Source organism: Microbacterium sp. 18062, from assembly GCF_902706225.1.
Lineage (GTDB): Bacteria > Actinomycetota > Actinomycetes > Actinomycetales > Microbacteriaceae > Microbacterium.
In genome coordinates this window covers 1-55919 of the sequence record NZ_CACSKB010000024.1, presented here as the reverse complement: position 1 = coordinate 55919, position 55919 = coordinate 1, and the positions used below count along the sequence as shown (strand labels likewise).

The following is a 55919-nucleotide window of genomic DNA, read 5'->3' as shown; positions in this document are numbered from 1 at the left end:
AGCGGCCTTGCGTGCGGCCTTCTCCTCCGAGCGCTTGGCCTCGGCGGCGACCTGAGCGATGGCCTCTTCTGCGCGAAGGACCTTCGTGCGCAGAATCAGCTCGCTGAGCTTCAGCTGACGGTCGAGCTCCTGTGTGGCCTCGCTCGTGGCGGTGAAGTTGACGACGGCGTAGATGCCCTCGGTCTTCTTCTGGATCTCGTAAGCGAACCGGCGACGGCCCCAGACGTCGACACCGTCGATCGAGCCACCATCATTCGTGATGACCTTCAGGAACTTGTCGAGGTTCGGGGAGACCTGGCGTTCGTCGATCTCGGGGTCGAGGATGACCATGAGCTCGTACTGGTGCGAGTGCGTCACTAACCCACCTCCTTCGGACTAGAACGGCTACCGGGCACTTCCCGGCAGCAGGAGGGTGTAATGCACGTTCTCCGGGCTGATGCGGGCAGAGCCGCGGCCAGACAACCTGCACAGTCTAGCCGATGCGCTGCGTGCCTGCATCCGCACAGCCGCAGCTCACTCCGCGAGGCGCCAGTCGTCGAAGCTGAACCCGGGCGACACGACGCAGCTGACCAGCACCTCGTCGTCGCCCGCGAGGCGCGCGGCCTGCCAGACGCCCGCCGGCACGACCCACTGCGGACGCTGACCTGCGGCGAGATCGGGGCCGAGCAACACCGTCCGCACCTCGCCGGGGCGATCGCCGCTGCCCCCGAACGACAACTCCAGCACCCCGGGCCCGTGCCAGAGCCAGATCTCGTCGCTCGTCACGACGTGCCAGGCACTGCTCTCGCCGGGGACGAGCAGATAGTGGATGCACGTCGCCGCCGGACGAGTCCCCGCGGCGGTGTCGACCGGATGCCCGCCCGCCCAGGTGCGGCGGAACCATCCGCCTTCCGGATGCGGCCCGAGATCCAGGCGTTCGGCGGTGCTCGGCCGGTTCTCGGGGCGCTGCATGTGCACAGCCTAGGGGCGCGCCGTCCGACCCCGGGTAGCGTGGCGGCATGGAGTGGACCGACGACGTGCAGACCGGTGCGTGGCTGCGTGAGCGCCTCGACGAGCCGTGGCGGGGCACGATGCACGACGCGGTGCCGCGCGGCTTCCCCGCTTACGCGCGCCTCTTCCACCCGGCGACCCGCGACCGCCCGGTCGGGCGCCCCTGGCCGCCGCTCCCCTACGGGGCCCACCGCCGCGAATGGGACGCCTTCCAGCGGGACGCCCCCGAGATCGACGTCGAGCAGGTCGGCTGGGCGGCGACGGCGGACGCGCTCGGCACGACCTTCCACCCCGGCGCGCAGTGGCACCGGCTGGTCGCGCCGGGCGTCGTCGTCGAGAACGAGGACGGCCCTCGGGATGCCGCCGGCTGGCGGTACGGCGCCCCGGTGACGGGAGAGCTCGACTCCGATGCGCTGTCGGCGCTCACGAGGGCCCTGGCCGCGCACACCACGACCCCGGACGACGGCCTCGTCGCCCTCTGGGAGGGCTGGGGCGATCTCGTGGGACACCTGGGCGTCACGCCGTCCCGCACATTCCTCACCCTCACCGCCGCCGACGACGCTCCCGACCCCGACCGCCACGGGGAACTGCTCGCCCGCAGCATCCGCGATCCGCTGAACGACGCCTTCCGCAAGCCCCGCTGGCAGCCTGGGATCCTCTCCGACGAGATCTCGGCGGGCGGGCGGATGGTGCTCCCCGGCCGAGAGTACGTCGTGTTCCGCGGCGGGATCGCCGAGTTCGCGACGCCCGGGTGGGTCGAACGGGTGCCCTGGCGCGACCGCGAGGCCGAGGAGCACGGCTTCCCGCCCTCCGCGCATTCGCCGAGCCTCATCTGGCCCGCCGACCGCGCCTGGGTGCTGGTGTCGGAGGTGGACTGGGACTCCACGATCGTCGCCGGCTCCGCCGACCTGGTCGCGGCGCTCTGCGCCGAGCCCGGCGTGGAGGCGCTGCCGATCGAGGCCGATGCCTCGCTCCAGTGGGACGCCGACGTGGTCAACCGATGAGCACCGCATCCTTCGACCCGAGACCCCTGACCATGCCGGTCGATCGCGCGGCCGTGCGTGCGTTCTCGCGCTCCCAGCCGGGGCCGGGCGCCGGCCCGGTCGTCGCAGGGGTGATCGCCATCGTCGTCGTCGCAGGGATGCTGGTCCCCGTCATCTTCGGGGTGCTCTTCTCGCTCCTCGCGAGCGTGGGCACCCGGGGTGTGTCGCTGTTCGCCCTGATCCCTCTGCTCGTCTTCGTCGCCGTCGTCGCCATCGGCGTGTTCTTCGGGATCCGCGCCTTCACGGGCTTCGGGGAGCGCGCCTACCGCCTGGCGATGTTCGCCCAGGCGAACGGCATGACCTATGTCGGCAAGATCGCCGACCCCGGCCTTCCCGGGATGATCTTCCACCGCGGCTCGAGCCGAGTGTCGAAAGACGCCGTCCGTGGCGACCTCCCGCGCTTCGTCGAGTTCGCGAACTACAGGTACACGACCGGCTCGGGCAAGAACCAGACGACCCACCGGTGGGGTTACGTGGCGATCAAGCTCGACGTTCCGCTGCCGCATATCGTGCTCGACGCCCTCGGGAACAACGGGCTGTTCGGGGCGTCCAACCTGCCGGCGAGCTTCGACGCCGACCAGCGGCTGAGCCTCGAGGGCGACTTCGACCGGTACTTCACGCTGTCGTGCCCGCGAGGCTACGAACGCGACGCGCTGTACCTGTTCACGCCCGACATCATGGCCCGGTTCATCGACAATGCGGCCGCGCTCGACGTCGAGATCGTCGACGACTGGCTCTTCCTGTACGCCAAGCGCGACTTCTCCACCCTCGACCCGGCGACGTGGGCCTGGCTCTTCTCGGTCGTGGGCGCGCTGCTCGACAAGCTCGCGCAGTGGGCGCGGTGGCGCGACGACCGGCTGACGGAGACGGTCGCCCTGGGCGGGCCCGGCGAGGCCGTTCCAGGTGCGCTGGATGCCGCGAGCGTCGCCATCCCCTTCGCTCCGCCCGCCGGCGCGCTGCGTCCTCCGCCGGGGGTTGCGCCGGGCGGCCGGCGGCTGAAGCGGAAGGTCCCCTGGGTGACGATCGTGGTCGTCGGCGTGTTCATGCTGATCTGGTTGGCGATGCAGTCCGGAGTGTTCGGTCTGCTCCTGTTCCGCTGATCTCCGCGTATGGGCCCGTCACGCGGGCGAGCGCGATGAGAACACTCTCATGTCGAGGGCGCCGGAGAGCCGGCCCGCCTAGCGTGGAGCGGGGCGTGCTCCGCGCCCCGCTCACAGCACCCGAAGGATCCACCATGCGCAAGCTCGCCCCCCTCGCCCTGTCCGCCATCGCCCTCCTCGCCCTCGCAGGCTGCTCCGGCGGCGCATCCGGCGGCGGGGACTCGCAGACGGTCGCCGAGGCGTGCGACATCGCGAACGAGAAGATGGCCTCCGTCCAGACCGAGCTGAACGAGTCGCTCAGCGGCCTCGGCAGCGGGGACTACTCCGCCGCATCCGACACCATGGCCACTCTCTCGGCGAGCCTCGACGAGGCGATCAGCGAGATCTCGAACGCGGACGTGAGCGCCGTCCTCACGACCGTCTCCGAGGAGATCACGGTCATCGGCGACTCCATCGATGAGCTCGCCGCCGCGGGCACCGACACCGACAAGCTGGAGGAGATCTCCACGACCCTCGGCGAGAGCGGCACCAAGCTGCAGGAGGCCGGACAGGAGCTCAACGACCTCTGCTCCTGACGCAGAGCTCCCCGCCCTTCGGCCTCTGAGCGAGAAGCACAGCTCCGAGACGAGGGGCGCGGAACCTGACGGTCCGGCATCCGTGCCCCTCCGAGTCGAATGGATGCTTCGACCCTATCCGCCGCCCAGCCCGAAGTACTCCAACTCGGCGTCGTTCAGCATCCGGGACCGGATGATGAACCGGTTGCCGGTCGGACCCTCCACGCTGAAGCCGGCGCCGCGGCCCGGGACGACGTCGATCGTGAGGTGCGTGTACTTCCAGTACTCGAACTGCGCCGACGAGATGAAGACCTCGATCGGATCGAGCCCGCGCACCTCGAGGTCGCCGAGCTTCACGTCGCTCGGGCCGGTGAGGAACATGCCGACCGGGTAGCACATGGGTGCGGAGCCGTCGCAGCATCCGCCCGACTGATGGAACATGAGCGGGCCGTACTGCGCCGTCAGGGCGCGGAGCAGCTCGCCCGCGGCCTCGGTGACCGCGACGCGCTGGTGGGTGCCGATGCTCACCATCCGTGACCTCCTCGTCACTCGATGACCCGAGCTCCGCGTCTCGCTTGTTCAGGATCTGAGCCCAGAACACCTGAACAAGTGAGACACGGAGGGCGGATATGCGGATGCCGCGGAACTTCGGATCAGAAGAAGCCCTGGGCGTTCTCGGCGTAGGAGACCAGCAGGTTCTTCGTCTGCTGGTAGTGGTCGAGCATCTTCAGGTGGTTCTCGCGGCCGATGCCGGACTGCTTGTACCCGCCGAACGCCGCGTGCGCCGGGTACTGGTGGTAGGTGTTCGTCCACACCCGGCCCGCCTCGATCCGGCGTCCCGCGCGATAGGCGGTGTCGCCCGAGCGGCTCCACACGCCCGCGCCGAGCCCGTAGAGGGTGTCGTTGGCGATGTGGATGGCGTCGTCGAAGTCCGAGAACGCCGTGACCGACACGACCGGACCGAAGATCTCCTCCTGGAAGATCCGGTAGTGGTTCTGGCCCTCGAACACCGTCGGCGCGACGTAGTACCCGCCGCTGAGATCACCGCCGAGATCCACCCGCTCGCCGCCGGCAAGCAGCTTCGCGCCCTCCGCCTTGCCGATCTCGATGTACGACAGGATCTTCTCGAGCTGGTCGTTCGAGGCCTGCGCTCCGATCTGCGTCTCGGGGTCGAGCGGATTGCCCTGCCGGATGCGGCCGACGCGCTCGAGCCCGTCGCCGAGGAACTCGTCATAGATCGAGCGCTGCAGCAGCGCGCGCGAGGGGCAGGTGCACACCTCGCCCTGGTTGAGGGCGAAGAACGAGAAGCCCTCGAGCGCCTTGTCGTAGTAGGCGTCCCGGTCGCGCGCGACATCCTCGAAGAAGATGTTCGCGCTCTTGCCGCCGAGCTCGAGCGTCACCGGGATGAGGTTCTGCGAGGCGTACTGCATGATGAGGCGCCCGGTCGTGGTCTCGCCGGTGAAGGCGATCTTGCGGATGCGCTTGTGCTGCGCGAGCGGAGCCCCCGCCTCGATGCCGAACCCGTTGACGATGTTCACGACGCCCGCCGGCAGCAGGTCGCCGATGATCTCGAACAGGAACAGGATGGATGCGGGCGTCTGCTCCGCGGGCTTGAGCACGACGGTGTTCCCCGCCGCGAGCGCCGGGGCCAGCTTCCAGGTCGCCATGAGGATCGGGAAGTTCCACGGGATGATCTGTCCCACCACGCCGAGCGGCTCGTGGAAGTGGTACGCGACCGTGTCCTCGTCGATCTGGCTGAGCGATCCCTCCTGCGCGCGCAGCACTCCCGCGAAGTAGCGGAAGTGGTCGACGGCGAGGGGGATGTCGGCGCCGAGCGTCTCCCGGACGGGCTTGCCGTTGTCCCAGGTCTCGGCGACCGCGATCGCCTCGAGGTTCTCCTCGATGCGATCCGCGATCTTGTTCAGGATGTTGGCACGCTCGGCGGGAGTGGTCCTCTTCCACGACTCGAACGCCTTCCAGGCGACGTCGACGGCACGGTCGACGTCCTCGACGGTGCCGCGGCCGACCTCGGTGAAGGGTTTGCCGGTGACCGGGGTGATGTTCTCGAAGTACTGCCCCTTGATGGGTTCGACGAACTCGCCGCCGATGTAGTGGCCGTAGCGCGGCCGGAAATCGGCGACGGCTCCACGCTGGCCCGGAGCGGCATAGACGCTCGAGACGCCCTCTTCCACAATGGTCATGTTGTCTCCTTCGACTGTGCATGAGTGGGCGACAACCGCGCCACCCGGATGCGGTCACGCTATGTCGCGCAACGTTGCATCCGGTTGCGCTCCCCGCATCCCACGTCCGCACCGCGCCCTGCCGGGGTGGAGGCGGGGGCGGCCCGACGGGGGCGAGCGGGGAGCGCGTCAGGATCCGAGGCGCTCGAGCCGCGCCACGAGCCCGGCGCGCTTCGGCGATCGGGGCGGCAGCATCCCGAGACACAGCCGCAGCAGCTCGACGTCGTCGGCGCCCGCATCCGTCTCCGCGTACGCGAGCAGCACGTCGACGCTCGCCTCGGCCAGGAGCGCCTCGCGGAGCACCCGCTGCACCGAGTCCCGCACCTCTTCGACGCCGGGCGCCGGGGAGTCCGGCAGCACCTGGCCGCGGTACGCCGCGAGCGCTACCCGGTGCGCCCCGCGATCGAGCAGCGACAGCACCTGGTGGGCGTCGGTCTCGAGCTCGCCCGTCAGCCGATAGGGCCGCGACTCGAACCCGACGAACGGTGCCGCCCGCTCGAGCACCCGCCGCAGCCGCACGATCTCGGCGCGCACCGTCGCCGCCGCGTCGGGATCGCCGTAGAGCAGCTCGCCGAGACGCTCTGCGGAGAGCCCCTGACGATGCGTGCTCAGGATGAGCATGAGCTCGGCATGCCGCGCGGTGAGCTCCGTCGCCGTCTCCCGTCCGTCTCCCGCGACCTCAAGCAGCGCGCGGTCTCGGCCGAGCACCCGGAGGAGGGCACGCGCGTTCGGTGCGGGCCGCCTGCGGGGCGTGCGGCCCGTCCGCGCCGGCGCGTTCTCCTGCGCTCGCAGCCGCGCGAGCAGCAGCTCGCCCTCGACGGCACGGGCGGTCGCGTCGACCAGCAGCTGCGCCTGGGGGGTGACGACCTGCTCGCCCCCGGTGACGTCGATCACCCCGAGCACGCGTCTGGTCTGCGGATCGTGCACGGGAGCCGCGGTGCACGACCACGGCTGGACGAGCCGGTTGAAGTGCTCCGCCCCGCGGATCTGCACCGACCGGTCGAGGGCCAGCGCCGTTCCCGGCGCCGCGGTGCCGACGGCGTCCTCCGACCAGTTCGCGCCCGGCACGAACCCCATGGCACCGGTGAGCGTGCGCACACGGTGATCGCCCTCGACCCAGAGCAGTCGGCCCGCGGCATCGCCGATCGCCACTGCGACGCCCGAGCTCTCGGGGTCTCCCGGGATCAGAAGCTGCCGGATCATCTCGATCACCCCGGCGAGCGGATGGTCCCGTCGCTGCGCCTGCAGCTGCTCGTCCGACAGGTCGAGCGGCGGAAGGCCCTCGACACCGACGAGGTGGTCGAGCGATCGCCCCCAGCTCTCCCGCACGAACGAGCGCACGTTGTCGAGGCGGGCGTCGGCGGCGTTGCCGCGGAGGAACTCCTCATGGGCACGCTCGATGATCAGACGGGAGGCGTCGGTGGACCCTCCCGGTGGCGACCACAACGAGGACATGGCCCTCCGATCGGCGGTGACGGCGGTGCGACAAGTGTAGGTCGGCCGCCCGCAGGAGAACAGAGTCCCTCCGACACGCGCGGTCACGCGGTAATCCGTTCCTCGTACTACCGTGCACTGCGTGGTACTGTGCGAGACATAGGAACGGCGCGAGAACGGGAGGCGCGATGGACTCGACCCAGTTGTTGAAAGGCGTGCTGGATGCGGCGGTGCTCGCCGTCGTGCAGCACGAGGACGCGTACGGCTACGACATCGTCCGGCGGCTGCGGGACGCAGGCCTCGGCGAGGTCGGCGACGCATCCGTCTACGGCACGCTCCGGCGCCTCTACACCGCCGGGGCGCTGTCGAGCTATGTCGTTCCGTCCGAGGGCGGGCCGCACCGCAAGTACTACGCCATCAACGCCCAGGGGCGCGAGACCCTCGCGACCCAGCGTCGCGACTGGTCGGACTTCTCGACCGCGATGACGCGCCTCCTCGACGACGACAGAAAGCCCGCCCTGCGCACGATCGGAGAAGGCCGATGAACGCCATCCTCACCACGCCCGCCGCGATCGCCGCATTCGCCACGGCCGTGCGCACGCATCTCGACGACCTGCCCGCCGACGACGTCGACGATCTGCTCGACGGACTCGAGGCGGACCTCTCGGACCAGGCCGCCGACAGCGGCGACGCCTTCGCCCTTCCGGATGCGGCGGCCTACGCCGCGGAGCTGCGCCAGGCCGCCGGCCTCCCGGAACGGGTCGACGGGCCAGGGCCGCGGGTGCCGTTGCGGGAACGAGCGGAGGGGTATCGCGCCGCGCTGGCCGGTCGCATCCGAACGCATTCCGCGGGCGCATGGGCGCTCGACCTGCTCGTGTCGTTGCGTCCCGTGTGGTGGATCGTCCGGGGCGCCGCGCTGTACGTGACGGTGCTGACCCCGGCGGTGATCGTCCTCGGCGCCACGCCCTTCGCGGCGACCGGCGGCCTGGGCAGCACGGCGCTCAGCTGGATCGGTCTCGGCGCGGCGGTCCTGCTCAGCGTGCAGTGGGGACGGGGGCGCTGGCTGCCCGCGCGATGGACCCGCGCACTGCGCACGATCGTGAACGCGGTCACGGCCGTGGTGGCCGTGGTCATGCTGATCAGCGCGCCGACCGTCTTCCCGCGGCTGGTCTCGCAGAGCAGCACGGTCTACGTCGACGACAGCCAGCCCGGTCTCGTGCTCGACGGCACGCGGGTGCGCAACCTCTTCCCCTACGATGCCGAGGGCAACCCGCTCACGGGGGTGCAGCTCTTCGACGATCAGGGCCGTCCGGTCACGACCGTCGGCTCGGAGGGCATCGATCAGGCCTGGCAGTGGGACCTGTACTTCGCGGGCGGGGGTGGGCCGGTGACCGCTCCGTCGGCAGGCACGGGCACCCGTCCGACGTGGAACGTGTTCCCCCTGCTCGAGAGCTCGTGGGACGACGGATGGGGCGAGCCGTTGCCCGGTTCCGCCGAGCAGCCGGTGCCGCCCTTCGTCCAGGCGCCCACGGTCGCACTCCTGACCGGGCCGACCCCGACCCCGACGCCCGTGCCGACGCCCGGTGCCGCCGCGGTCACCGAGCCCGAGGCGGCACCGTGAACGACGAGACACGCCCGGCGGGCATCGACCCGCCCCTCGCGAACAGCCGGGCCCGTATCGTGAGCGTCGACCTCACCCATCTCGTGCAGCAGGCGCTGGCCGCCCAGCCGGAGACCGTCGACCCCGACCGGTAAGCTCGGCAGGGCGCTGCGCGGGTTGGCGACACCCCGGTCGCTGGCCTTCGTCTCGTCGCTCCTCGCTCAGGAACCGCGAGCGGAGACTCTCGCATCAGCCGGATGCGGCGAGGTTGCCGTCGGCCCACGCGCCGAGCTGATCGAGAATCGGCACGAGCCGCTCCCCGGCGTCGGTCAGCCGGTATCGCACCGAGACGGGAGGCCCGGCGTCGACATCGCGGACGATGAGGCCCATGTCGACGAGTCCGGCGAGGCGCTCGGAGAGCACGGCATCGCTGATGCCGCTGACCGCGCGTCGCAGGGCGACGAACGAGGTCGGCCCGTCCCCGAGCACCGCGACGATCATGCCGTTCCACCGCTTGCCGAGGACCGAGAAGGCGCGGGTGACGGCCGCATCGCACTGATGCCCGTCATGCCCGGGAGACGCCATGAAACCATCGTAGCTGTGCTACCTTTCGGAGAGTCGCTCTGTTTTACATAGTCACTCTTGTTTGATTGGAACCTCATGACCCTGTTCCGCCTGGACGCCAGCATCCTCCCTCCGACCTCCGCCAGCCGTGCGCTCGGCGACCTCGTCGAGTCCGAGTGGCTCGCCGAGCATCCCGACTCGTCCGTCGTGCGCCGCGATCTCGCCGCCGAGCCGATCCCCGCCACCGCGTGGGCCGCGGCCGTCACAGCCGGATTCACCCCGGATGCGGACCGCACCGATGAACAGCGCGAGGCCGTCGCTCTCGCGACGCGTCTGGCCGACGAGCTGATCGACGCCGACGCCCTGCTGCTGACCGTGCCGCTGTACAACTACGGCGTCTCGCAGCACGTGAAGACCTGGTTCGACCTGGTCTACACCGATCCGCGCACCGGTCCTCAGGGCGCCGCGCTGCAGGGCAAGCCGGCCGTGCTCGTCACGGTCCTCGGCGGCAACTACGCGGAGGGCACCCCCAAGGCGGGCTGGGACCACTCCACCGACTGGCTGCGCCGCGTGTTCTCCGACGTCTGGGGTCTCGGCCTGCGCGTCGTGCAGCGTCCGTTCACGCTCGTCGGGATCAACCCGGAGATGGACGCCTTCACCGACGCGGCAGCGGACCTGAAGGCCGAGGCCGAGGAGCTCGCGCGGCACTCGGGACGATCGATCGCGGAGTCGGCCGTCCGGGCCTGACCCCCGGTTCACCTGTCGCATCCCGTCGGTCTCGGCCACCGGATGCGACAGGTGAACCGCACTCTCCGCTCCGACGGCGTGCGCGGCGTGCGCCGGAATGCCCGGGGTGCGCCGCGGCCCGGCGGGCGCGGCAGCGGCCGATCAGGCGCGCGCGGACCACCACTCGCGCAGGCGCCGTTCGGCCTCCTCGGACCCGAGCACCCCGTCGTCCAGTCGCAGATCCAGCAGGAACCGGTAGGCCTCGCCCACCTCGCGACCGGGTCCGATGCCGAGGATCCGCTGGATCTCGTTCCCGTCGAGCTCGGGCCGGATCGAGTCGATCTCCTCCTGCTCGCGCAGGCTCACGATCCGCGCCTCGATGTCGTCGTAGGCGTTCGCGAGCCGCGCCGCCTTGCGCTTGTTGCGCGTGGTCACGTCGGCACGGGTCAGGATGTGCAGCCGGTCGAGCTCCGCCCCGGCGTCGCGCACGTAGCGGCGCACCGCCGCATCCGTCCACGCCCCTTCCGCGTAGCCGAAGAACCGCAGATGCAGCTCGATCAGCTGCGCCACGCTGTCTGTCGTGGCCGCGTCGAACCGCAGCTCCTTGAGGCGCCTGCGCGCCATCCGGGCGCCCTTGACGTCGTGGTGGTGAAAGGTCACGCCGCCGCCCGGCTCGAGCTTGCGGGTCGCGGGCTTGCCGATGTCGTGCAGGAGCGCCGCGAGGCGCAGCGCGATGTCGGGCGCGGCATCCGGCTGCCGGACCGCCTCGAGCTCGATGGCCTGCCGCAGCACGGTCAGCGAGTGCTCGTAGACGTCCTTGTGGTGGTGGTGCTCGTCGACCTCGAGTCGGAGCGCCGGGATCTCCGGGAGGAACTCGTGCATCAGCCCGGTCTCGACGAGCAGGCGGATGCCCCGCACCGGGTCGTCGGTCTGCAGCAGTCGCACGAGCTCGCTCTGGATGCGCTCGGGGCTCACGATGCGGATCGTCTCGCGGAGCTGCTCGATGGCCGAGGCCGTGCCGGGATCGACCTCGAACGACAGCTGAGAGCTGAAACGTGCGGCGCGCAGCATCCGGAGCGGGTCGTCGCCGAAGCTGACGTGCGGATCGGCGGGGGTGCGGAGCACCCCCGCCAGCAGATCCTCCACCCCGCCGTTCGGGTCGACGAGGGTGGGGGCGGGCACGCGGAGCGCCATCGCGTTGACCGTGAAGTCGCGCCGGACGAGGTCGTCCTCGAGGGTATCGCCGAACGCGACCGTGGGCTTGCGGGTCACGCCGTCGTAGCTGTCGGCGCGGTAGGTCGTGATCTCGACCTGCTCGCCGGCGATGCGGGCGCCGATCGTGCCGAAGGCGCGGCCGATCTCCCACCGGACGGTCGAGATCGGAGTGATGATCCGCAGGATGTCGTCGGGCCGCGCATCGGTCGTGAAGTCGAGGTCGTGCGTGTCGCGCCCGAGGATCGCGTCGCGCACCGGGCCGCCGACGATGGCGAGCTCGTGGCCGGCGTCGGCGAAGGCACGACCGAGCGTCGCGACCGCCCTGGACTCGGCGAGCGCGCCCAGACGCGCCATCCCCTCGGCCATGTTGAGCATGCCTTCGAGCCTATCCGGCCCCTCGGCCACCCTTTCGCCGGGAACCCGCCGGACCGGCGGGAGTCGTGAGCCGGCTCACCTGTCGTGTCTCGTCGGTGCGATCTGCACATCGCGACAGGTGAGCGTTCGTCCGCATCGCTCGCCTGTCGCGAACGCGCCATCCCATCGGCGACGCGCGACAGGCGAATGCCGACCGGCACCGCATCAGGCGAACGAGAGGAACCCCGTGAACAGAAGCTCGCGGGCGGCGGGCAGCAGCTCCGCGCGCAGCCGCGCCGCATCCGCCTCGAGCAGCTCGGCGATCGCGTCGATCAGCACCCCCGCCGTCAGCTCGCCGTCGCAGGCGCCGACGAGGGCGGCGAGCGCCGGGTCGACGTCGATCGTGCGACCGAGACCGCCGCCCTGGCGCAGCTCGATCACGCTCGGCGAATCCGAGCCCGGCACGTGATGCCGCGCCTCGGTGACGTCCCCGGCGACCTGCAGGACGGATGCGGCAAGCCCCCCGTCGTCGAGACGGCCGAGGTGCGCGACGGTCTCGAGCGCCGTTGCGAGGTGCGCGCCCAGATGCGCCGGGTCGACCTGCTGCGCCACCCGCTCGAACCGGTCGAGGCCGGTCTGCGCCGCGAGCACGACCCAGCCGAGACCGATCCCGGTCACGCCGCGACGGGCGAAGTCGTCGAGCCAGGCCTCGACGAGCGTGTCGTGCTCCCGGGTGCCCGGCCGCGTGCCGCCGTCGCGCACCCAGAGCTCGGCGTATCGCACCGGATCGAGGTGCTCGCGTTCGATCACCCACGCACCGAGTCCGCGGGTCCATCCCCGCACGCGCTCCAGCCCCGTCCCGCCCGGTCCGTCCTCCCAGTTGCCGAGCAGACGTGCGGAGCCGCCCGGCTCGAGGTGATCCACGATCCCGCTGACCACCTGCGCCATCAGCGCATCTCCGGTCGCACCGCCGTCGCGGTACTCGTACTGCGGGACGCCATCGCTTCGCGGCGTGACGACGAACGGCGGGTTGGAGGCGATCAGGGCGAACCGCTCGCCGGCCACGGGATCGAACAGGCTGCCCCGCCGCACCTCGATCCCGTCGAGGTCGTTGAGCACGACGTTCAGCCGCGTGAACCACAGCGCCCGCTCCGAGACGTCCGTCGCGACGACCTCGTAGCCGTGCCGACGCAAGTGCAGGGCGATGACGCCGCAGCCGCAGCCCAGGTCGAGCGCGCGGCCCGCCCCCTCCGGCGGCAGCATCGCCGCGAGCGTGCGCCCGGCACCGCCGACCCCCAGAACGTGATCGGAGCGCAACGGGAAGACGCCGGCGAGCTCGTCGAGGTCGCTCGCGATCCAGCCCGCGGCGCCGTCGTCGAAGGCGTGGGGGCGGATGGCGACGAGCGGCACGACGTGCTCCCCCTCGGCACGCAGCACCCCGAGGAGCGCGGCGCCGTCCACCCCGATCGCCAGGAGTGCCGCCGCGACGGCGGCGACCGGCATCCGGTCGCCGAGCACGAACAGGCGGGCCAGCGCCGCCACCGGATCGTCCGGTGCACTCCGCAGCGCCGCGCGGGCGGGAGCGGCGTCGCCGCGGAGCACGGCATCGGCGGCAGGGTCGCCGATCAGTCCGCGCACTCGGGCATCGCTCGGACCGAAGATCGAGAGGTCGCCGGCGAGCCGCCGGGCGAGAGTCGCGTCCATGCCGACCATTCAAGCGCGTCGCGCAGCCCCCGCTTCCGGCGACGCGGCGCGGCTTCTGGCAACGCACCGCGCACGCACACCGGATCCGAGGGGTGCGTCCCCGTAGAATCGCACTCGACCGTGCGGTCGTTCATCGCACAGGAGCCTTCTGACGCATGATCCCGACCTCGGCCCACGCGGGCATCACCGCGACGCGACGACGCTCCCGCATCCTCGCCGCGATGGCGGTGCTCCTCATCGCTCTCGGGATCTCCGCTCCCGCCCGTGCGGCGACCCCGAGCCCGACGCCCACCCTGTCGGGCGAGACGACCCTCACCGTCGGGGCGCTCGGCAACGGCGTGCTCACGCCCGGCGAGTCGCTGACGACGATCTTCTCGCTGCAGAACGACACATCGGCACGCGTGGCGGGCGGCGAGGCGACCCTCCACCTCGCCGACGGCTCCCTCGGCAGCCGCGATGACCTCGCCGCGTGGCTCGACGGCTCGCGTGGCGCCGACGCCGGGCGCGCCATCGGCGCCACGGTCATCGACGCCGCGGCCTCCGGCGAGTCCACGAGCGGTGGCGTCCAGGTCGCGGCCGAGGACGAGGCCCTGCAGAACCGCGCCCCCGGGATCTACCCGATCTGGCTCACCCTCGGCGAGCTCGAGGCCCGCTCGGTCGTCGTCGTCCCCGGCTCGGCGGCCGGGTCGATCGGCGTCGTCGTGCCGATCACGGCCGGCCCCCTCCAGCGCGGCCTGCTCACGAGCGACAGCCTGGAGACGATGACCGCACCGGACGGCTCGCTCACCGCCGCCCTCGACGCCGTCGAGGGGACCCCCGCGATCCTGGCGATCGATCCCGCCGTGCCGGCCGCCATCCGGGTTCTGGGAACCGCCGCGCCGGAGAGCGCCCAGGAGTGGCTCGCGCGGATGCTGCAGCTGCCCAACTCCCGCTTCGCCCTGCAGTTCGGCGACGCGGACGTCGCCACGCAGATCGACGCAGGCCTGGCAGAGCCGCTCCAGCCGACATCGCTCGCGGCCTACATCGATGCGGCGAACATCGAACCGGATGCCACGCCGAGCCCGACACCCTCGGGGTCCGCGGACGCCGAGGATGCAGACGCCGAGGGCGCGGACACCGGGCCCGAGCTTCCGGACCTCGAGAGCCTTCTCGACATCGGCGACCCGGACGCCCCGATCGTCTACTGGCCTCCCTCGGGGATCGCGGGACCGCAAGTGGTCTCCGCGCTGTCCGCGACCGCGGAGGGAGCCCTCACGCTCGTCAGCTCGTCGACGCTGGCATCGGATGCCGACGGCACGTCGACAGCACGGGCAACGGTCACCGGGGCTCCGGTGCTCGTGAGCGACGCACGGATCACTGCGGCGCTCCACGACGCGTCGATCGCCGCGGACAGCGCGGCACGGGCCGGCGATCTGGCCGCTGCATCCGCCGGGATCACGCTCGCATCTGCCGAGGCCGGCGGCGCCCCGGTCCTGGTGAGCGTGGACCGGGGCGCCGACCGCACCCGGCTCGGGCTGCACGCGGCCATCGCCGCCGCCACGACGGTGCCGGGCGTCGCCGCGGCGAGTCTCGGCGACCTGTCGGCGGCGGCCGCCACCGACGCGACCCTCGCCGCGGTGTCGAGCGATCCCACCCGCACGGGCGCCGTCGGCGTGCTGAACGCCGGTGCCGACAGCATCGCCCGGTTCGCCACGGTACTCGACGATCCCGCGCTGCTCACCGGGCCGGAGCGCGCCGGCATCCTGCAGCTGCTCGGCGCTGCCTGGGTAGACGACCCGTCGGCGTGGCTGGCCGCCTACGCCGCCCACCAGAGCGCGACGGATACGACCCTCTCGTCGGTGACGATCCTGCCCTCCAGCGCGCTGAACCTCCTGACCGCCGGCACGAATCTGCGGTTCTGGGTCCATAACGAGCTGCCCTATCCGGTCAACGTCGTGCTGTACGCCGTTCCCGACGATCTACGACTCGAGGTCGATCGCGAGACCGTGGTCACCGGTGCCGCCCCCTCCTCCAACACGCCCGTCGAGGTGCCCGTGCGCGCCCGCATCGGCAACGGCGACGTGCAGATCGACCTGAGCCTGCGCAGCCCGACCCTCGAGCCGATCGGCGTGGATCAGACCGTCGACGTCAACGTCCGCGCCGACTGGGAGGGCATCGGCCTCATCCTCATGATCGTGCTCGTCACGGGCTTCTTCGTGATCGGCGTCGTCCGCACCGTCCGCCGCCGCCGGCGCGTCGGCGCCGGGGACGAGACGGATGGGGGGAACCACGACGATCCGACGGCCGACGCCGAGACGGATGCGGCGTCCCGCGCCGACGAGGTCACGGATGCCGCGCCGTCCGACCCGGATGCGGAGCTCGCCGGCGACCCGGTCGCTGACTCGGTCGGCGATGATGCGCCGACGCGGGCCGAGGGCCCGACCGCCCCGGGACCGGAGGACCGACCGTGAGCGGTCTCGGCCGCGCGAGCGTGCTGCTCGGAGCGGGCACGATCGTGTCCCGTGTCACGGGACTGCTCCGGACCGTCGTCCTGGTCGGTGTCGTGGGTTCGGTCGGCTCGCGCGCCGCGGATGCGTTCGCTCTCGCCAATCAACTGCCCAACAACGTCTATGCGATCATCTCGGCCGGAATCCTCACGGCGGTGATCGTGCCGCAGATCGTGCGGGAGAGCGCGCGCTCCGACGGTGGGCAGCGATTCATCTCCGCGCTGTTCACAGCGGGGATCACGCTGCTTCTGGCGGTCACGGCGATCGTCACCTTGTGCGCGCCTCTGCTGATCTCTCTGTATGCCCGAGACTTCAGCCCCGCGCAGCATGCGCTGGCCACCGTATTCGCCTACTGGTGCCTGCCGCAGATCTTCTTCTACGGCCTCTACTCGCTGCTCGGCGAGACCCTCAACGCCCGCCGGATCTTCGGCCCGTTCACCTGGGCGCCGGTCGTCAACAACATCGTGTCGATTGCCGGCTTCCTCGCGATCATCGCGGTGTTCGGCGGCGATCTGACGGATGTCGAGGCCTGGACGCCCCTCGCGATCACGACGCTGGGCGCCACCGCGACGTTCGGCATCGCCGTACAGGCGCTCATCCTGCTGTTCTTCTGGCGACGCACGGGCCTGCGGCTACGACCCGACTTCCACTGGCGCGGGCTCGGCTTCCGCAACATGGGCCGCCTCGCCGGCTGGACCGCCGCGATGGTGGTCGTCGGGCAGATCGCGGGGATCGTGCAGACCCAGGTCGCCACGCAGGCCTCCGGCACCGGGGCCTCCATCGCCGCGATGCAGAACGCGTGGCTGATCTTCATGCTGCCGTACTCGATCATCGTCCTGTCGATCGGCACGCCCTACTTCACCCAGATCAGTGAGCACGCCTCGGCCGGACGCGACGACGAGGTGCGGCAGGACGTGGCGCGGAGCATCCGCATCATCAGCCTGTTCATCGTGATCGCCGCGGTCGCGGTGGCGGTCGCGGCGGTGCCCGCATCCCGCATCTTCGTGAACACCCCGCAGGACGCCGTGGACGCCGCGCCGGTGCTCGTCTGCTACCTCGTGAGCCTGCTGCCGCTGGCGGTGCTGTTCATCGTGCAGCGCACGTTCTACGCCTACGACGACACCCGCACGCCCTTCGTCTTCACCACCGTGCAGGGCGCGGTCGTCGTGCTCACCGCGCTCGTGGCGTCGTGGACGCTGCCGACCCCCTGGCTGGCCGCGGGCGTGGCTCTCGGCCAGTCGATCGCCATCATCGTGCAGATCGTCATCGCGACGTGGCTGCTGCACCGGCGGCTCGGCGGTATCGGCACGGGCTCGTGGCTGCGCGCCATCCTGCGCTACGCGGGTGCGGCTATCCCCGCGGGGGCGGCCGGATGGCTCGTCTACCAGCTGCTCGGCGGCGACGAGGGGTGGACCGTCTCCGACAAGCTGCTCGGGGCCGTCGGCACCGGGATCGTCGGACTCGCGAGCCTCGTCGTCTATCTCGGCGTGCTCGCGCTGCTGCGCACCCCGGAGCTCGCACCGGCCCTCGGGATGCTGCGCCGCGTGCTCCCCCGCCGCTGACCGATCGGCGTCCCTTCTCTCGACATGCCGGCATCGGCCGGGGAATGGCGCGCGGCTAGCATGTGTTGAGCACTTTCGAACCGCAAGGGAGAACCGCACGTGCGTCAGCTCATCATCATCGGCTCGGGACCGGCCGGCTACACCGCCGCGATCTACGCCGCCCGCGCCAACCTCAAGCCGCTCGTCGTCGCGAGCTCCGTCGAGGCCGGCGGTGAGCTCATGAACACCACCGAGGTCGAGAACTTCCCCGGCTTCCCCGAGGGCGTCCAGGGGCCCGATCTCATGACGAAGATGCAGGAGCAGGCGGAGAGGTTCGGTGCCGAGGTCGTCTACGACGACGTCACCGCTCTCGATCTGGCCGGTTCCGTCAAGCGTGTGACCCTCGGCAGCGGTCGCGTGGAGGAGGCGGACGCCCTGATCTTCGCCACCGGATCGGCGTACCGCAAGATCGGCATCGCCGGTGAGGAGCGCCTGTCGGGCCGAGGCGTCTCGTGGTGCGCCACCTGCGACGGCTTCTTCTTCCGCGAGCGCACGATCGCCGTCGTCGGCGGAGGCGACTCGGCGATGGAGGAGGCGACCTTCCTGACGCGCTTCGCCTCGAAGATCTACGTCATCCACCGTCGTGACGAGCTGCGCGCCTCGAAGATCATGCAGGAGCGCGCGTTCGCGAACGACAAGATCGAGTTCGTCTGGAACAGCGCCGTCACCGACATCCTCGGCGAGGACGCGGTCACCGGGGTGCAGCTGACGTCGACCGTCGACGGCTCGACCCGCGAGCTCGAGCTGCAGGGACTGTTCGTCGCGATCGGCAACGACCCGCGCACACACCTCGTGCACGATCAGCTCGAATTGACCGCCGAGGGCACGATCTGGGTCGACGGACGCTCGTCGCGCACCTCCGTCCCCGGCGTGTTCGCCGCCGGCGACGTGATCGACCCGACCTACCGCCAGGCCGTCACCGCGGCGGCCAGCGGCACGGTCGCCGCTCTCGATGCCGAGCACTTCCTCGCCGCGTTGGACGAGGCCGGCACTCCCGCGCCCGACGCCGATCAGATCGAGGGTCTCCCCGTTCTCTGACGGGAACATCGAGCGCCGTCCGCGCGTTCGCTCAGGCAAGACTTCCATCGAAGGAGAAGAACAATGACTGCGAAGGCGACGAGCTCGAGCACCTGGAACGAGGACGTCCTCGAGGCCGACGGCCCCGTTCTCGTCGACTTCTGGGCCGCATGGTGCGGTCCGTGTCGCATGGTCGCTCCCGTGCTGGACGAGATCCAGGCGGAGAACCCCGAGAAGATCACCATCCTGAAGCTGAACGTGGACGAGAACCCCGATCTCGCCATGAAGTACCAGATCACCTCCATCCCCGCGATGAAGGTGTTCCAGGCCGGCGAGGTCAAGACGACGATCATCGGCGCGAAGCCGAAGTTCGCCCTCGAGCAGGATCTCGCGCCCTACATCGGCTGAGAGAGACGCGAGGAGAACGGCCCGTGGCGCCCGCCGCGGGCCGTTCCTTCGTCTCCGGGCGTCAGGACGCCTCGGGGCGCACCATGGCGTCCCAGCGGCGCGAGGTGTTCGTCTCGCCGAGCAAGCGCCAGACGGCCGGAGTCAGCGGCGGATAGTCCAGCGAGATCTGACGGAGCACGCGGTAGTGTCGGGCCGCATTGGGACGTCCGCCGCCCGACTCGGCGATGTTCTCGGCGCGCAGCATGAAGACGACGAGCTCGTCGACCGTGGGCAGATCCTCCATGAAGTCCCAGGGATCCTCACCCGAGCGCAGGCGTTCGTCGACGAGCACCGAGAGCTCGTCCGCGGCTTCCGCCCGGAGCAGCTCGAGGCTCGCGCGCCGGCGCAGGGACTCGGAATTCACCCGTCCAGCCTACGCGCGGATGTTCTTCTCGGCCCCGCGCGGCCGCGACCTCAGCGACCGCCGAGGCTCTCCTCACCGAGCTCGGCCAGAATCCTGTTCAGATCCTGGATAGTCGCGAAATCTATGATGACCTGGCCTTTTCTTGCGGTCAAGGAGATCTTCACCCGCGTGTTCAATCGATCTCCGAGGCGCTCTGCCACCTCGTCGAGATGCGCTCGACGAGCGCCGGCCTTCGGTGCCGGCCGCGCTGCCGAGGCCGCACCCTTGGCCGCGGCCTCGGCAGCGCGCACCGACAGGTCCTCGTTCACGATCTTGTCGGAGAGCCGCTGCATCGCGTCGACGTCGTCCAGCACGAGGATCGCCCTCGCATGTCCCGCGCTGAGCACACCGGCTGCCACCCGCTGCTGCACGGGCACCGGAAGACGGAGCAGACGGATGGTGTTGGAGATCTGCGGTCGGGAACGACCGATCCGCCCGGCGAGCTCCTCCTGCGTGATGCCGAAGTCCTCGAGGAGCTGCTGATACGCGGAGGCCTCTTCGAGAGGATTCAGCTGTGACCGATGCAGGTTCTCGAGCAACGCGTCGCGGAGAAGATCCTCGTCCGCCGTCTCGCGCAGGATGGCCGGGATCGCCTCGAGTCCCGCCTCGCGCGCAGCGCGGGTACGACGCTCCCCCATGATGAGCTCATAGGTGCCGTCCCCGGCGTCGCGGACGACGACCGGCTGGAGCACACCGAACTCCCGCACGCTGTGTACGAGCTCCGCCAGGTCGTCAGCGTCGAAGTGGGTGCGGGGCTGACGCGGATTCGGGACGATCGCGTGCGGATCGACCTGGATGAGACGCGCCCCCGGCACGGCGATCAGTTCCTCGCGGCCGTTCTCCGAACCGCTCGCCTCGACCGTCTCCGGCGCGGATTCCGGCGTCGACGACGCGTCAGGGAAGAACACGTCCACCGGGCGTGCCGTCGAGGGCTCGGTGATCGGGATGAGTGCTCCGATGCCTCGACCGAGACCGGTTCGCTTCGCCATCAGGACTCTCCTTCGTTCGTGGACTCGCCGTCGTCGGCGTCGTCATGGTCGCTTCGTGCCAGCAGCTCCACCGCCGCCTCGCGGTAGGCCACCGCGCCGGCGGACTGGCCGTCGTAGGCGATCACGGTCTGCCCGAAGCTCGGGGCCTCGGACACACGGACAGAGCGCGGGATGACCGTTCCGAGCACCTGCTGCGGGAAGTGCTCGCGCACCTCCTCCGCAACCTGCTGCGCCAGCCGGGTCCGTCCGTCGTACATCGTCAGGAGGATCGTCGACACGTGCAGGGGCGGATTGAGGTGCTTCTGGATCATCTGCACACTGCCGAGCAGCTGGCTCAGCCCTTCGAGCGCGTAGTACTCGCACTGGATGGGGATGAGCACCTCGCTCGCCGCGGTGAACGCGTTGATCGTGAGAAGCCCCAGCGAGGGCGGGCAGTCGATGAGCACCACATGGGGCGGCTCGGGCGTCGAGGCGAGATACTCGTCGAGCGCACGGCGGAGCCGGTGCTCCCGGGCCACGTGGGAGACCAGCTCGATCTCGGCACCGGCCAGATGGATGGTGCTCGGCGCACACGTCAACAGGGGGGACTCGGGACTCGTCTGCACGATGTCCGCCAACGGGAACTCGTCGATGAGGACGTCATAGACGCTGGGGACGTCGGCGGTGTGCGGCACCCCGAGGGCCGTGGACGCGTTCCCCTGCGGATCCAGGTCGATCACGAGCACCCGCGCTCCGACGCCGGCGAGCGCGGCGGCGATGTTGACGGTCGTCGTGGTCTTGCCGACGCCGCCCTTCTGGTTCGAGACCGTCAGAGTGCGCGTACCCGAGGGAAGGCGCACATGCACGTCGTCCAATGCCCGGCGGCGCGCGCGCAGATCGGCGATCTCGCGCGCAAGGGGCGTGTCGTCGTCCACGGAGGTCACGGCGTTGTCGGAATGTTTCACGTGAAACGGGTCACCTTTCGCGTACGCACGGACGGGGTCAACTGTAGTCGGAGGGACAGACGGTTCCGAGGGGATGTCTCGTTCCGAGGGGATGTTTCACGTGAAACATCGACGCGCTCAGGATCGCCGCACCGTCGCCCGTACGACACGGGTCGGCTCCTCGACGACCCCGGAACCGACGACCTCCACCCGCACGTCGGTGAGTCTCTGTGCGCGGATCTGCTTCGCAGCCTTCTCGATCTCGGCCTCGGCGGAGATCCCCTTCATCAGGATCAGCTCGCCGCCGTCGCGCACCAGGGGGGCCGTCAGGGGCAGCAGGGTCCGCAGGGCACTGACGGCGCGTGCCGTCACCGCATCGAGCACGGGGCCCTCCGACCACTCCTCACCGCGACCGCGGACCACCTCGACGTTCGTGAGGCCGAGCTCGTCGGTCTGCTCCTGCAGCCAGGCGGTGCGCCGCTCCATCGGCTCGATCAGCACCCAGGTGACGTCGGGACGGACGATCGCGCCCACGAGACCCGGGAGACCTGCCCCCGAGCCGATGTCTCCCACGCGACCAGGGGAGAACAGCGGCGCGACGACCGCGCTGTTCAGGATGTGCCGTGTCCACAGTCGCGGCACTTCGAGCGGGCCGATGAGGCCACGGATCTCCCCCTGCTCCGCGAGGTTCCGGGTGAACTGCCGGGCGAGATCCAGGCGCTCACCGAAGACCAGCGCAGCGGATGCCGGCTCCCGCTCGAGATCGCTCATCGATGTTTCACGTGAAACATTCACGCGCGGCGCAGGACGGTGTGGCGCTGCGAGCCCTCGCCGTACGACTCGGAGACGAGTCCCCGCTCCCCGGCGATGTCGTGCACGAGCTTGCGCTCGTAGCTCGACATCGCGGGCAGCGAAGCCTGCGATGCGCCCTCGTCGAGGCGGGAGGTGGCCCTCTCCACGAGCGCCTCCAGCTCGCGGCGTCGCGCGTCGCGCGACCCGCTGACGTCGAGGATGAGGCGCGAGAAACGGCCCGTGCTGCTCTGCACCGCGAGGCGGGTCAGCTCCTGCAGGGCACTGACGGTCTCGGGATCGGCCAGGACGCGCAGAGAGTCGTCACCGTCGGACTCTATCGACACGTAGGCGCGACCGCTGCGGACGTCGAGAGCGAGGTCGCCGCCGATGTCCGCGATGTCCAGGAGCCCTTCGAGGAAGTCGGCGGCTACGTCGCCCTCCTGCTCCAGCTGCTCCACGCTCGCGGATGCCTCGGCCGTCTGGGTGGTCTCGGAAGTCATGCCGGTCTCTTTCGCTGCTCAGGCGGACGGGGATGTGGGGGAGGCGTCACCGGTGCCGCTCTTCGTCCCGGGATTCTGCTTCGTGGCCTGCTTCTTCGCGCGCTGCTTGCCCACCGGCTGCTGACGCTTCGGTGCCTCCGCGCGCTTGCGCTCGGCCTCCTCCAGCAGACGCTGCTGCTCGGCCTGGTGCTTCTCCATCGAGATCACACGACCCTTGGCGTCGAGTGCCTTGCCACGGCGCGCCAGGCGCTCCTCCCGTGCCTTCGCGGCCTCGGAGCCGGGCGTCGGGAGGTTACGGATGACGAGGAACTGCTGGACCATCGTCCACAGGTTGCTGACGAACCAGTAGACGACGACACCGAGAGGGAAGAACACGCCCGAGAAGATGAAACCGAGAGGGAGGACGAAGAGCATGATGCGCTGCATCTGGTACGCCTGACCCGTCTTGGCCTCGGGCGACAGGTTCTTCGAGATGATCTGCAGCTGCGTGAAGAACTGCGACGCGATCATGAGGACGACGAGGATCACCAGGATGATGACCGTCGCGGTTCCGTCGGGCTGACCCCACGCGCCCGTCAGGGTGTCGTGCAGCGACGCCACACCGAAGAGACGGGCGTTGTAGAACTCGGCGGTCAGGGTCGCGTCGAGCAGCCCGACCCCACCCGTGCCGAGCGTCGCGTGCTTGGCGACGTCGTTGAGCACGCTGTAGAGCGAGAAGAAGACAGGCATCTGCACGAGCAGTGGAAGACATCCCGAGATGGGTGTGGTGCCGTGCTTCTTGTACAGCGCCATGGTCTCGCGGCTCATCGCCTCGCGAGAGAGCTGATCCTTCTTGCCCTTGTACTTCTCCTGCACCTTCCGCAGCTCGGGAGCGATCTCCATCATCTTGCGCTGGCTCTTGATCTGCTTGACGAACAACGGGATCAGCGCCGCGCGCACGACGATGACCAGCCCAACGATCGACAGCACCCACGCGATGCCGGAGTCCGGTGCGAGCCCGACGAACGTCCAGATCGCGTGCCAGCCGACGAGTACGAGCTCGACGAGCCATTTCAAGGGCCAGAGGATCGTCCCGAGGAGGTCGAAACCGCCCGATGACTGCGCGGCGGTGGCGAGTACCAGATCCACGAGGATCAGTCCTTTCTCAGTGGCACGACGAAACCGTGCCGGGTCAAAGCATGCGCAAAGCGTGCGTGCGGGGGAGGATCATCGATACCGCCGTCTGCCCACGGGTGGCACCGAGCGATTCGAGCCACCGCGAGAGCAGAGCCCTTGATGGCGCCATGCTGCTGCACGGCACCGACCGCATAGGCCGAGCACGACGGGTAGTAGCGGCAGACATCGCCGTACACATGGGAGATCGTCGCACGGTAGGCGTGGAGCACGCTGAGAGCGGCGTTCCGAGGCACGAGCGGAAGAGCGCGCAGCCAGCCCTGCTCGGGGAGGCGCGCCGTTCCGAGCGACGCGGCCGGCAGCGTGGAGGTGCTCACGAAGCGCTCCGGACGAGACAGCGGGTGACGTGTGCGTCGAGCTCGCGGAAGGTCGCGTCGGCCGCACCAGGCAGGGCGCGTACGACGACGTCCGCGCCCCGACCGAGGTTCGGGAGCGCGGACGCGCAGATGGCTTTGAGGCGACGGCGCACCGTGTTTCGCACGACCGCCGATCCGACCTTCTTGCTCACGATGAACCCGAACCGTGCGGCGCGGTCCTCACCGGTGGCCACGACATACGTGACGGTGTGGGGACCGGAACATCGCACGCCACGACGGACCACAGCCCTGTACTCGGCGCCGTCGGTCAGTCGGTTCGGCCGCGAGAGCACCGCTCGGGTCAGGCCGAGAGCTCGGTGCGGCCCTTGGCGCGGCGAGCCGAGAGGATCGCACGGCCGGCGCGGGTGCGCATACGGGCACGGAAGCCGTGCTTCTTGGCGCGGCGGCGGTTGTTGGGCTGGAACGTGCGCTTGCTCATGGAATCACTCCGGATGGGTTGTCACCGGAACGCTCTCACCGGGGACGGGACGGATCTGCCTCGAGGGCATAAGTCAACCGACTAAGACTAAGTCGAGCAGGGCCAGAACTCAAACCGAGCGCCGAAAGAGACATTATCCACAGGATGGGGAGAACAGCCTGGAAGTGACACGCCCCCGGTTCTACAGTGGGGTTTGCTCCGAGACGCCGCCCTGACTAGCGTTGCTCGGGCACTTATCCACAGGTGAGCGCGACCGCATCCGCCCGGCCTGTCCCACACGAGGCCCAGAAGGGGACCATGTCAGCGCAAGAGTCACCGGACGTCCCGGTCTGGACCGAAGCGCTGGGAGTCCTCTCGCAAGACGAGCGCGTCTCCCCGCAGATGCACGGCTTCCTCAATCTGGCGGTGCCCCAGGGGATCATGGCCGGCACCCTCTATCTCGATGTGCCGAACGACCTCACCGCTGCACAGCTCAACAAGCGCCTGCGCACCGTCATCCTCGAGGCGCTGACGCAGGCTTCGTCCGACGATGAGGTCACGGCATTCCGGGTCGTGGTCAATCCGGAGCTCGTCGGCGTGCATCTCAACACGCCGATCACCGTGCAGACCGCACCGATCCCGACTCCTCCCCCGCCCGTGGAGGAACGCGTCGAGGTGGTGCCGAACGGACGCGCCGACACCCGGCTGAATCCGAAGTACACGTTCGACAGGTTCGTGATCGGCCAGTCCAACCGATTCGCGCACGCCGCCGCCGTCGCCGTCGCCGAGGCGCCCGCCAAGGCGTACAACCCTCTGTTCATCTACGGCGACTCGGGACTAGGCAAGACGCACCTGCTGCACGCCATCGGCGACTACGCGCTCAGCCTCTACCAGGGCGTGCGCGTCAGATACGTCTCGAGCGAGGAGTTCACGAACGACTTCATCAACTCGATCGCCAACAACCGCGGCTCGGCCTTCCAGGCCCGCTACCGCGAGGTCGACATCCTGCTGATCGACGACATCCAGTTCCTGCAGGGTCGTGCCGAGACGCAGGAGGCCTTCTTCCACACGTTCAACACCCTCCACGATCACGACAAGCAGGTCGTGATCACGAGCGACGTCCCGCCCAAGCACCTGACCGGATTCGAAGACCGGATGCGGAGCCGCTTCGAGTGGGGCCTGATCACCGACGTCCAGGCTCCCGATCTCGAGACGCGCATCGCGATCCTGCGGAAGAAGGCGCAGAACGAGCGCCTGCAGATCCCGGACGAGGTGCTCGAGTACATCGCGACGGTCGTCTCGAGCAACATCCGCGAGCTCGAGGGCGCCCTCATCCGCGTCTCGGCGTTCGCCAGCCTCAACCGCTCGACGCTCGACATGTCGCTCGCCCAGCAGGTGCTACGGGACATCATCGACCAGGACGATGCGAACGTCATCTCCCCGACCGACATCATCACGGCGACGGCGCAGTACTTCAAGCTCTCGGTCGACGACCTCTACGGATCCAGCAGATCGCAGGCGGTCGCCACCGCTCGGCAGATCGCCATGTATCTCTGCCGGGAGCGCACCAACCTGTCGCTGCCGAAGATCGGTCAGCTGTTCGGCAACCGCGACCACACCACCGTCATGTACGCGTACAAGAAGATCAGCGACCTCATGAAGGAACGCCGCTCGATCTACAACCAGGTGTCGGAGATCACGACCCAGCTCGGCCGCGCCGGTCGCTGAGCCGGCGCGGCCGAGTTGGTCCACAGGCTTCGGGTCGGCCCGCGTCGCCCTTCGACGCGCCGTCTCACGCCGACTTGACAGAGGCGTTCGCCATGCTCACAATGCGCTTCTGCACAGTGTGGACAACCTGTGGATAACTGTGAGCCACGCCGTACCGAATGTGAGCGAAAGAGAGCCGTCCTGTGGATAACTGCAGCGCACACCGCGTCCGGACGATCGGCGTTCGACAGCGGAATCCTCAGTGATTCCACAACTCACACGCGTGTAGTTCCCGCTCGCTGCAAGTCATCCACCGACTTATCCACAGTTCCCACAGCTGTTAACAAGATGACGGTTCTTTCTCAATGGGATCTCATGCGATCACCTCTACGACGATGAAGGACCCGGTCTTCGCGCCGTCCTGTCGCAGCACTAGCATGGGAAGGCCCAGCCCGACACCGAGGGAGCGTCCGTGAAGTTCCACGTCAATCGCGATGTGTTCAGCGAAGCCGTGTCGTTCGTCGTCAAGCTTCTGCCGCAGCGCAACCCGCAGCCGATCCTGGCCGGTGTCCTCATCGAGGCCGACGCAGACGGACTCTCGCTGTCCGCCTTCGACTATGAGGCGTCCGCACGCACGACGATCGAAGCGACGGTCGACGACCCCGGCACGATACTCGTGCACGGGCGTCTTCTCTCCGACATCGCCAGCCGGCTCCCGAACGCTCCCGTCCAGATCACCGTCGACGACGATGGGATCCTCCTCACGTGCGGATCGGCGCGATTCACGCTCGCGTCCATGCCGGTGCAGGAATACCCGGCGATCCCCGAGGTCAGTGGGGAGTCCGGGCTCGTCCCCGCCGAGGACTTCGCGACAGCCATCGCCCAGGTCGCGTTCGCCGCGTCGCGGGACGACGTCACGCCGGTGCTCACCGGCGTGCAGCTCGAGGTCAGCGGCAACCAGCTCAGTCTCGTCGCGACCGACCGCTACCGGGTGGCGCTTCGCCAGATCCCGTGGGACGGGCCGGCGACCGCAGACGGCGAGACGACCACCGCGCTGGTGCCCGCCCGTACCCTGCAGGAGGTCGGCAAGACCTTCTCGCACGGCGAGAACATCTCCATCGCCTTCTCAGGATCCGGAGATCGGGAGATCATCGCGTTCACCTCGGGCAACAAGACCGTGACGTCCCTTCTGATCAAGGGCAACTTCCCGCCCGTGCGACGACTCTTTCCGGAGCAGACGGAGCATCATGCGGTGGTCAACACCGCCGAGCTCGTCGAGGCGGTGCGTCGCGTCTCGCTCGTCCTGGACCGCTCCGCGCCGCTGCGCTTCACGTTCGGCACCGAGGGTGTGGCGATGGAGGCGTCGGGCACCGAGCAGGCGCGCGCGTCCGAGTCCGTCGACGCCACGCTCACCGGCGAAGACGTCACGCTCGGCCTCAATCCGCAGTACCTCCTCGAGGCGCTCGCCGCGGTCCGCAGCGAGTTCACGAGGGTGACATTCACCTCGAGCGAGAACGCCAACAAGCTGAGCCCGATCCTGGTCACTCCCCAGACGTCGGTCGACAAGGGTGGCGAGGGATCGTTCAAGTATCTGCTGCAGCCGAACCTCCTCCTGCGCTGACCGTGTCCCGCCGGAGTAACCGCTCCGCCCGACGCACCCTTTGCAGGGGAGAATGAACACCGTGATCGTAGAGCAGCTGAGTCTCGTCGACTTCCGCAACTACGAGCACGCCGAACTCGGTCTCGCGGGGGGCGCGAACCTGCTCGTCGGCCGCAATGGCCAGGGCAAGACCAATCTCGCCGAGGCCGTCACCTACCTGGCGACCCTCGGTTCGCATCGCGTCTCGGTTGATGCCCCTCTGGTGCGTTCGGGGGCGGATGCGGCGATCGTGCGCGCGAGGCTCGCGCACGGAGAGCGACGCATCGTCCTTGAGATCCAGATCAACAAACAGGGTTCGAACAAGGCACGGGTCGGGGGCGCACCGGTGCGGACGGCGGAGCTTCCCCGTTATGCACAGGTCGTGCTGTTCGCCCCCGAGGATCTGCAGATCGTGCGTGGCGACCCGTCCGCGCGGCGACGCTTCGCCGATCAGCTCCTGGTGCAGCGCACACCGCGGATGGCGGGGGTGCTCGGCGACTACGACCGCGTGCTGCGTCAGCGGACCGCGCTGCTGAAGTCCGCGCGGGCGCGCGGACTCCGCGCCGAGTCCCTGCCGACGCTCGACGTGTGGGACGACAAGCTCGTCGCGCTCGGCACCGAGATCATCGAGGCTCGAGCGCGGCTGGCGCGGGAGCTGCATCCGCCGCTCGTCGCCGCGTACGCGGCCATCGCCGGCGCCGATCACTCTCCCGAGTTGGAGTGGGCGTCCTCGATCGCCGGCGCCGACCCCGAGGAGGACGATGACGCGACGACGGCGCTCGCGGCCGGGGACACGGCTGAGGCGTTCCGTACGGCGCTCGCCGCTCGCAGATCGGCGGAGCTCGATCGCGGTGTGACCCTGGTGGGCCCCCATCGCGACGATCTCGTGCTGCGCATCCACTCGCTTCCGGTGAAGGGGTACGCCTCGCACGGCGAGTCCTGGTCGGTGGCGCTCGCGCTTCGACTGGCCTCCGCTCAGCTGCTGCGCGCCGATTCGATGCTCGGAGACCCGATCGTGATCCTCGACGACGTCTTCGCCGAGCTCGATGTCGATCGGCGCGCGCGGCTGGCCGGGCTCGTCGTGGACTTCGAACAGGTGATCGTGACCGCGGCGGTCGAGGCGGATGTGCCCGACGGTCTTCGCGGTCGCACGGTGCGGATCGAGTCCGGGCGGATCCGGGGGGTCGACGATGACTGACGACGACATTCCCGAGACCATGGCCACCTACCTGCGGCTGCGCGGCCTCGATCCGGTGAACCGGCGCGGGGGTCGACGCTCCCGCCGGGTGCCCGGCGCCGACGAGAGCGTCCCGTTCACGACGGGACGCGACCCGCACGGACTCGGCGAGGTGCTGGCGGGATGGACGAAGCAGGCCGGCTGGGATCCCCTGCTCGCGCGGGAGGACCTGATCCTGAAGTGGCACGATGTGGCGGGCGAGGAGACGGCGCAGCACACCCGGCCGGTGGGTCTCGACGCCGGCGTCCTCACCGTCCAGTGCGATTCCACCGCGTGGGCGAAGCAGCTGAAGATCATGCGCACGCACATCGTCACGCAGATCGTGCAGCGCTTCCCGGATGCGGGTGTGCAGAACGTCCGCTTCGTGGGGCCTGACGTCCCGTCGTGGAAATGGGGTCCCAGAGCCGTTCCAGGGCGGGGTCCTCGTGATACCTACGGATGACCCACGTCCTCACGTACCTTTCCGGATTTTGTGACGCCACACGGGCGCACAGGCCCCGCGTCGGGGGCGGAGTTGATAGAATCGGCCGGTACCGTCTACTGAACCGGAGCGCTCGAAACCTATGACGTCTTCCACACCCCCCAGCGTTCCCGACGACAGCGGACGAACCGGTCCGGCGCAGAATCGGAACGACTACGGGGCAGACGCCATCCAGGTGCTCGAAGGCCTCGAGGCCGTGCGCAAACGTCCCGGCATGTACATCGGCTCGACCGGGCCGCGAGGACTCCATCACCTCGTGTACGAGATCGTCGACAACTCGGTCGACGAGGCGCTCGCGGGCTACTGCGACCGCATCGAGGTGACGATCCTCGCCGACGGCGCCGTCCGCGTCGTCGACAACGGTCGCGGCATCCCCGTCGACATCCACAAGACCGAGGGCAAGTCCACGGTCGAGGTCGTGCTGACCGTGCTGCACGCCGGCGGGAAGTTCGGCGGTGGCGGCTACGCGGTCTCCGGCGGTCTCCACGGTGTCGGCTCCTCCGTCGTGAACGCGCTCTCCAGCCGGCTCGAGGTCGAGGTGCGGCGTCAGGGATCGGTCTGGCGCCAGTCCTACCGATCGGGCGGCGTGCCGCAGTCCCCGCTCGCCCAGGGCGAGGAGAGCAGCGAGACCGGGACGACGATCACGTTCTGGCCCGATCCGGAGATCTTCGAGTCGGTCGAGTTCGACTACGACACCCTCCGCACGCGCTTCCAGCAGATGGCCTTCCTGAACAAGGGGCTCAGCATCACGGTGCGCGACGAGCGCGCCGAGCACGCGGTCGACGACGAGATCGACGGCCAGCTGGTCGTCGTCCAGCCGCATGACGAGTTCCTGTACGAGCGCGGCCTCGTCGACTACGTCGAGTACCTCAATCGCGTGCGCAAGGCGGATGTGGTCAACGACCAGATCATCGATTTCGAGACCGAGGACACCGAGCGCAAGATCGCGCTCGAGCTGGCCATGCAGTGGACGACCTCGTACACGGAGAACGTGTTCACGTACGCGAACACCATCAACACCCACGAAGGCGGGACGCACGAGGAGGGATTCCGCGCGGCGCTGACGACTCTCGTCAACAAGTACGCCCGAGCGCAGAACCTGCTGAAGGAGAAGGACGACAACCTCTCCGGCGAAGACGTGCGCGAGGGGCTGACCGCGGTCATCTCGGTGAAGCTCTCCGAGCCGCAGTTCGAGGGACAGACCAAGACCAAGCTCGGCAACACCGAGGCGAAGGCGTTCGTGCAGAAGGTGGTCGGCGATCAGCTCGGCGACTGGTTCGACCGCAACCCTCAGCAGGCGAAGAACATCGTGCGCAAGGCGATCGACGCCGCGACCGCGCGTCTGGCAGCCCGCAAGGCCCGTGAGACGGCCCGCCGCAAGAGCGTGTTCGAGTCGGCATCCATGCCCGACAAGCTGAAGGACTGCACGAGCAAGGATCCCGCGATCAGCGAGATCTTCCTCGTCGAGGGCGACTCGGCCGGCGGTTCGGCGGTACAGGGTCGCGACCCGCACACGCAGGCGATCCTCGCCCTGCGGGGAAAGATCCTCAATGTCGAGCGAGCCCGCCTCGACCGCGCTCTCGGCAACAACGAGGTGCAGGCGATGATCCAGGCCTTCGGCACGGGCATCGGCGAGGATTTCTCGATCGACAAGGCGCGCTACCACAAGATCGTGCTGATGGCCGATGCCGACGTCGACGGCCAGCACATCACGACCTTGCTGCTGACTCTGCTGTTCCGCTACATGCGCGGACTCATCGAGGCCGGCTACGTCTACCTCGCGCAGCCCCCCCTGTACCGGCTGAAGTGGTCGAACTCGCCGCACGAGTACGTCTACAGTGACGCCGAGCGCGACGCGCTGCTGGCAGCGGGCCTCGCCGCGGGCAGGCGCATCCCGAAGGACAACGGCATCCAGCGCTACAAGGGTCTGGGCGAGATGAACGCCAAGGAGCTGTGGGAGACCACGATGGATCCGGCGACGCGGACGCTCCTGCAGGTGACCATCGACGATGCCGCCGCCGCCGACGAGATCTTCTCGACGCTCATGGGCGAGGACGTCGAGTCACGGCGCCACTTCATCCAGCGCAACGCGAAGGACGTCCGCTTCCTCGACATCTGATGCTTCGACTCGGCGCTGAGCGCCTCGCTCAGCAACCGGTCCCTGAGCGGGCGAAGCGAGACGACGGGCCCCACGGGAGAATTGACACACCATGACTGACGAAGAGCGCCCGACCGAGGCACCCGAGCACGACCACGGACGGATCGACCAGGTCGACCTGCAGTCCGAGATGCAGCGCAGCTACCTCGACTACGCGATGAGCGTGATCGTGGGGCGCGCCCTGCCCCGCGTCGAGGACGGCCTGAAGCCCGTGCACCGCCGCGTGATCTACGGCATGTACGACGGGGGCTTCCGCCCGGACAAGTCCTTCTCGAAGTGCGCCCGCGTCGTCGGCGAGGTCATGGGTCAGTACCACCCGCACGGCGACGCGCCGATCTACGACGCCCTCGTGCGCCTCGTGCAGCCGTGGTCGCTGCGCTACCCGCTCGCGCTCGGCCAGGGAAACTTCGGCTCCCCCGGCAACCAGGGTGCGGCCGCACCCCGCTACACCGAGACGAAGATGGCTCCCCTCGCGCTCGAGATGGTGCGCGACATCGAAGAGGAGACGGTCGACTTCCAGGACAACTACGACGGGCAGACCCAGGAGCCGGTGGTCCTCCCCGCCCGGTTCCCGAACCTGCTGGTCAACGGGTCGGTGGGCATCGCGGTCGGCATGGCCACCAACATCCCCCCGCACAACCTCCGCGAGGTCGCCGACGGCGTGCTGTGGGCGCTCGATCACCCGGATGCCACGCACGAGGAGCTCCTTGAGGCGCTCGTACAGCGCATCAAGGGTCCCGACTTCCCGACCTCCGCGCAGATCCTCGGCACCCGTGGCATCCAGGAGGCGTACCGCACCGGGCGCGGCTCCATCACGATGCGCGCGGTCGTGAACATCGAGGAGATCCAGGGCCGCACATGCCTCGTGGTCACCGAGCTGCCCTACCAGGTGAACCCCGACAACGTCGCCGTCAAGATCCGCGACCTCGCCCGCGACGGCAAGATCACGGGCATCGCCGACATCCGCGACGAGTCGAGCGACCGCACCGGTCAGCGCCTGGTCGTCGTGCTCAAACGCGACGCCGTCGCCAAGGTCGTCCTCAACAACCTGTACAAGCACACGCAGCTGCAGGACAACTTCGGCGCGAACATGCTCGCGATCGTCGACGGCGTTCCGCGCACGTTGTCGCTCGACGGGTTTGTGTCGCACTGGGTGACGCACCAGATCAACGTGATCGTGCGGCGCACGACGTATCGTCTCCGCAAGGCGGAGGAGCGCATGCACATCCTGCGCGGCTACCTCAAGGCGCTCGACGCGCTCGACGAGGTCATCGCGCTCATCCGCTCATCCGCCACCGTCGACGACGCCCGCGGCGGACTGAAGTCGCTCCTCGACATCGACGACATCCAGGCCGACGCCATCCTCGCGATGCAGCTGCGCCGTCTCGCTGCCCTGGAACGACAGAAGATCGTCGACGAAGCCGAGGACCTGCTGTCGCAGATCACGGACTTCCAGGACATCCTCGCCACGCCTCTGCGTCAGCGCTCGATCGTTCGCGACGAGCTCACCGAGATCGTCGCGAAGTACGGCGACGAGCGACGCACGCAGATCCTCTACGGGTTCGACGGCGACATGTCGGTGGAGGACCTCATCCCCGAGGAGGAGATGGTGGTCACGATCACGCGCGCGGGCTACATCAAGCGCACGCGCAGTGACAACTACCGTTCCCAGCACCGCGGCGGCAAGGGGGTCAAGGGCGCTCAGCTGCGCGCCGACGACGTGGTGGAGCATTTCTTCGTCACGACGACCCACCACTGGCTGCTCTTCTTCACGACGAAAGGCCGGGTCTACCGGGCCAAGGCGTACGAGGTGCCCGAGGCGGGCCGGGATGCGAAGGGTCAGCACGTCGCCAACCTGCTGGCGCTCCAGCCCGACGAGGAGATCGCCCAGATCCTCGACATCCGCGACTATTCGGCCGCGGCATACCTCGTGCTGGCCACACGTGGCGGGCTCGTCAAGAAGACCCGCCTGACTGAGTACGACACCAACCGTCAGGGCGGCGTGATCGCGATCAAGCTCCGTGAGGACGACGAGCTGGTCAGCGCACTGCTCGTCGACGAGACGGACGACATCCTGCTTGTCAGCCGCCACGGCATGTCGCTGCGCTTCACCGCGACCGACTCGTCGTTGCGCCCGATGGGCCGCTCGACCGAAGGTGTGAAGGGCATGTCGTTCCGCGACGTCGACAGCCTGCTGTCCGCATCCGTCGCGAGTGCCGACGGCGATGTGTTCGTCGTCACCGAAGGCGGCTACGCGAAGCGGACGGACGTCGACCAGTACCGGGTGCAGAGCCGAGGCGGACTGGGCATCAAGGTCGCCAAGCTGAACGAGGATCGGGGGGTCTTGGCGGGCGCTCTGATCGTCGGCGGCGATGACGAGGTCCTTGTGGTTCTTGCCAGTGGCAAGGTGGTACGCTCTGCCGTGGCCGAGGTGCCTGCCAAGGGTCGTGACACGATGGGCGTGGTCTTCGCCCGACCCGACGACGACGACCGGATCATCGCGATCGCCCGGAACTCAGAGCGGCGCCTGGCCGAGGTGACCGAAGACGCCGCCGAGCCGCAGGAAGCCTCTGCCCCCGTTCCCGACGAAAGTACTGACGCATGAGCACAGTAGCCGACAAGCTCGCCAAGAAATCGAGCAGCAAGACCAGCGCGAAGCAGGTTCGTCTGCGTCTGGTCTACGTCGACTTCTGGTCGGCCGTGAAGCTGTCCTTCCTGGCGGCGGTGGCGCTCGCCATCGTGACGGTCGTCTCGTTCTTCCTCGTGTACATGATCGTGCAGACGACGGGTCTCATCGGCAAGGCGGACGAGTTCTTCGCGTCGTTCTCAGACGGCTCGCTGTCGCTCAGCCAGTTCATCGGTCTGCCCCAGGTCATGGCGTTCGCGGCCGTGGTCGCCATCCTGAATCTCATCGTCGTGACGGTGCTGGGCGCCGTCGTCGCCGGCATCTACAACCTCGCAGTGAAGGTGACCGGAGGGCTCCTGGTGGGCTTCACCTCCAACTGACGAGGATTCGTGAAATCCCGCGGCGTCCGGTAAAGTCTTGGAGGTTGGCGGCGCGAGTCGGCAATGGTTCGGGGCTATAGCTCAGGCGGTTAGAGCGCTTCACTGATAATGAAGAGGTCCCAGGTTCAAGTCCTGGTAGCCCCACAGGCGATCGAGGCGAGTGCGGTGGATGTGCGCATCCACCGCCGAGCCGATCGAGTCCGCCGAGCGGACTGAGTCCGTCAATTACCCATCCCGGGGCCTTAGCTCAGTTGGTAGAGCGCCTGCTTTGCAAGCAGGATGTCAGGAGTTCGAATCTCCTAGGCTCCACGTATGTGAGACCCGGGAGGCGCCGCGATGAGCGACACCGACTTCTGGCTGAATCCGGCCGGTCTTCGCGAACAGGCGGGTGCGTTCACGCAGTACGCAGGTCAGGCGGCGAGCGCGAAGGCGTGGCTCCAAGGACTGACGATCACCGACAGTTCCTCGTACGACGCCTACACCCGCGTCGCCGGCTCGGCCATCGAGATCCGCGCCTCGCTCATCGACTGGTTCGATCACCTCGAGCAGGTGCTCGACGGCGCCGCGACCGAGTTGATCGCCGTCGCCGACGAGGGAGAGGGGATCGACCGCGAGCAGGCGGCGCTGATCGACGCGACCGACCCGGATGTCTACAACGGCAATGAGCAGTCGCCTGACGGCGGTTCGGGCGAGATCGCCCCCACCTACGACCGCACCGAGGACTCGCTTCCGGTGTGGGGGCCGCCGACCGGCGGCGCCGCATACTTCTGCGACCTCGGCATGCACGACGAGCTGAACCAGCTCACCACCGACCTCGTGCCGGGCGATCTGCTGAGCCCCAGTGAGTGGGTCGACACCGTGCTCGGCTGGCTCGGCGCGCAGACGCTGCCCGAGCGCGTGCTGCAGGAGTACGGCGGACGCTGGGGCGACATCCGACGATTCGCCGACACGATCGCCGGGCTCGCCTCGCTCGTCGATGACATGCGCGGTCACCTCTCCAGCGCCGTCGCTTACGCGGGTGTTCAGTGGCAGGGATACGCGTCGAACAGCGCGCAGGCCTACTTCGAAGACCTCCTGAACGCGCTCTCCGACGCACAGCTCGCACTCGCCGACGCCGGCGTCGTCTTCTCCGACTACTGCACCGGTGTGATCCAGTCGGCGGATGAGATCGCCGGCGCTATCTACGGGCTCTACGACGCGGTGCTCATCGCGGCGGCGGGCGCGGCGTTCGGCACGGGAACGGCCTGGACCGGCGGCGGCGCGGTCGCCGGCTATGGCACTGCCGGTGTCTCATTGCTCTGGGCGTTCAAGAAGCTGTCCGACGTCAATGACATCCTGCAGAACCTGTCGTCGCTGTACTCGATCCTCGAAGCCCTCGGCAACCTCTCCGGGGACCTCTCGAACTTCGCCGCCACCTTGCCCGTCCCCGCTATGGAGCAGACCTCATGACCTCGCCTCGGGATCGACTCGATCCGGACGCCGCGTTCGCCGGCCGTGTCGACGGGGAGCGCGCGCCGTTCTCGCTGTCGACGGTCGCCGCGAGCGCTCCCGTGCTGGTGCAGCTGAGCGACGACATGCGGCGGCTCCGCGCCAGCACAGACCACCCGCGTCTGCGCGAAGCCCTGTCGGACGTGCTCGCCGGCCGCGCGCCGCTCTCGTCGCTCTTGGCCGCCGGGGTGCTGCCGGCGCCGCCGGCGCAGATGCCCGAGGCGCTGAAGACCATGCTCGAGGCCGATGAGGAGAGATCGTGAAGATCGGACTGAAAGCGGCGACCGCGTCGACCGCCCTGGCGGGCATCGACGCGCGGATCGACGAGATCGAGCGTATCCTCGACGTGTTGCACGACGAGACCTCGAAGCTCGAATCCCGCTGGGACGGCGAAGCACGCGAAGCGATGTCCGTGGCCGTGAAGGACTGGAACGCGTCGATCGAGCGGCTGAGCCGGATCGGGCGCGAGGCGAACGGCATCGCGAAGCTGTCCGTCGAGCGTGTTGACGCGTTCGACCGCCGACGGGCGGGTGCATGGCACCGCTGAAACGTCGCCGCGCGGCCGCGCTGCTCCTGGTCGTGGGCCTCGCGGTCGCTCTCGTCGCGTGTGCGTCCGGTACGTCGACGGGTCTGCGAGTGACCTACGCGATCGACGGCACCGAGCACACGCTCTCGTTCTCGCCCGACCAGATCACGTGCAGCGCCGAGCGCGTGCACGGACTCGCCGTCTCGAACGAGCCACAGGGCCGGTTCTCGATCGATCTGAGCGGCGACCGTCGCGGCTCGGTCGGTGCAGGCGGCGACGACGGGCTGGTTCTCTTCGAGGCGACCGGCCTGCAGCTGTCCGCGTCCGGAGACGTGCTCACCGTCGACGAGACGGAGGGCGAGGTCGCCGTGATCGCCGACTGGCGACCCGGTGACGACGTGAACGTCGAGCCCGAGGATGCGCAACGGTACCCGGCGACGCTCTCGGGCTCGATCTCGTGCGATGGGCCGGTAACCGTTCCGACCGCTGCGCCCGCGGCATCCGCGGATCCGGATGTCGCGGGGGTCAGCATCAGCTTCGCCGCCGACGGGCTCGCCCACACGGCGACGTTCGAACCCAGCACGGTCTCGTGCGATGCGCGCGTCACGGCGACGGGGGTGCAGCCGCATCCGGGGACCCTCTCTCTCGACGCATCCGGGCAGCTGCAGGTCTCGATCGTCGACGACACCGGATCGACGCAGTTCCGCGCGAGCGGCGTGAGCACCGAACCCGAGAGCGACGGCTCGTACTGGCTTCAGGGCATCGATGGCGAGGTGTCCTTCTGGCAGGGGCAGACCAGCGGCACCCTCGCCCCCGAAGACGCCGTGACGGCTTCGGGCACGCTGAGCGCCCTGATCGTCTGCCCCTGAGTCGTTCCCTGTGGCGAACCGTCCGCGCGGACCGCTGACGACGAGCGATCATCCTGTGGACGACGATCTCGACCGTCCTCGCCCTCATGCTGGTCTACAACATCTCCTAGAGAGCCCCGTCGGGAGGTTCTAGTCTCATTCGATGAGCACACGGGCCCGCTGGGCTGCGCGTATAGCGTTCGCCACGATGTCCGCGAGCACCGGCATCGTCGGCACGCTTCTGCTCATCGTCCCGTACGGGGGGCCGGTCGAGCCCGTCGAGGTCGCCTTGGTCGCCGTTTCTCTGCTGTCCTTTCTGCTTCCTGCCGTGTTCGCGATCGTCGTGTGGCGTCACGGGGCGAGTCCCTGGCTGGGTTGGGTCGTCTCGGTGCATGTGCTCCTGGTCGGTCTGCGCCCGTGGTCCGATGTGACACCGGACGACGATGCGGTCGTGTGGCCATTGCTGTACGCCGTGGCGAATCTGGCCTTCGCGCTGCTCGCGTGGATGGTCACGACCGACGAGCGCGGTCGACTCAAGAACCCCCTGGCGCGGGGGCTCTTCGTCGTGACCGCAGTGTCCAGTGTGGTGATCTCACTGGTGGATCTGGCGACCTTCGATCCCGAGTACGCCGGCTATCCGAGCATCTACGCGGTCGCGCCCAATCTGGATTTCGTCCTCACCGTCCTCGTGCCGGCGACATACATCGTGACGTGGATGTTCGTCGTCGGCGCTGCGATCCTCCTCCTGCAGGAGATGATCGCGGCGTCGCCCGATGTGCGGCTCCCCCGCACCGCGCAGTTCGTCGTCTATGTCAGCTCCTACGCGGTGTACGCCGTCGGTCAGATCTGGCCGAGCAGCGCCGCCGCCGAGGGCGGTATCTGGTGGGCGCTGGCCCAAGCCGCGGAGATCGCGGTGATTCCCGGTCTGGTGGGCTGGATGCTGTGGAAGAGTTCCGCCCGCCGTCGCTCGACGACCCCCCGAACCGACGGGACAGGGCGGTCGGCATCATGATCGCGGCGGCCGCAACAGCCCAGGGCCGCCCGCGTGACCGCCCGCAACGTCGATGATCTCGTCGGACTCGACGGCGCCGCGCCTATACTCGGATCCTGTCGGTCCGCGCCGGGGGCGCCAACGAAGGTGGAGCAGCATGCGCAAGATCGGGGTGCTCAAGAGCCCGCCGTCCGACCCGCTGCTCAACGTCAGCCTCGCCGTGCACAGCGATGGTCGCCTCTCGATCGGAAACGTCACCTTCGTCGGCACCATCTCCACCGCCGAGGCCGGCATCCCGCTCGACGGCATCAACGCGCTCGACGTCGCCGCACCCCAGCCGAGCTGCCCGAAGGCGCTCGAGCCCGGCCCGACGGTCGAGCATGGGGTGACCCTCATCACGCCCGACATGGGGGAGGTCGTGCTGCAGGACAGCCGGAACGGTGACGCGAACTCGAACTACGTCATCCGTGACGCCGTGCTCATCACCGCGCACCAGTCGTCCGCTCATGACACCTTCGTCGTCGACACGGTGGCAGAGACCGCCGAGCTCCGGACCATCCCGCAGCTCGCGACGGATCAGGTCGCGCTGCTGACGTCGAAGAGCGCCGAGGCCGATGATTCCGCAGCGTGGGTGCTGGCGAATCTCGCGGTCGGCGTCGAGTTCACAGCCCATGGCGAGCTCTCGGATGCGACGATCACCGATCTCATCGGCGGTCCGGCGTCACGGTCGCCGAGGCGCAGCAGCTCATGCTCGAGGCGGGAGTCGACTCCGCGATCCTCTTCGACGGCGGAGGTTCGAGCACCCTCGTCGCGGACCTTCCTTCGCAGTCCGGGTCGAGCGCCTGCGACTCGGTGACGGTCGTGACCAGATCGGACCCCACGAACAGCTTCCCGTCCGGATGCGCCGACCAGCGCTTCGTCGGCGACGGGCTGTTCTTCGTGGCGACCGCGCTCCCGACGTCTCCGTCTCCGTCGCCGGTGCCGGCCGGCGTTGCGTCACCCGAGCTGGCCGCCAGCGGGGGACCCGGGTGGACGCTGCCGCTCGCGGTCCTCGCGGGCGGCCTCGTCGTCGCCGGTGCGGGGCTGCGCGCCGGGTCGCGGGTGCGTGTCATCGACGGTCGCCCGCCGCTCCGCCGCTCCGGCGAACGACGCTGACCGCATGCGGATATAGTCACCCGCATGGACATGCGCGTGGCCGCCTACGCCGTCATCACCGACGACCGGGGCCGCATCCTGCTCGCGCACTGGAACGAGGGCCGGCACAGCGCGTGGACCCTGCCGGGCGGCGGACTGGAACCCGGCGAGGACCCGGAGCACGCGGCTCGACGGGAGATCCGTGAGGAGACCGGGTACCGGGCGGCGGTCGGCGACCTCCTCGGCATCCATTCCCGGGTGATCCCGGCCAGCCGGCGGATCGCGGAGTCGGAGCAGGCGCTCCACACACTGCGCATCGTCTATCGCGCACGGATCCTCGGCGGACGACTGCGCCACGAGGTCGACGGATCGACCGACCGGGCGCAGTGGTTCCGCCTCGACGAGGTCGATGACCTGCCCCGCGTCAAACTCGTCGGGATCGGGATGCGGATGGCCGGGCTCGTGGCCTAACGATCCGGCAGCGGTCCGGTGATGTCGGCGACCGTCGCGGAGAGCGCTTCGATCAGGGCGTCCGCGTCGACGAACAGGCTGAAGCCGCGCGCACCCGCGCCGAGAGCGATCCGGCGTCCGCGGATGCTCTCGTCGGCGAAGACGGGCCAGGCGTGGCTGCTGCCGAGCGGCACGATGGTCCCGCGCGCGTACCCCGTGGCCGCCAGGGCGCGCTCCGGGTCCGGAAGGTGCAGCTTGTTGACGCCCACGACGCCGCGCAGCTTCGGCCAGGCGACGGCACGGTCGCCGGGGACCAGCGCGAACAGAAAGGTGTCGTCGCTGCGCGCGACGACGAGAGTCTTGACGATGTCATCGGGTGCGACACCGAGGAGGGCGGCGGCTTCGGGGAGGCTGCCCGCATCCGGGCGCTGCCGGATCTCGACGGAGAGACCGAGGGCGGATGCGGCTCGCCGCACCCGCCCCGTCGGATCCTCGTCCGTCACGCGTCCGGTGCGCGCAGCGGGTCGTCGGCGACCCAGAGCTCGTCATCGGCGCGCAGGGTCTGCCAGGCCGCGTAGAGCACGCCGGCCGCCGCCGCGACACCGAGCAGGATGGCGATCACGCCCCCCGCCGAGACGCCCTTCTTCTGCGGCTCGAGCGCGGACAGCCTGCCGGCGATCTTGCGGGTCGCCTTCTTGCCGTACTTCTCGGCCCTCTTCTGGTACGCGGCCGTATCGATCGAGATGCCGCGACCCGAGGCGATCCGGGAGCGGGTGTCGTTCGCGGCGTCCCACACCGAGAGCGCGCTGCCGACGAGCGCACCGGCAGCCGGCACCACGTTCTGGGTGAGCACCTTCTTCGACGCCTTCACGCCGCGATCGACGTAGGGCGCGGCATAGCGCTCGTAGCCGGTCTGCACCGCGGGCACCACCTGCTCGCGGTTGTAGTGGCCGAGCTGACGGCCGGCTTCGCGGGCGACATTCGCCGCCTCGCCGACGAGCACCTGCTGGGACTCCCACACCTTCGTGGCGTGGTTCTGGAGCTTCCGGAGCTCCTTCTTCCGCTTGCGGCTGAGGCTCACGTGAGATCCCCCTCTTCATGGGTTGTCGTGTGCCCCATCCTGCCAGAGGAATGGCCCCGCGACAGCAGGGGTTGCAGGGAACTCTGCGAGAATGTACCCATGCCCCAGCACACTGCCGTCGCAACGATCCACACCAACCACGGCGACATCGTCGTCAACCTCTTCGGAGACCACGCTCCGCGTACCGTCCAGAACTTCGTCGGACTCTCCGACGGCTCGCAGGAGTGGACCGACCCGGCCACCGGCAGGCCCGGCGAGGGCGCGCTCTACCGCGACGTCGTCTTCCACCGCATCATCCCCGGATTCATGGTCCAGGGCGGCGACCCGCTCGGGCAGGGCACGGGCGGCCCCGGCTACTCGTTCGACGACGAGATCCACCCCGAGCTGACCTTCCAGAAGCCCTACCTGCTCGCGATGGCGAACGCGGGCCTGCGTCGCAACGCCATCACGGGCGCCGCCGAGGGGACCAACGGCTCGCAGTTCTTCATCACCACAGACCCCACGCCGTGGCTGCAGGGCAAGCACTCCATCTTCGGAGAGGTCGCCGACGACGACTCGCGTGCCGTCGTGGCCGCGATCGCCGCGGTGCCCACGGGTGCGGGCGACCGTCCCGTCGAGCCCGTCGTGATCTCCTCCATCGACGTCGTCTCGGTCTGATCTCCACTCGTTCGTGACGAACCCCGAGTTCGCGAGCAACCGCGACAACTTCTGCTACCGGCATCCGGATCGGCAGAGCTTCGTGCTCTGTCAGCGGTGCCTGCGCACCATCTGCCCCGAGTGTCAGACTCAGGCCGCGGTCGGTGTGGTCTGCCCGGAGTGCATGGCCGAGCAGCGCCAGTCGGCGTCGCCCGCGCAGAAGAAGGCGCAGCGCCGATGGCGCGGCTCGGGGTCCGTCGCGGTCGCCGGCGGAAAGCCGGTGGTGACCTACACGATCATGGCCGTCACCGCCGCGGTCTTCGTGCTGCAGTTCCTCCTCGGCGACGTCGTGCGCAACGCGCTCGGCTTCTACGCCGGGGCGCTCTATCCCCAGCTCACCGGCGGATCGTTCGAGCCGTGGCGGCTGCTCACCGCGGCCCTCGTGCACTCGTCGTTCTGGCACGTCGGCCTCAACATGCTCGCCCTGTGGATGATCGGACGGAACCTTGAGCCGGTGCTCGGGCGCGCGCGCTTCCTCGTGCTCTACCTGCTCGGTGCTCTCGGCGGATCGGTGGCCGTGTCCCTCTTGGCGCCGAACAGCTTCGTCGTCGGCGCATCGGGAGCGATCTTCGGGCTGTTCGGCGCCTTCGTCATCATCGCGCGCCACATCGGCGCCGAGATCACCGGCATCCTGATCGTGCTCGGCATCAACCTGGCGATCGGATTCCTGCCGGGGGTGGCGATCTCGTGGCAGGCGCACGTCGGGGGTCTGGTCGCCGGTGCGGTCGTCGGACTGGTCTTCGCGCGCACGCGCGAGCGCCGCCGCCGCCCGCTGCAGATCGGGCTGCTCGTCGGATGGACCGCGGTGCTCGTGCTGCTGCTGCTCATCCCGCCCGTGATCTACGCGTGAGCGGAGTTATCCACAGGCTCATCCACAGATGGGGATGAATCACACCGGTGTAACTCGATGCCGAGTGCGGGGACTCCCGGTCAGCGCCAGCGCGTCGTCATGAGGAAGCCGACGAACGCGATGCCGAAGCCGATCACCAGGTTCCACGCATCGATGCCCGGGATCGGGAACTGCATCCCGCTCAGGTAGAACACCAGCACCCAGACGAGCCCGATCAGCATGAGGCCGATCATGATGGGCTTGAACCAGACGGGGTTCGGTGCGGGCTCACCGGCCCGTGCGGGCGTGAGGTCCTCGTCGTTGTCCGAGCGTGCCATGGTGAACATCCTACCCGTCGGGCTTCTCGTCATCCGCGCCGGTTAGAATCCCGGTGTGACCGACACGACGCCCGCGCCCACCCGCCGCGATCGCCGCGCCGGCGGACGACGTCCCCGCCGCCGCGTGAGCGTCGTCGGCGTGATCGGCGAGGTGCTGATCACCGCAGGTGTCATCGCCCTCCTCTACGTCTCGTGGCAGATGTGGATCGGCGACCTCATCTACGAGGCCGAGCGTTCGACGGAAGCACGCGAGCTCTCCGAGCAATGGCAGCAGGAGTACGAGCAGCAGGCGTCGGCGGCGCCGACAGAGGAGCCGACCGGCGACCCGGCGGTCATCGAGCCCGTCGTCCGGGACGAGGCCGCGGATGCCGAGATCTTCGGCACGATGTACGTCCCGCGCTGGGGCGCCGACTATGCCCAGCAGATCGCCGGCGGCGTCACGCGCGCCAACACGCTCGACCCGATCGGCATCGGGCACTATCCCGGTACGCCGATGCCCGGCGCGGAGGGGAACGTCGCCCTCGCTGCGCACCGCACGACCTTCGGCAAACCCTTCAACCGGATGGCGGATCTCCACGTCGGCGACGCGATCGTGATCGAGACGCAGGACGGGTGGTACACCTACCGATTCCGCACGCTCGAGTACGTGCAGCCCGATCAGACCGACGTGTTGCTGCCGGTACCGCAGCAAGAAGGCGTCGCTGCGAACGGCCGCTACCTCACCATGACCAGCTGCAGCCCCATGTACTCCCTGGCGGAGCGCATCATCGGCTACAGCGTCTTCGAATCGTTCACGCCGCGCTCCGCAGGGCAGCCGGCATCCCTCACCGAGGCGGTCGCCTGATGTACGCAGCGTTGTGGCGAGTCCTTCCGGGTCCCTGGTGGGTGCGGCTGCTGATCGTGCTGATCCTCGTCGCCGCGGTGCTGTACGGGCTGTTCTTCTACGTATTCCCATGGGTCAGCCCGCTCATCAACCCGCAAGAGGTCACCGTCGAGTGAACTCGTCGATACCGGACCGGGTGCCGGTTCTCGTCGTCGACAACCACGACAGCTTCGTCCACACGCTCATCGGTTACCTCGACGAGCTCGGTGCCGACGTCACCGTCCGCGAGGCGGACGAGATCAGCGCGGACATGGTCGGCGCGGCCCTCGTCGGATTCGCCGGGGTGGTGCTCTCCCCCGGACCCGGGACGCCGGAGGACGCCGGCGCGTCGATCGCCGTCGCTCGCGCGGCGGCCGACGGCGGCACACCCCTGCTGGGCGTCTGCCTGGGACACCAGGCGCTGGCAGCGGCCTTCGGCGGGCGGGTGGGCGAAGCGCCCGCGCTCATGCACGGGATGACCTCGGCGGTGCACCACGACGGCGACGGCGTCTTCGCCGGGCTTCCGTCGCCCTTCACCGCGGGCAGATACCACTCGCTGTCGGTCGTGCCGGAGACCGTTCCCGATGAGCTCGTGATCACCGCGCGCACGGCAGACGGCACCGTGATGGGACTCGCACATCGCACCCTGCCGCTGCAGGGCGTGCAGTTTCATCCCGAGAGCGTTCTCACCGAGCACGGATACCGGCTGCTGGGCACCTGGCTCGAGTCGATCGGCGTGACGGATGCGGCGATCCGCGGCGCCGGCCGCTCCCCGCACCGCGGGCGGGCGACGGTCAGCCCGCGCAGTACGTGAGGGTGATCTCCGACTGGATGGGAACCTCGCCTGGAGCGAGCGACATGACCCTGACCGTGTTCGGACTCGTCGCCGGGCACTCGGGGTCCGGTGCGGTCGTGACGATGAGGCCCAGCTGCTCGATGTCCCGCGTGGCGGCGTCGAGGGTGTAGCCGGTGACGTCGTTGAGCACGACGTGTCCGCTCGCGACACGGAGGTTCACGGTCGTCCCGACCGGGAGCTCGGTGCCCGCCTCCACTTCGCCGTCGGCGGTCAGCGCGGACAGGACCGTTCCGCCGGCCGCCTGTCGATCGTTGACCGGCGTGATCGTGCCGACCGTCAGCCCCGCGGCGGTCAGCGCATCACGGGCCTCCTGCTCGGCGATGCCGGCGACGACGGGCATCGCGACGGTGTCCTTGCCCGTCGAGACGTAGACGGTGATGGCCTGACCGGGGGTGACGGAGGTTCCCGCCGTGGGATCTGTCCGCACGACATTGCCGGCGGCGATCCGGTCGTCCGCCACGTTCACGCGGTTCGTCAGGAGATCCTCGGCCTCGAGCACGTCGGACGCGCGCTCGAAGGTCATCGTCGTGACGTCAGGGACGATACGCGCCGTGTCGGGGACATTGTCGCCTGTGCGGATGGTGAGCACCCAGAACAGGACCGAGATCAGCAGAACGGCGAGGATCGCCACGCCCGACCAGATCCAGGCGACCGGAGGGCCCGCCTGCGTGCGACGCATCGTGGTGTCGCTGGAGAGCTGACGCAACGATCGCGCCGTCTCGGCGGCCTGGCGAGGATTGGCGCCGTAGAGCTCGGTGGTGAGGGCGCCGAGCTGACGCTTGGAGGGCGCGCGTCCCGTGAGTCCCTCGTCGATCGCGGCGCGGAACGTGGCCGCATCCTGGTAGCGCTGGTAGGGGTCCTTCGCGAGCGACCGCAGGACGACCGCGTCGAGACCCCGGGGGATGCCCTCGACGACATCGGTCGGGGGCACCGGGGTCTCGCTGACGTGCTGGTAGGCGACCGCGACGGGGGTCTCGCCGCGGAACGGCGGCCGGCCGGTCAGCATCTCGTACAGCACGACACCCGTGGAGTACAGGTCGGCGCGCGCGTCCACCGGCTCGCCCTTCGCCTGCTCGGGTGAGAAGTAGGCGGCCGTGCCGAGGATGGTGGTCGTCTCGGCGACCGTCGACGACGAGTCCGACACCGCCCGCGCGATCCCGAAGTCCATGACCTTGACCTGGCCGGACTCGGTGACCATCACGTTGCCCGGCTTGATGTCGCGGTGGACGACTCCCGCCCGGTGCGAGTACTCGAGGGCCTCGAGGATGCCGTCCGCGTACCGCGCGGCATCCGCCGGTGCGAGCGGCCCCTCCGAGACGATGTCCTTCAGGAGAGCGCCGTGCACGAGCTCCATCACGATGAACGGCACCGGGTGCGCGACGCCGTCGGGGCCGGTCTCCGTGCCCTCGCCGGCATCGAAGACGCGCACGACGGCGGGATGCGCCATCCGCGATGCGGCCTGCGCCTCGAGGCGGAAGCGGGTGCGGAAGGCCGCATCCTCGGCGAGCTCGCGCTTCAGGATCTTCAGGGCGACCTCGCGGCCGAGCGTGATGTCGTATCCGCGATAGACGCTGGCCATGCCGCCGCGTCCGATGAGCTCGTCGACGCGGTAACGGCCTGCGAGCACGCGTCGGTCATCTGTCACGGCGTCTCCCTGGGTGCAACGTATGTCAGCCTAACCGACCCGCTCGCGACGCCATCGCGAGCGGGTCGGTCGGACTGCCTCACGAGGACGGGGACGGGTCCGGGGTGGATGCGGCCTGGACCGTGGCCTGTGCCGGCGGCGACGTCTCCGAATCGCGCGTCGTGCCGTTGCCGGAGCCGGAGCAGGTGACCGTGTAGCTGACGATCAGCGCCTGGTTGGTGTTGCTGCCGACCTCGAGCTGGATGGGCCGCTCGTTGGGACCCGCCTGCGCCGTCGACTGCCCGGTCGAGGCGAAGATGCCGTTCACCGCGGTGAGGTTGTAGCTGACGACCGAGCCGGTGCCCGACGGGCAGGAGAAGCCGTCCCAGTTGATCTGGACGGTCGATCCGGGGGCGACCGTCGCCGCGTCGGCGCCGTCCACCTGGATGCGCGGGGCGGCGGGAGTGCCGATCGCGGTCTGCTCGCCGTAGACGGTCAATGTCACCGAGTCGCTCTTCGGCACGTTGCCGGTGGGCTCGATCTGGTAGACCAGGCCCACCTGGTCGGCAGAGGATGCGGCGTTGCCGGTCTGGCAGCTCACGTTCTCGAGCCCCGCGGCGGCGGCGACCGCTCGGGCGTCGTCGCAGGTCCTGCCGGTGAGCCCGAGGATCTCGACATCGACCGTCGTCGGCTCCGGGGCGGGGGTCTCGCTCGACTGCGTCGGCGACGGGGCGCTGGAGCTCGTGGAGCTCGTCGGGTCCGGGTCCGAGCCCTGATCTCCGAACAGCGCCCAGACGGTGCCGCCGAGCACGATCACCAGCAGGGCGATGAGGGCGACGAGCGGCCACGTCCATGGGCTGCGCTTGCGCTTCTCGGGCTCGTCCGTCGCGACGGCTCCGGTCTCGGGGCTCGCGCCGGACGGCAGCAGGCGCGTGGCGGCGGAGGTGTCGCCCAGTCCCAGGAGCTGTGTCGCGTCGTCCGCGGCGATCCCCGCCGCGACCGCGGGCACGGCCGCCGCCGCGGCGGCCACGTCGCCGCGGCGGAGCGCGGTCGCCGCGCGGGCGACGGCGGCGGAGGACGCGGGACGGTCCTCGGGCTTCTTGGCGATCATCGCCATGACGAGGTTCTGCACCGGGGCCGCCACGGTCGGCGGCAGCGGCGGCGGCTGCTCGTTGATCTGGGCCATGGCGATGGCGACCTGCGACTCCCCGGTGAAGGGGCGCTTGCCGGCCAGGCTCTCGTAGGCGACGATGCCGAGCGAGTAGGTGTCGGTCGCGGGTGACGCCGGGTGACCGGAGGCCTGCTCGGGCGACAGGTACTGCACCGTGCCCATGACCTGGCCGGTCGCGGTCAGCGGCACCTGGTCGGCGATCCGTGCGATGCCGAAGTCGGTGATCTTCACCCGGCCGTCCGGGGTGATGAGCAGGTTGCCGGGCTTGATGTCCCGGTGCACGAGGCCCGCGGCGTGGGCGGCCTGCAGCGCCGAGGCGGTCTGCGCGACGATGTCGAGCGTCTTGTCGGTCGAGAGGGACCCGTCGCGCTCGAGGATCGTCGAGAGCGCCTCGCCCGGCACGAGCTCCATCACGAGGAAGGCGGAGCCGTTCTCCTCGCCGTAGTCGAACACGCTCGCGATGCCCTCGTGGTTGACGAGCGCGGCGTGGCGGGCCTCGGCGCGGAAGCGCTCGAGGAACCCGGGGTCTCCCATGTACTCGTCTTTGAGGATCTTGATGGCGACGGTACGGCCGATGACGTGATCGGTCGCCTCCCACACCTCGCCCATGCCGCCGATGGCGATCCGAGAGTCCAACTCATACCGGCCGCCGAAAGTCGCACCCTGCGTCGGTCTCATCTGCCCAGCACCGCCTCCATGACCTTTTTTGCAATGGGAGCCGCGATGGAACCACCGCTGCCCGACTGACCCTGACCGCCGCCGTTCTCGACGACGACCGCGACTGCGACCTGCGGATCGTCCGCGGGTGCGAATCCAGTGAACCAAAGGGAGTAGGGCGCGTTTCCGCCGTTCTCCGCCGTACCGGTCTTACCCGCCACTTCGACTCCGTCTATTCTTGCACTCGACGCCACGCCGGAACTGACATTGGCGACCATCATGCTGGTCATCTCGGCCGCGAGATCGGCCTCGAGGGCGCGTCCGAACTCGGTGCTCTCGGTCTCCTGCTGCACGGACAGGTCCGCGCCGATGACCTGGTCCACCATCCGTGGGTTCATCACGACACCCTCGTTCGCGATGCCGGCCGAGACCATCGCCATCTGCAGCGGTGTCGCGGTGACCTGTCCCTGACCGAATCCCGTGAGCGCGGTCTGCGGATCGTCGAGCGTCCGCGGGTAGCTCGAGGCGGTCGAGGTCAGCGGCATCGTGAACTCCGTGTTGAAGCCGTACTTCTCGGCCTCCTCGCGGATCGCGTCGTCGCCGAGCGCCACGGCGAGCTCCGCCATCGGGATGTTGCAGCTGAGCCGCAGGGCGTCGGCGACGGTCACCGTCTCACCCTCGCCGCAGGTGCCGCCGCCGGCATTGCTGACCGTGGAGCTGGACTGGGGCAGCTGGTACACCGCCGGATTCGGAAGCGGTGAGTCCGGTGTGTAGTCGCCCGAGGCGAGCGCTGCGGAGACCACCACGAGCTTGAAGGTCGATCCCGGGGGGTTGAGGTCGCCCGCGATCGCCCGGTTCGACAGCGGGGCCAGCGGATCCGCCACGAGGGCGTCGTAGCTGGCCTGCACGCTCGAGGTGTCGTGTGAGGCGAGCAGGTTCGTGTCGTATCCGGGGCTCGTGACCATCGCGAGGATGCGGCCGGTCGACGGCTCGATCGCCACGACGCCGCCCTGCAGGTCGCCGAGGGCGTCGTACGCCGCCTGCTGCACGGTGGCGTCGAGCGAGAGCACGACGTTCGATCCCTGCGGTGCCTGACCGGTGAAGATCTGCTCGATCCGGCTGAAGAACTGTCCGCTGCCGGTGCCGCTGAGCTCCTGGTTCATGGCCTGCTCGATACCGGTCGCAGACCCCAGGACCGCGTTGATGTATCCGGTCACCGGCGACCACATGTCGGCGTCGGTGTAGACCCGTTGCCAGCTGTAGACGTCGTTCGAGGGCGTCGAGGAGGCGATGGCGGTGCCGCTGGCGATGATCGAGCCGCGTTGCACCTCGTACGAGTCGTAGAGGGCTCGCCGGTTCTCGCCGTTCTCGGCGAGGGTGTCGGCTTGCACGACCTGGATCCAGCTCGTCGAGCCGAAGAGCACCAGGAACATCGCGAGCATCACGATGCTGAGGCGACGTAGTTCTTTACTCATTGATCGCCCCCTTCGGGCGATGGGGCGCGCGTAGCGCGCTGGACGCGTTCCGCGTACTCATTGATCGCCCCCTTCGGGCGACGGGGCGCGCGTGGCGCGCCCCGGTTGGACAGCGCACTCATGATCTAGCCGATCACCACCCGGGGCTGATTGCGCACCGCGTCCGAGATCCGCAGGATGATCGCCACGATGATCCAGTTCGCGACGAGCGACGATCCGCCTGCGGCGAGGAACGGGGTCGTGAGGCCGGTCAGCGGGATCACCCGCGTCACCCCGCCGACCATGATGAACACCTGCAGGGCGATCGTGAACGACAGCCCGGTCGCGAGCAGCTTGCCGAAGTCGTCCTGACCGGCGACGCCCACGCGCAGGCCGCGACTCGTGAAGACCATGTACAGACAGAGGATGGCGAAGACGCCGATGAGGCCGAGCTCCTCGCCGAGGCTCGGGAAGATGTAGTCGCTCTGGGCGAGCGGGGTGATCGAGGGGCGTCCCTGCCCGAGCCCGGTGCCGAGCAGCCCGCCGTGCGCGAGCCCGAAGATGCCCTGGACGAGCTGGTAGCTGCCGCCGTCGCGGTCGATGACCTCCGGGTTGAAGGCATCGAGCCAGTTGGTGAAGCGCCATCCGACATAGGTGAGGAACTGGGATGCGGCGGCCGCGCCGGCGACCGCGAGGCCGACGCCGAGCAGCACCCAGCCGGTCTTGCCGGTCGCGACGTAGAGCATCGCGACGAACATGCCGAAGATGAGCAGACCCGTGCCGAGGTCGCGTTGGAGCACGATGATCGCGAGGGAGACGATCCACACCACGAGGATCGGGCCCAGGTCCCGGGCGCGCGGCCAGGTGATGCCGAGGAATCGCGTCCCCACCGAGGTGAGGCTCTCGCGCGTGCGCACGAGGTAGCCGGCGAAGAAGATGCCGAGGGCGATCTTCGCGAGCTCGCCAGGCTGGAAGGAGAAGAACCCGAGCGAGACCCAGACGTCGGCGTTGGCGTTCGTGCCGAGACCGGGCACGAACGGCAGCAGCAGCAGCGCCACGCCGATGAAGCCCGAGACGTAGGTGTACCGGAAGAGCACCCGGTAGTTGCGCATGAACAGCACGACCGCCACGGCGGCCGCGATGGCGATGGCCGCCCAGACGAGCTGGCGGGTTGACGCGGCAGCCCACCCCGCCTGGTCGATCTCGATGTCGATCCGGTAGATCATGGCGATGCCGAGCCCGGTCAGGAGGGTGCCGATGGGCACCACGAACGGGTCGGCATCGCGCGCCACGAAGCGCAGGACGATGTGCAGCGCGAGCGCGAGCACGGCGAGTCCGCCGCAGTAATAGAAGAAGCTCGGATCGATCGCATCGGTGGCGCCGAGCTGCACGAGGGCGACCGATGCGCCGTTGACGACGAACGCGAACAGCAGCAGCCCGAGCTCACGGTTGCGCTGCTTCTGCGGCATGCGGATGCGGCGCAGCGCCCGCATCACGGCGGTGTCTGCGGCGATCTGGGGTTCGGCGCTCATCCGTCGTCCTCCGCCGGGGCCAGGCGCGCGACGATCTGCTTCGCGTCGGCCAGCGAGCGCGCTGAGATGGTCGACTCGACGGTCTGGCGGTCGAAGGGGCTGAGATCGGCGAGGGCGATGCCGGTGTCCTCGTACGGGCTCGACAGCGAGAGGGGGCCGAGGCTCTGCTGCACCCCGCGGTAGATGACGACCGAGTCCTCGTCGGCGCCGACGAAGTAGCGCGTCTGGGTCCAGTTGTACCCGATGAACAAGGCGCCGGCGATGACGGCGAGCACGAGCACGAACCCGACGAACCAGCCCACCCGGCGGCGGCGGGCGCGGCGGCGGTCCTCCTCGATGAGCTCTTCGAGGAACTCCGGCGCGGGTTCGTAGTGGGTCGGCTCGTTGGCGGCCTGCCGGTTCGGATGCAGCCACGACGAACGTCCGGGTCGCGCGGCCGGCACGTCGATGCCGGTCGGCGTGGACGCGGAGCCGACGATCGCGGGAGTGCCGGAGAAGAGCGGATGGTGGCCCCCGATGTCGACGATGACCATCGTCACGTTGTCGGGAGCACCGCCGTCGAGCGCCTGCTTGAGGAGCATGTCGGCGGTGCGCGCCGGGGCGAGGCCCGCCGCCAGCGCCTTCTGGGTGTGGGCGTCGTCGACCACGCCGGACAGGCCGTCCGAGCACAGCAGCCAGCGATCGCCCGGGCGGGTCGGCATGATGAACGTGTCGACCTCGGGGTCGGGATCCATGTCGCCGAGCACGCGCATGAGCACCGAGCGACGCGGGTGGTAGCGCGCCTCCTCGAGCGTGATGCGCCCGGAGTCGACGAGACGCTGCACGAAGGTGTGGTCGGTCGTGATCTGGGTCAGCGCGCCGTCGCGGAAGAGGTAGATGCGCGAGTCGCCGATGTGCGCGATGACCGCGTAGTCGTCGACCATGAGCAGCGCGCTGACGGTCGTGCCCATGCCGGCGAGCTCCGGCCGCACGCGGACCGTGTCGATGATGTCGGTCGCGGTCTCGGTGACCGACTGCTGCAGCGCGCTCTCCGCATCGCCCGTGGTCGGGAACGGGTGGTCGAGCTCGGATATCCGGCCGACGGCGAGGCTCGAGGCGACATCGCCGCCCGCGTGGCCGCCCATGCCGTCGGCGACGACGAACAGGTTCGACCCGGCGTACCCGGAGTCCTGATTGTTCGAGCGCACCTTGCCGGTGTGCGAGAGCGCGGCGCTCGACCCCTGGAAGACCATGTCGCGGGGTCAGCCCTGCAACTCGAAGGTCGTCGCGCCGACCTTGATGGGCGCGCCGATGATCACGGGCACGGGGTTGGCGACACGGTCGCCGTCGTGCCAGGTGCCGTTGGTCGAGTCGAGGTCCTGGATCATCCACTGGTCGCCCCAGAGCATGAGCCGGGCGTGGTGGCTGGAGGTGTAGTCGTCGCGGATGACCAGACCCGACTCGCTCGATCGGCCGATCGTGAGCGGGTCGGTGCCGAGGGGAAGCTCGAGGCCGGCCTTGGGGCCGCTCGTGATGACGATGCGCGAGACCGTCTCGGTGGTCGCCTTGCCGCCCTTCCTGCCCGTCTTGGCCTTCGTGCTCGAGGGCTTCGGGGCGACGGGGGCGGTTGCCGCCGGTGCTCCTGGCGCAGCCGGCGCGGGAGCGGCGGGCTCGGGCATCTTGCGCACGCGCACGCCGAACAGATCGGCGCGCAGCGAGTAGACGACCGCGAACACGAAGAACCAGAGCAGGACGAGGAATCCGATCTGGAGGAGCAGCAGCGTCAGCGGACTCACGACAGCGATTCTCCCCATCTTTCGGCCTCACCGAGGGAGAACGCGCGCGTCGCATCGTCGTCGGCGGGGCGTCGCGGGGGTGCGGATGCCTGCGCGACGATCCGGAAGACGATGTCGGTGCGTCCGATCTGCACGGTCGCATCCGGCGGCAGGGGGGCCTCCGTGACCTTGCGGCCGTTGAGCTTGGTGCCGTTGGTCGAGCCGAGGTCGCGCACCATCGCGCGCTCGCCGTCCCAGAGGATCTCGACGTGCTTCCGGCTGGTGCCGGCATCCGCGATGGTGATGTCGGCGTCGCTTCCGCGGCCGATCACCGTGCGTGCGGCGACGAGCGGGTGGCGCTTGCCCTCGACGTCGACCACGGCGCGCCAGCTGACCTGGCCGGCGGCGGTGGCGGACTCCACGCGCAGCTGACCCGTCGACAGGCGTTCGTCGCGGGCCAACGTGATCGAGAGCGGGCCGGCGAACGAGTAGCCCTGCGCGCGGGCGTGCTTGTTCACGAGCGTGTCGAGCTCCTCGTACAGGGTGCGGCCGATCGCGCGCATCTTGTCGTCGTCGGCCGGCGAGAGGAAGACCGTGAACGTGTTCGGCGCCAGGATGCGGTCGCGCGAGACCACGGCGGCCTTGGTGTCGAGCTCGCTGCGAAGGGCCGCAGCGATCTCCACGGGCTGGATGCCGCTGCGGAAGGTCTTGGCGAACGCACCGTTGACGGCGCGTTCGAGACCTCTCTCGAAGCTGTCTAGTAGTCCCACACGACTCCTCAGGCAGGCAGACCGGGTGCGACCATCGTAGTTCCCTGCGGCCGAACGGACATGGACATGTGCTGCACGCGCGCCGCGGGCCGCCCGGATCCGCCGCGGAATCCGCCGCGGGACGAGCGGGATCCCGGTGGGGCCGCGCGCGGGATGGGCGGGTGATTGGGCATGCGATCGCTGGGGGGACAGGGCATGCGATAGGCGCGGGATAGGGCGTGATAAGATCTCCAGGTTGAGTTCGCCGGTCCTTGGATGCAGCGACTCGCGCGAGTGGCGGAATAGGCAGACGCGCTGGCTTCAGGTGCCAGTGCCCGAAAGGGCGTGGGGGTTCAACTCCCCCCTCGCGCACAGCGCAGATTCGACCCCTGACCTGGGATTTACTAGGCGGGGGTCGAGTCATTCCGGGACCGTGTGCTACGCGATTGCGAGAACCTCCCTCGCTGCCCAAGTCTGCGGGTAGGCGTTGCGAACAGGGGAGAGGATGCCGAGCTCCTCAAGTGCCGTGACTGCGTTGGATACCGCCTGATAGGTCTTTGCCGTCTGCGCCGTGAGCCATGGCACGGTCACGAAGGGCTGTCCGATGAGAAGTTCTCCGATCGCCTCGATCACGCCCCGTTTTCTCGCTGCCCGAATTCGGGCCGTATAGCTCCGCTGAAGCTCCAACAACGCACCTAGTCGCTCGGCGGTGTCCTTGGCTGATGCGAGCAGGCCATTGGCGAAGAACGTCACCCACGGGCTCCAGTCGCCCGTCGCGCTGACAGAGGCGAGGTGTTCCTGATATTCGTTTCTCCGACGTTCAAACCAGGGCGACACGCTCAGAAGGCCTTCCCCGATGAGGTCGTCCATCACTAGCTGCCCGACGATCAGGAGTCGTCCAAGGCGCCCATTACCGTCGTTGAACGGGTGCAGTGTCTCGAACTGGTAGTGGGCCATCGCTGCGGCGACGATCGGCGACACGCCGGAGTGTCCGTCGGAGCGCATCCACTGAACAAGATCCGAGACCCCCGCCTCAAGGGCAGGCCCGTTAGGCATCGGCACGAAGCGCGCATCTGTGATGTCGTCTCCGCGACTTCCGATGACTACCTGTTTCTGACGTACTCGGCCGGCATCTTCGGTGTTCGCGCTGGTCCCCGCGACAAGAGTGGCTTGCAGATTCGTGATGAGGCCGACGGTTAGAGGACGCTGTTCTGCCAACCCTGCGTAGTAGTTCTCTGCTGCGGCGACGAAGTTCATGACCTCGCGCAACGCGGGGGACTTGCTCGCTTCGTCAACGATATCGGCGGCCAGCACCTCGTCGAGTGGCGCGTATGTACCCTCCAGAGCTGATGTGCTCTGAGCCTCACGTCGGAGCGTGGGTCGCCTGAGCAGAGCAGGATTGGGGACGAGGGACTCGCCTTGCTTGAGTCGTCCCATCGCATGACTCGCTTCCGCAACCGCAGCCCATGCATCACCCGTAAGCTGCGGGAGACTGGTAAGTGGTGCGGGTGCGAACCCGAAGTGCGAGTAGGGCTTCCCGGTCCTTCCATCGACCCCACTGATTGTGACGAGGCTGCCGATCGGACTCTGTTGAAATCGTTCGATGTCCATGAGCGCTCCGCTGCTAGCTTCTAGACCAGTAATTTCAAGTAAACCAGTAAAAAATTGAAGTTACACGGTTGAGATTCAACTTTGTGCCAGGGCTGGCGGGAGAGCTTGAGCACCCGACACGTCACCGTCACAGGGATACCTGCGTCGGCGAGCTCCGTCACGAGCGGGTAGAGCTGTAATGGTTTCTGGCGGGCCTGCGGCCGGCTGACAGGCTGGGCCTCGGCTCGGTCGTGTGACTCCGGGTAGAACCGACCCGCCGCTTGCGGCGATGTCTTGAAAAGGACGTGTCCGCGACCGTGCTGCGGCTCGGCCTGCCCGCGCAGATGCCTTGATCAGAAGCCTGTCCGCCCGTGATGGCGTGACTCATTACAGATGTGTCTCTGAGCGACCCCACCCGAGCCAGCCCGCCGA

58 protein-coding genes, 3 tRNA genes and 1 pseudogene (1 of these 62 running past the window's edge) are annotated in these 55919 nt (G+C 69.1%); 34 read left to right on the top strand and 28 right to left on the bottom strand.

What is annotated here, in order from left to right; all coding sequences use genetic code 11:
* Together rpsF and GVL03_RS10705 are read right to left on the bottom strand one after the other, a co-directional pair.
* On the bottom strand, positions 1 to 330 hold the 5' portion of the coding sequence (rpsF, locus tag GVL03_RS10710) for a 30S ribosomal protein S6 (protein ID WP_159500992.1). The gene continues 27 nt to the left of window position 1, outside the view; the window shows 330 of its 357 coding nt (coding positions 1–330); the start codon lies at positions 328 to 330; the stop codon falls past the left edge of the window.
* A gap of 183 nt (positions 331 to 513) precedes the next feature.
* The gene (locus tag GVL03_RS10705; RefSeq protein WP_159500982.1) at positions 514 to 951 is read right to left on the bottom strand and encodes a cupin domain-containing protein; all 438 of its coding nucleotides are present in this window, start codon (positions 949 to 951) and stop codon (positions 514 to 516) included.
* A 47-nt stretch (positions 952 to 998) separates the two neighbouring features.
* Here GVL03_RS10705 and GVL03_RS10700 point away from each other — a divergent pair, with 47 nt between their 5' ends.
* The 3 genes from GVL03_RS10700 (at position 999) to GVL03_RS10690 (ending at position 3708) form a co-directional block, all read left to right on the top strand.
* Positions 999 to 1994, top strand: coding sequence for a hypothetical protein (locus GVL03_RS10700; protein WP_159500981.1), 996 nt, complete (start codon positions 999 to 1001; stop codon positions 1992 to 1994).
* Complete coding sequence (locus GVL03_RS10695) at positions 1991 to 3133, top strand: hypothetical protein (RefSeq protein ID WP_159500980.1); 1143 nt, start codon at positions 1991 to 1993, stop codon at positions 3131 to 3133. The genes GVL03_RS10700 and GVL03_RS10695 overlap by 4 nt, the downstream gene beginning before the upstream one ends.
* A 134-nt stretch (positions 3134 to 3267) precedes the next feature.
* Complete coding sequence (locus GVL03_RS10690; RefSeq protein ID WP_159500979.1) at positions 3268 to 3708, top strand: hypothetical protein; 441 nt, start codon at positions 3268 to 3270, stop codon at positions 3706 to 3708.
* Positions 3709 to 3822: 114 nt separating this feature from the next.
* Here GVL03_RS10690 and GVL03_RS10685 read toward each other — a convergent pair whose 3' ends face one another.
* The 3 genes from GVL03_RS10685 to GVL03_RS10675 all read right to left on the bottom strand — a co-directional run bounded on the left by GVL03_RS10685 (position 3823) and on the right by GVL03_RS10675 (position 7382).
* Positions 3823 to 4218, bottom strand: coding sequence for a DUF779 domain-containing protein (locus tag GVL03_RS10685; protein WP_159500978.1), 396 nt, complete (start codon positions 4216 to 4218; stop codon positions 3823 to 3825).
* Between the two features lie 122 nt (positions 4219 to 4340).
* On the bottom strand, positions 4341 to 5888 hold the full coding sequence (locus tag GVL03_RS10680) for an aldehyde dehydrogenase family protein (RefSeq protein WP_159500977.1): 1548 nt from the start codon (positions 5886 to 5888) through the stop codon (positions 4341 to 4343).
* 168 nt (positions 5889 to 6056) lie between these two features.
* Positions 6057 to 7382 (bottom strand): GAF domain-containing protein, encoded by a 1326-nt coding sequence (locus tag GVL03_RS10675; RefSeq protein ID WP_159500976.1) that lies wholly within the window; start codon positions 7380 to 7382, stop codon positions 6057 to 6059.
* Positions 7383 to 7549: 167 nt separating this feature from the next.
* Here GVL03_RS10675 and GVL03_RS10670 point away from each other — a divergent pair, with 167 nt between their 5' ends.
* From GVL03_RS10670 to GVL03_RS10660, 3 genes are read left to right on the top strand one after another with little or no spacing between them, the layout of a single operon-like run.
* The gene (locus tag GVL03_RS10670) at positions 7550 to 7906 is read left to right on the top strand and encodes a PadR family transcriptional regulator (protein WP_159500975.1); all 357 of its coding nucleotides are present in this window, start codon (positions 7550 to 7552) and stop codon (positions 7904 to 7906) included.
* Positions 7903 to 8982 (top strand): hypothetical protein, encoded by a 1080-nt coding sequence (locus tag GVL03_RS10665; RefSeq protein ID WP_159500974.1) that lies wholly within the window; start codon positions 7903 to 7905, stop codon positions 8980 to 8982. The genes GVL03_RS10670 and GVL03_RS10665 overlap by 4 nt, the downstream gene beginning before the upstream one ends.
* Positions 8979 to 9116: a hypothetical protein gene (locus tag GVL03_RS10660; protein WP_159500973.1), complete on the top strand. Its 138-nt coding sequence runs from the start codon at positions 8979 to 8981 to the stop codon at positions 9114 to 9116. Before GVL03_RS10665 ends, GVL03_RS10660 begins: the two co-directional genes overlap by 4 nt.
* A 94-nt stretch (positions 9117 to 9210) precedes the next feature.
* On the opposite strand, the gene GVL03_RS10655 is transcribed toward GVL03_RS10660, so the two are convergent.
* Positions 9211 to 9546, bottom strand: a complete 336-nt coding sequence (locus tag GVL03_RS10655) for a helix-turn-helix domain-containing protein (protein WP_159500972.1) — start codon at positions 9544 to 9546, stop codon at positions 9211 to 9213.
* A 75-nt stretch (positions 9547 to 9621) separates the two neighbouring features.
* Between GVL03_RS10655 and GVL03_RS10650 the strand changes: the two genes are divergently transcribed.
* Positions 9622 to 10272, top strand: coding sequence for an FMN-dependent NADH-azoreductase (locus GVL03_RS10650; protein WP_159500971.1), 651 nt, complete (start codon positions 9622 to 9624; stop codon positions 10270 to 10272).
* Between the two features lie 141 nt (positions 10273 to 10413).
* On the opposite strand, the gene GVL03_RS10645 is transcribed toward GVL03_RS10650, so the two are convergent.
* A complete protein-coding gene (locus tag GVL03_RS10645) occupies positions 10414 to 11841 on the bottom strand; it encodes a CCA tRNA nucleotidyltransferase (protein ID WP_159500970.1) in 1428 nt (475 codons plus the stop codon).
* 204 nt (positions 11842 to 12045) lie between these two features.
* Positions 12046 to 13524, bottom strand: coding sequence for a methyltransferase (locus GVL03_RS10640; protein WP_235038115.1), 1479 nt, complete (start codon positions 13522 to 13524; stop codon positions 12046 to 12048).
* Positions 13525 to 13679: 155 nt separating this feature from the next.
* Here GVL03_RS10640 and GVL03_RS10635 point away from each other — a divergent pair, with 155 nt between their 5' ends.
* From GVL03_RS10635 to trxA, 4 genes are all read left to right on the top strand, one after another.
* Positions 13680 to 15974 carry a DUF6049 family protein gene (locus tag GVL03_RS10635; RefSeq protein ID WP_159500968.1) on the top strand — a complete coding sequence of 765 codons (2295 nt, stop codon included), beginning with the start codon at positions 13680 to 13682 and terminating at the stop codon, positions 15972 to 15974.
* Positions 15971 to 17572, top strand: coding sequence for a murein biosynthesis integral membrane protein MurJ (murJ, locus tag GVL03_RS10630; RefSeq protein ID WP_159500967.1), 1602 nt, complete (start codon positions 15971 to 15973; stop codon positions 17570 to 17572). Before GVL03_RS10635 ends, murJ begins: the two co-directional genes overlap by 4 nt.
* Positions 17573 to 17671: 99 nt before the next feature.
* Complete coding sequence (gene trxB / locus GVL03_RS10625; protein ID WP_159500966.1) at positions 17672 to 18649, top strand: thioredoxin-disulfide reductase; 978 nt, start codon at positions 17672 to 17674, stop codon at positions 18647 to 18649.
* A gap of 63 nt (positions 18650 to 18712) precedes the next feature.
* Positions 18713 to 19036, top strand: a complete 324-nt coding sequence (gene trxA, locus GVL03_RS10620) for a thioredoxin (RefSeq protein ID WP_159500965.1) — start codon at positions 18713 to 18715, stop codon at positions 19034 to 19036.
* Positions 19037 to 19097: 61 nt separating this feature from the next.
* Here the strand turns inward: trxA and GVL03_RS10615 are convergent, their stop codons facing one another.
* The 9 genes from GVL03_RS10615 to rpmH form a co-directional block, all read right to left on the bottom strand.
* The gene (locus GVL03_RS10615; RefSeq protein WP_159500964.1) at positions 19098 to 19439 is read right to left on the bottom strand and encodes a tryptophan synthase subunit alpha; all 342 of its coding nucleotides are present in this window, start codon (positions 19437 to 19439) and stop codon (positions 19098 to 19100) included.
* Between the two features lie 50 nt (positions 19440 to 19489).
* Entirely contained in the window at positions 19490 to 20467 is a 978-nt protein-coding gene (locus tag GVL03_RS10610) for a ParB/RepB/Spo0J family partition protein (RefSeq protein ID WP_159500963.1), read from the bottom strand.
* Positions 20467 to 21411: a ParA family protein gene (locus GVL03_RS10605; RefSeq protein WP_159500962.1), complete on the bottom strand. Its 945-nt coding sequence runs from the start codon at positions 21409 to 21411 to the stop codon at positions 20467 to 20469. The genes GVL03_RS10610 and GVL03_RS10605 overlap by 1 nt, the downstream gene beginning before the upstream one ends.
* Positions 21412 to 21528: 117 nt before the next feature.
* On the bottom strand, positions 21529 to 22161 hold the full coding sequence (gene rsmG / locus GVL03_RS10600) for a 16S rRNA (guanine(527)-N(7))-methyltransferase RsmG (protein ID WP_159500961.1): 633 nt from the start codon (positions 22159 to 22161) through the stop codon (positions 21529 to 21531).
* A 20-nt stretch (positions 22162 to 22181) separates the two neighbouring features.
* Entirely contained in the window at positions 22182 to 22682 is a 501-nt protein-coding gene (locus GVL03_RS10595) for a R3H domain-containing nucleic acid-binding protein (protein ID WP_159500960.1), read from the bottom strand.
* A gap of 18 nt (positions 22683 to 22700) precedes the next feature.
* The gene (gene yidC, locus GVL03_RS10590; protein WP_235038114.1) at positions 22701 to 23810 is read right to left on the bottom strand and encodes a membrane protein insertase YidC; all 1110 of its coding nucleotides are present in this window, start codon (positions 23808 to 23810) and stop codon (positions 22701 to 22703) included.
* Between the two features lie 5 nt (positions 23811 to 23815).
* Complete coding sequence (gene yidD / locus GVL03_RS10585) at positions 23816 to 24172, bottom strand: membrane protein insertion efficiency factor YidD (protein WP_159500959.1); 357 nt, start codon at positions 24170 to 24172, stop codon at positions 23816 to 23818.
* Positions 24169 to 24504 carry a ribonuclease P protein component gene (rnpA, locus tag GVL03_RS10580; protein WP_159500958.1) on the bottom strand — a complete coding sequence of 112 codons (336 nt, stop codon included), beginning with the start codon at positions 24502 to 24504 and terminating at the stop codon, positions 24169 to 24171. Before rnpA ends, yidD begins: the two co-directional genes overlap by 4 nt.
* 8 nt (positions 24505 to 24512) lie before the next feature.
* The gene (gene rpmH, locus GVL03_RS10575) at positions 24513 to 24650 is read right to left on the bottom strand and encodes a 50S ribosomal protein L34 (RefSeq protein WP_022879826.1); all 138 of its coding nucleotides are present in this window, start codon (positions 24648 to 24650) and stop codon (positions 24513 to 24515) included.
* 297 nt (positions 24651 to 24947) lie between these two features.
* Between rpmH and dnaA the strand changes: the two genes are divergently transcribed.
* From dnaA to GVL03_RS10495, 17 genes and pseudogenes are all read left to right on the top strand, one after another.
* Positions 24948 to 26357 carry a chromosomal replication initiator protein DnaA gene (gene dnaA, locus GVL03_RS10570; protein WP_159500957.1) on the top strand — a complete coding sequence of 470 codons (1410 nt, stop codon included), beginning with the start codon at positions 24948 to 24950 and terminating at the stop codon, positions 26355 to 26357.
* A gap of 451 nt (positions 26358 to 26808) precedes the next feature.
* Positions 26809 to 27957 (top strand): DNA polymerase III subunit beta, encoded by a 1149-nt coding sequence (gene dnaN / locus GVL03_RS10565; RefSeq protein WP_159500956.1) that lies wholly within the window; start codon positions 26809 to 26811, stop codon positions 27955 to 27957.
* 61 nt (positions 27958 to 28018) lie between these two features.
* Positions 28019 to 29173, top strand: a complete 1155-nt coding sequence (gene recF, locus GVL03_RS10560) for a DNA replication/repair protein RecF (RefSeq protein ID WP_159500990.1) — start codon at positions 28019 to 28021, stop codon at positions 29171 to 29173.
* Entirely contained in the window at positions 29166 to 29654 is a 489-nt protein-coding gene (locus GVL03_RS10555; protein WP_159500955.1) for a DUF721 domain-containing protein, read from the top strand. The genes recF and GVL03_RS10555 overlap by 8 nt, the downstream gene beginning before the upstream one ends.
* A 121-nt stretch (positions 29655 to 29775) precedes the next feature.
* On the top strand, positions 29776 to 31812 hold the full coding sequence (gene gyrB, locus GVL03_RS10550) for a DNA topoisomerase (ATP-hydrolyzing) subunit B (RefSeq protein ID WP_159500954.1): 2037 nt from the start codon (positions 29776 to 29778) through the stop codon (positions 31810 to 31812).
* Between the two features lie 91 nt (positions 31813 to 31903).
* A complete protein-coding gene (gene gyrA / locus GVL03_RS10545) occupies positions 31904 to 34456 on the top strand; it encodes a DNA gyrase subunit A (protein WP_159500953.1) in 2553 nt (850 codons plus the stop codon).
* Positions 34453 to 34857 (top strand): DUF3566 domain-containing protein, encoded by a 405-nt coding sequence (locus tag GVL03_RS10540; protein ID WP_159500952.1) that lies wholly within the window; start codon positions 34453 to 34455, stop codon positions 34855 to 34857. The genes gyrA and GVL03_RS10540 overlap by 4 nt, the downstream gene beginning before the upstream one ends.
* A gap of 70 nt (positions 34858 to 34927) precedes the next feature.
* Positions 34928 to 35001, top strand: a tRNA-Ile gene (locus GVL03_RS10535).
* A 92-nt stretch (positions 35002 to 35093) separates the two neighbouring features.
* Positions 35094 to 35166, top strand: a tRNA-Ala gene (locus GVL03_RS10530).
* 27 nt (positions 35167 to 35193) lie between these two features.
* Entirely contained in the window at positions 35194 to 36306 is a 1113-nt protein-coding gene (locus GVL03_RS10525) for a hypothetical protein (protein WP_159500951.1), read from the top strand.
* The gene (locus tag GVL03_RS10520; RefSeq protein WP_159500950.1) at positions 36303 to 36608 is read left to right on the top strand and encodes a hypothetical protein; all 306 of its coding nucleotides are present in this window, start codon (positions 36303 to 36305) and stop codon (positions 36606 to 36608) included. The genes GVL03_RS10525 and GVL03_RS10520 overlap by 4 nt, the downstream gene beginning before the upstream one ends.
* Positions 36605 to 36892, top strand: coding sequence for a WXG100 family type VII secretion target (locus tag GVL03_RS10515; protein ID WP_159500949.1), 288 nt, complete (start codon positions 36605 to 36607; stop codon positions 36890 to 36892). The genes GVL03_RS10520 and GVL03_RS10515 overlap by 4 nt, the downstream gene beginning before the upstream one ends.
* Positions 36880 to 37740, top strand: a complete 861-nt coding sequence (locus tag GVL03_RS10510; protein WP_159500948.1) for a hypothetical protein — start codon at positions 36880 to 36882, stop codon at positions 37738 to 37740. The genes GVL03_RS10515 and GVL03_RS10510 overlap by 13 nt, the downstream gene beginning before the upstream one ends.
* Positions 37741 to 37927: 187 nt before the next feature.
* Entirely contained in the window at positions 37928 to 38731 is an 804-nt protein-coding gene (locus tag GVL03_RS10505) for a hypothetical protein (protein WP_159500947.1), read from the top strand.
* Between the two features lie 606 nt (positions 38732 to 39337).
* Positions 39338 to 39511 (top strand): annotated as a pseudogene (locus tag GVL03_RS22720) (phosphodiester glycosidase family protein); the annotation flags it as partial.
* A 60-nt stretch (positions 39512 to 39571) separates the two neighbouring features.
* Positions 39572 to 39865: a hypothetical protein gene (locus GVL03_RS10500; RefSeq protein WP_373683838.1), complete on the top strand. Its 294-nt coding sequence runs from the start codon at positions 39572 to 39574 to the stop codon at positions 39863 to 39865.
* Positions 39866 to 39889: 24 nt separating this feature from the next.
* The gene (locus tag GVL03_RS10495; protein ID WP_200847139.1) at positions 39890 to 40315 is read left to right on the top strand and encodes an NUDIX hydrolase; all 426 of its coding nucleotides are present in this window, start codon (positions 39890 to 39892) and stop codon (positions 40313 to 40315) included.
* On the opposite strand, the gene GVL03_RS10490 is transcribed toward GVL03_RS10495, so the two are convergent.
* Both GVL03_RS10490 and GVL03_RS10485 read right to left on the bottom strand, forming a co-directional pair.
* Positions 40312 to 40797 carry an aminoacyl-tRNA deacylase gene (locus GVL03_RS10490; RefSeq protein WP_235038110.1) on the bottom strand — a complete coding sequence of 162 codons (486 nt, stop codon included), beginning with the start codon at positions 40795 to 40797 and terminating at the stop codon, positions 40312 to 40314. The genes GVL03_RS10495 and GVL03_RS10490 overlap by 4 nt on opposite strands.
* Positions 40794 to 41375, bottom strand: coding sequence for a DNA helicase (locus GVL03_RS10485; protein ID WP_159500945.1), 582 nt, complete (start codon positions 41373 to 41375; stop codon positions 40794 to 40796). Before GVL03_RS10485 ends, GVL03_RS10490 begins: the two co-directional genes overlap by 4 nt.
* 99 nt (positions 41376 to 41474) lie before the next feature.
* On the opposite strand from GVL03_RS10485, the gene GVL03_RS10480 reads away from it, so the two are divergent.
* Together GVL03_RS10480 and GVL03_RS10475 are read left to right on the top strand one after the other, a co-directional pair.
* Complete coding sequence (locus tag GVL03_RS10480; RefSeq protein WP_159500944.1) at positions 41475 to 42032, top strand: peptidylprolyl isomerase; 558 nt, start codon at positions 41475 to 41477, stop codon at positions 42030 to 42032.
* A gap of 13 nt (positions 42033 to 42045) precedes the next feature.
* On the top strand, positions 42046 to 42921 hold the full coding sequence (locus GVL03_RS10475) for a rhomboid family intramembrane serine protease (RefSeq protein WP_159500943.1): 876 nt from the start codon (positions 42046 to 42048) through the stop codon (positions 42919 to 42921).
* Positions 42922 to 43001: 80 nt separating this feature from the next.
* Here the strand turns inward: GVL03_RS10475 and GVL03_RS10470 are convergent, their stop codons facing one another.
* Positions 43002 to 43238, bottom strand: a complete 237-nt coding sequence (locus GVL03_RS10470) for a cell division protein CrgA (RefSeq protein ID WP_159500942.1) — start codon at positions 43236 to 43238, stop codon at positions 43002 to 43004.
* Between the two features lie 55 nt (positions 43239 to 43293).
* Between GVL03_RS10470 and GVL03_RS10465 the strand changes: the two genes are divergently transcribed.
* Genes GVL03_RS10465 through GVL03_RS10460 form a run of 3 tightly spaced genes read left to right on the top strand, consistent with a single transcriptional unit; the run spans position 43294 to position 44914 of the window.
* Positions 43294 to 44082 carry a class E sortase gene (locus GVL03_RS10465; protein ID WP_159500941.1) on the top strand — a complete coding sequence of 263 codons (789 nt, stop codon included), beginning with the start codon at positions 43294 to 43296 and terminating at the stop codon, positions 44080 to 44082.
* Positions 44082 to 44237: a hypothetical protein gene (locus GVL03_RS22030; protein ID WP_200847138.1), complete on the top strand. Its 156-nt coding sequence runs from the start codon at positions 44082 to 44084 to the stop codon at positions 44235 to 44237. The genes GVL03_RS10465 and GVL03_RS22030 overlap by 1 nt, the downstream gene beginning before the upstream one ends.
* Positions 44234 to 44914 (top strand): aminodeoxychorismate/anthranilate synthase component II, encoded by a 681-nt coding sequence (locus tag GVL03_RS10460; RefSeq protein WP_235038109.1) that lies wholly within the window; start codon positions 44234 to 44236, stop codon positions 44912 to 44914. Before GVL03_RS22030 ends, GVL03_RS10460 begins: the two co-directional genes overlap by 4 nt.
* On the opposite strand, the gene pknB is transcribed toward GVL03_RS10460, so the two are convergent.
* The 7 genes from pknB to GVL03_RS10425 form a co-directional block, all read right to left on the bottom strand.
* Positions 44895 to 46601, bottom strand: a complete 1707-nt coding sequence (gene pknB, locus GVL03_RS10455; RefSeq protein WP_159500940.1) for a Stk1 family PASTA domain-containing Ser/Thr kinase — start codon at positions 46599 to 46601, stop codon at positions 44895 to 44897. The genes GVL03_RS10460 and pknB overlap by 20 nt on opposite strands.
* A 79-nt stretch (positions 46602 to 46680) precedes the next feature.
* Positions 46681 to 48429 (bottom strand): serine/threonine-protein kinase, encoded by a 1749-nt coding sequence (locus tag GVL03_RS10450; RefSeq protein WP_159500939.1) that lies wholly within the window; start codon positions 48427 to 48429, stop codon positions 46681 to 46683.
* The gene (locus tag GVL03_RS10445) at positions 48426 to 49883 is read right to left on the bottom strand and encodes a penicillin-binding protein 2 (RefSeq protein ID WP_159500938.1); all 1458 of its coding nucleotides are present in this window, start codon (positions 49881 to 49883) and stop codon (positions 48426 to 48428) included. Before GVL03_RS10445 ends, GVL03_RS10450 begins: the two co-directional genes overlap by 4 nt.
* A gap of 125 nt (positions 49884 to 50008) precedes the next feature.
* Positions 50009 to 51394 (bottom strand): FtsW/RodA/SpoVE family cell cycle protein, encoded by a 1386-nt coding sequence (locus tag GVL03_RS10440; RefSeq protein ID WP_159500937.1) that lies wholly within the window; start codon positions 51392 to 51394, stop codon positions 50009 to 50011.
* Positions 51391 to 52626, bottom strand: a complete 1236-nt coding sequence (locus GVL03_RS10435; RefSeq protein WP_159500936.1) for a PP2C family serine/threonine-protein phosphatase — start codon at positions 52624 to 52626, stop codon at positions 51391 to 51393. Before GVL03_RS10435 ends, GVL03_RS10440 begins: the two co-directional genes overlap by 4 nt.
* Before the next feature lie 9 nt (positions 52627 to 52635).
* The gene (locus tag GVL03_RS10430; protein ID WP_159500935.1) at positions 52636 to 53169 is read right to left on the bottom strand and encodes an FHA domain-containing protein; all 534 of its coding nucleotides are present in this window, start codon (positions 53167 to 53169) and stop codon (positions 52636 to 52638) included.
* Positions 53166 to 53918: a DUF3662 and FHA domain-containing protein gene (locus tag GVL03_RS10425; protein WP_159500934.1), complete on the bottom strand. Its 753-nt coding sequence runs from the start codon at positions 53916 to 53918 to the stop codon at positions 53166 to 53168. Before GVL03_RS10425 ends, GVL03_RS10430 begins: the two co-directional genes overlap by 4 nt.
* A gap of 267 nt (positions 53919 to 54185) precedes the next feature.
* On the opposite strand from GVL03_RS10425, the gene GVL03_RS10420 reads away from it, so the two are divergent.
* A tRNA-Leu gene (locus tag GVL03_RS10420) sits at positions 54186 to 54269 on the top strand.
* A gap of 66 nt (positions 54270 to 54335) precedes the next feature.
* On the opposite strand, the gene GVL03_RS10415 is transcribed toward GVL03_RS10420, so the two are convergent.
* Positions 54336 to 55508, bottom strand: coding sequence for a Fic family protein (locus tag GVL03_RS10415; RefSeq protein WP_306770331.1), 1173 nt, complete (start codon positions 55506 to 55508; stop codon positions 54336 to 54338).
* Between the last annotated feature and the right edge of the window lie 411 nt (positions 55509 to 55919).

Coding starts and splice junctions, on each gene's coding strand:
- GVL03_RS22030 (WP_200847138.1), top strand. CDS start 44,082: ATGTACGCAGCGTTGTGGCGAGTCCTTCCGGGTCCCTGGTGGGTGCGG.
- GVL03_RS10555 (WP_159500955.1), top strand. CDS start 29,166: ATGACTGACGACGACATTCCCGAGACCATGGCCACCTACCTGCGGCTG.
- GVL03_RS10525 (WP_159500951.1), top strand. CDS start 35,194: ATGAGCGACACCGACTTCTGGCTGAATCCGGCCGGTCTTCGCGAACAG.
- GVL03_RS10645 (WP_159500970.1), bottom strand. CDS start 11,841: ATGCTCAACATGGCCGAGGGGATGGCGCGTCTGGGCGCGCTCGCCGAG.
- GVL03_RS10495 (WP_200847139.1), top strand. CDS start 39,890: ATGGACATGCGCGTGGCCGCCTACGCCGTCATCACCGACGACCGGGGC.
- trxA (WP_159500965.1), top strand. CDS start 18,713: ATGACTGCGAAGGCGACGAGCTCGAGCACCTGGAACGAGGACGTCCTC.
- GVL03_RS10675 (WP_159500976.1), bottom strand. CDS start 7,382: ATGTCCTCGTTGTGGTCGCCACCGGGAGGGTCCACCGACGCCTCCCGT.
- GVL03_RS10635 (WP_159500968.1), top strand. CDS start 13,680: ATGATCCCGACCTCGGCCCACGCGGGCATCACCGCGACGCGACGACGC.
- rpmH (WP_022879826.1), bottom strand. CDS start 24,650: ATGAGCAAGCGCACGTTCCAGCCCAACAACCGCCGCCGCGCCAAGAAG.
- GVL03_RS10505 (WP_159500947.1), top strand. CDS start 37,928: ATGTCCGCGAGCACCGGCATCGTCGGCACGCTTCTGCTCATCGTCCCG.
- GVL03_RS10450 (WP_159500939.1), bottom strand. CDS start 48,429: ATGAGACCGACGCAGGGTGCGACTTTCGGCGGCCGGTATGAGTTGGAC.
- GVL03_RS10435 (WP_159500936.1), bottom strand. CDS start 52,626: ATGGTCTTCCAGGGGTCGAGCGCCGCGCTCTCGCACACCGGCAAGGTG.
- GVL03_RS10680 (WP_159500977.1), bottom strand. CDS start 5,888: ATGACCATTGTGGAAGAGGGCGTCTCGAGCGTCTATGCCGCTCCGGGC.
- GVL03_RS10690 (WP_159500979.1), top strand. CDS start 3,268: ATGCGCAAGCTCGCCCCCCTCGCCCTGTCCGCCATCGCCCTCCTCGCC.
- GVL03_RS10700 (WP_159500981.1), top strand. CDS start 999: ATGGAGTGGACCGACGACGTGCAGACCGGTGCGTGGCTGCGTGAGCGC.
- GVL03_RS10540 (WP_159500952.1), top strand. CDS start 34,453: ATGAGCACAGTAGCCGACAAGCTCGCCAAGAAATCGAGCAGCAAGACC.
- GVL03_RS10670 (WP_159500975.1), top strand. CDS start 7,550: ATGGACTCGACCCAGTTGTTGAAAGGCGTGCTGGATGCGGCGGTGCTC.
- gyrB (WP_159500954.1), top strand. CDS start 29,776: ATGACGTCTTCCACACCCCCCAGCGTTCCCGACGACAGCGGACGAACC.
- GVL03_RS10415 (WP_306770331.1), bottom strand. CDS start 55,508: ATGGACATCGAACGATTTCAACAGAGTCCGATCGGCAGCCTCGTCACA.
- GVL03_RS10520 (WP_159500950.1), top strand. CDS start 36,303: ATGACCTCGCCTCGGGATCGACTCGATCCGGACGCCGCGTTCGCCGGC.
- gyrA (WP_159500953.1), top strand. CDS start 31,904: ATGACTGACGAAGAGCGCCCGACCGAGGCACCCGAGCACGACCACGGA.
- rsmG (WP_159500961.1), bottom strand. CDS start 22,161: ATGAGCGATCTCGAGCGGGAGCCGGCATCCGCTGCGCTGGTCTTCGGT.
- GVL03_RS10665 (WP_159500974.1), top strand. CDS start 7,903: ATGAACGCCATCCTCACCACGCCCGCCGCGATCGCCGCATTCGCCACG.
- GVL03_RS10470 (WP_159500942.1), bottom strand. CDS start 43,238: ATGGCACGCTCGGACAACGACGAGGACCTCACGCCCGCACGGGCCGGT.
- GVL03_RS10650 (WP_159500971.1), top strand. CDS start 9,622: ATGACCCTGTTCCGCCTGGACGCCAGCATCCTCCCTCCGACCTCCGCC.
- GVL03_RS10610 (WP_159500963.1), bottom strand. CDS start 20,467: ATGGCGAAGCGAACCGGTCTCGGTCGAGGCATCGGAGCACTCATCCCG.
- GVL03_RS10595 (WP_159500960.1), bottom strand. CDS start 22,682: ATGACTTCCGAGACCACCCAGACGGCCGAGGCATCCGCGAGCGTGGAG.
- GVL03_RS10655 (WP_159500972.1), bottom strand. CDS start 9,546: ATGGCGTCTCCCGGGCATGACGGGCATCAGTGCGATGCGGCCGTCACC.
- GVL03_RS10640 (WP_235038115.1), bottom strand. CDS start 13,524: ATGGACGCGACTCTCGCCCGGCGGCTCGCCGGCGACCTCTCGATCTTC.
- GVL03_RS10480 (WP_159500944.1), top strand. CDS start 41,475: ATGCCCCAGCACACTGCCGTCGCAACGATCCACACCAACCACGGCGAC.
- GVL03_RS10440 (WP_159500937.1), bottom strand. CDS start 51,394: ATGAGCGCCGAACCCCAGATCGCCGCAGACACCGCCGTGATGCGGGCG.
- GVL03_RS10445 (WP_159500938.1), bottom strand. CDS start 49,883: ATGAGTAAAGAACTACGTCGCCTCAGCATCGTGATGCTCGCGATGTTC.
- dnaA (WP_159500957.1), top strand. CDS start 24,948: ATGTCAGCGCAAGAGTCACCGGACGTCCCGGTCTGGACCGAAGCGCTG.
- GVL03_RS10695 (WP_159500980.1), top strand. CDS start 1,991: ATGAGCACCGCATCCTTCGACCCGAGACCCCTGACCATGCCGGTCGAT.
- GVL03_RS10685 (WP_159500978.1), bottom strand. CDS start 4,218: ATGGTGAGCATCGGCACCCACCAGCGCGTCGCGGTCACCGAGGCCGCG.
- GVL03_RS10705 (WP_159500982.1), bottom strand. CDS start 951: ATGCAGCGCCCCGAGAACCGGCCGAGCACCGCCGAACGCCTGGATCTC.
- GVL03_RS10510 (WP_159500948.1), top strand. CDS start 36,880: ATGGCACCGCTGAAACGTCGCCGCGCGGCCGCGCTGCTCCTGGTCGTG.